At 69.6% G+C, this 55,467-nt stretch carries 53 protein-coding genes and 6 pseudogenes (1 of these 59 only partly in view); 36 read left to right on the top strand and 23 right to left on the bottom strand.

Annotated elements, in window-relative coordinates; translation table 11 throughout:
- Positions 1–274: the 3' end of an RICIN domain-containing protein gene (locus tag ADK52_RS09410; RefSeq protein WP_053689311.1), read on the top strand. The gene continues 929 nt to the left of window position 1, outside the view; only the last 274 of its 1,203 coding nucleotides appear in the window; its start codon lies off the left edge, out of view; it ends in the stop codon at positions 272–274.
- A 407-nt stretch (positions 275–681) separates the two neighbouring features.
- On the opposite strand, the gene ADK52_RS09405 is transcribed toward ADK52_RS09410, so the two are convergent.
- Positions 682–1,572 carry a hypothetical protein gene (locus ADK52_RS09405; protein WP_053689310.1) on the bottom strand — a complete coding sequence of 297 codons (891 nt, stop codon included), beginning with the start codon at positions 1,570–1,572 and terminating at the stop codon, positions 682–684.
- A 753-nt stretch (positions 1,573–2,325) separates the two neighbouring features.
- Between ADK52_RS09405 and ADK52_RS42225 the strand changes: the two genes are divergently transcribed.
- Complete coding sequence (locus tag ADK52_RS42225) at positions 2,326–2,475, top strand: hypothetical protein (RefSeq protein WP_159045892.1); 150 nt, start codon at positions 2,326–2,328, stop codon at positions 2,473–2,475.
- A 106-nt stretch (positions 2,476–2,581) separates the two neighbouring features.
- Complete coding sequence (locus ADK52_RS09400) at positions 2,582–3,436, top strand: class I SAM-dependent methyltransferase (protein ID WP_053689309.1); 855 nt, start codon at positions 2,582–2,584, stop codon at positions 3,434–3,436.
- A 299-nt stretch (positions 3,437–3,735) separates the two neighbouring features.
- Here the strand turns inward: ADK52_RS09400 and ADK52_RS44415 are convergent, their stop codons facing one another.
- The 5 genes from ADK52_RS44415 to ADK52_RS43485 form a co-directional block, all read right to left on the bottom strand.
- Entirely contained in the window at positions 3,736–3,861 is a 126-nt protein-coding gene (locus ADK52_RS44415) for a hypothetical protein (protein ID WP_267887245.1), read from the bottom strand.
- A 322-nt stretch (positions 3,862–4,183) separates the two neighbouring features.
- Positions 4,184–4,480, bottom strand: a complete 297-nt coding sequence (locus ADK52_RS09395; protein ID WP_053689308.1) for a hypothetical protein — start codon at positions 4,478–4,480, stop codon at positions 4,184–4,186.
- A 440-nt stretch (positions 4,481–4,920) separates the two neighbouring features.
- Positions 4,921–5,583 carry a hypothetical protein gene (locus ADK52_RS09390; RefSeq protein ID WP_053689307.1) on the bottom strand — a complete coding sequence of 221 codons (663 nt, stop codon included), beginning with the start codon at positions 5,581–5,583 and terminating at the stop codon, positions 4,921–4,923.
- A gap of 152 nt (positions 5,584–5,735) precedes the next feature.
- Positions 5,736–6,161 carry a contact-dependent growth inhibition system immunity protein gene (locus ADK52_RS09385; protein WP_053689306.1) on the bottom strand — a complete coding sequence of 142 codons (426 nt, stop codon included), beginning with the start codon at positions 6,159–6,161 and terminating at the stop codon, positions 5,736–5,738.
- 40 nt (positions 6,162–6,201) lie between these two features.
- Positions 6,202–6,882 (bottom strand): GNAT family N-acetyltransferase, encoded by a 681-nt coding sequence (locus ADK52_RS43485; RefSeq protein ID WP_234343588.1) that lies wholly within the window; start codon positions 6,880–6,882, stop codon positions 6,202–6,204.
- 309 nt (positions 6,883–7,191) lie between these two features.
- Here ADK52_RS43485 and ADK52_RS09380 point away from each other — a divergent pair, with 309 nt between their 5' ends.
- Complete coding sequence (locus ADK52_RS09380) at positions 7,192–8,811, top strand: phospholipase D-like domain-containing protein (RefSeq protein WP_159045891.1); 1,620 nt, start codon at positions 7,192–7,194, stop codon at positions 8,809–8,811.
- 90 nt (positions 8,812–8,901) lie between these two features.
- Here the strand turns inward: ADK52_RS09380 and ADK52_RS39735 are convergent, their stop codons facing one another.
- Positions 8,902–9,717 carry a hypothetical protein gene (locus tag ADK52_RS39735; protein WP_234343586.1) on the bottom strand — a complete coding sequence of 272 codons (816 nt, stop codon included), beginning with the start codon at positions 9,715–9,717 and terminating at the stop codon, positions 8,902–8,904.
- A gap of 157 nt (positions 9,718–9,874) precedes the next feature.
- Between ADK52_RS39735 and ADK52_RS42220 the strand changes: the two genes are divergently transcribed.
- Together ADK52_RS42220 and ADK52_RS09370 are read left to right on the top strand one after the other, a co-directional pair.
- Complete coding sequence (locus ADK52_RS42220; RefSeq protein ID WP_159045890.1) at positions 9,875–10,066, top strand: hypothetical protein; 192 nt, start codon at positions 9,875–9,877, stop codon at positions 10,064–10,066.
- A 140-nt stretch (positions 10,067–10,206) separates the two neighbouring features.
- Complete coding sequence (locus ADK52_RS09370; protein WP_053689303.1) at positions 10,207–10,794, top strand: histidine phosphatase family protein; 588 nt, start codon at positions 10,207–10,209, stop codon at positions 10,792–10,794.
- Positions 10,795–10,810: 16 nt separating this feature from the next.
- Here ADK52_RS09370 and ADK52_RS39730 read toward each other — a convergent pair.
- A pseudogene (locus ADK52_RS39730) lies at positions 10,811–11,480 on the bottom strand (transposase).
- Between the two features lie 29 nt (positions 11,481–11,509).
- On the opposite strand from ADK52_RS39730, the gene ADK52_RS09360 reads away from it, so the two are divergent.
- From ADK52_RS09360 to ADK52_RS42895, 3 genes and pseudogenes are all read left to right on the top strand, one after another.
- Positions 11,510–12,094, top strand: coding sequence for a hypothetical protein (locus ADK52_RS09360; protein ID WP_159045889.1), 585 nt, complete (start codon positions 11,510–11,512; stop codon positions 12,092–12,094).
- 23 nt (positions 12,095–12,117) lie between these two features.
- Positions 12,118–12,948, top strand: a complete 831-nt coding sequence (locus tag ADK52_RS09355) for a DUF5995 family protein (RefSeq protein WP_053689301.1) — start codon at positions 12,118–12,120, stop codon at positions 12,946–12,948.
- 167 nt (positions 12,949–13,115) lie between these two features.
- Positions 13,116–13,323, top strand: a pseudogene (locus tag ADK52_RS42895) (transposase family protein); the annotation flags it as partial.
- Positions 13,324–13,716: 393 nt separating this feature from the next.
- Here ADK52_RS42895 and ADK52_RS09350 read toward each other — a convergent pair.
- On the bottom strand, positions 13,717–14,613 hold the full coding sequence (locus ADK52_RS09350) for an SCO6745 family protein (RefSeq protein WP_053689300.1): 897 nt from the start codon (positions 14,611–14,613) through the stop codon (positions 13,717–13,719).
- 126 nt (positions 14,614–14,739) lie between these two features.
- Here ADK52_RS09350 and ADK52_RS09345 point away from each other — a divergent pair, with 126 nt between their 5' ends.
- Positions 14,740–15,300, top strand: a complete 561-nt coding sequence (locus tag ADK52_RS09345) for a TetR/AcrR family transcriptional regulator (protein ID WP_053689299.1) — start codon at positions 14,740–14,742, stop codon at positions 15,298–15,300.
- Between the two features lie 560 nt (positions 15,301–15,860).
- Here the strand turns inward: ADK52_RS09345 and ADK52_RS44965 are convergent.
- Positions 15,861–16,034: pseudogene (locus ADK52_RS44965) on the bottom strand (IS5/IS1182 family transposase); the annotation flags it as partial.
- Between the two features lie 302 nt (positions 16,035–16,336).
- Here ADK52_RS44965 and ADK52_RS09340 point away from each other — a divergent pair.
- Positions 16,337–17,314, top strand: coding sequence for an aldo/keto reductase (locus ADK52_RS09340; RefSeq protein WP_053689298.1), 978 nt, complete (start codon positions 16,337–16,339; stop codon positions 17,312–17,314).
- Positions 17,315–17,821: 507 nt separating this feature from the next.
- Positions 17,822–18,593: pseudogene (locus ADK52_RS09335) on the top strand (IS5 family transposase).
- A 992-nt stretch (positions 18,594–19,585) separates the two neighbouring features.
- Here the strand turns inward: ADK52_RS09335 and ADK52_RS09325 are convergent.
- Positions 19,586–20,164, bottom strand: coding sequence for a TetR/AcrR family transcriptional regulator (locus ADK52_RS09325; RefSeq protein WP_053689296.1), 579 nt, complete (start codon positions 20,162–20,164; stop codon positions 19,586–19,588).
- A 90-nt stretch (positions 20,165–20,254) separates the two neighbouring features.
- On the opposite strand from ADK52_RS09325, the gene ADK52_RS09320 reads away from it, so the two are divergent.
- From ADK52_RS09320 to ADK52_RS42215, 3 genes are all read left to right on the top strand, one after another.
- Positions 20,255–20,701, top strand: coding sequence for a DUF1772 domain-containing protein (locus ADK52_RS09320; RefSeq protein ID WP_053689295.1), 447 nt, complete (start codon positions 20,255–20,257; stop codon positions 20,699–20,701).
- A 320-nt stretch (positions 20,702–21,021) separates the two neighbouring features.
- On the top strand, positions 21,022–21,447 hold the full coding sequence (locus ADK52_RS09315) for a DUF4267 domain-containing protein (protein ID WP_053689356.1): 426 nt from the start codon (positions 21,022–21,024) through the stop codon (positions 21,445–21,447).
- Between the two features lie 212 nt (positions 21,448–21,659).
- Positions 21,660–21,833, top strand: a complete 174-nt coding sequence (locus tag ADK52_RS42215) for a hypothetical protein (protein WP_159045888.1) — start codon at positions 21,660–21,662, stop codon at positions 21,831–21,833.
- On the opposite strand, the gene ADK52_RS09310 is transcribed toward ADK52_RS42215, so the two are convergent.
- From ADK52_RS09310 to ADK52_RS09300, 3 genes are all read right to left on the bottom strand, one after another.
- Positions 21,823–22,161 carry a hypothetical protein gene (locus ADK52_RS09310; RefSeq protein ID WP_199828474.1) on the bottom strand — a complete coding sequence of 113 codons (339 nt, stop codon included), beginning with the start codon at positions 22,159–22,161 and terminating at the stop codon, positions 21,823–21,825. The genes ADK52_RS42215 and ADK52_RS09310 overlap by 11 nt on opposite strands.
- Positions 22,162–22,461: 300 nt before the next feature.
- Positions 22,462–22,668: a hypothetical protein gene (locus ADK52_RS09305; RefSeq protein ID WP_159045887.1), complete on the bottom strand. Its 207-nt coding sequence runs from the start codon at positions 22,666–22,668 to the stop codon at positions 22,462–22,464.
- A gap of 205 nt (positions 22,669–22,873) precedes the next feature.
- A complete protein-coding gene (locus tag ADK52_RS09300) occupies positions 22,874–23,494 on the bottom strand; it encodes a TetR family transcriptional regulator (RefSeq protein ID WP_053689292.1) in 621 nt (206 codons plus the stop codon).
- 103 nt (positions 23,495–23,597) lie between these two features.
- Between ADK52_RS09300 and ADK52_RS09295 the strand changes: the two genes are divergently transcribed.
- The 5 genes from ADK52_RS09295 to ADK52_RS09280 all read left to right on the top strand — a co-directional run bounded on the left by ADK52_RS09295 (position 23,598) and on the right by ADK52_RS09280 (position 29,545).
- Positions 23,598–25,205, top strand: a complete 1,608-nt coding sequence (locus ADK52_RS09295; RefSeq protein ID WP_053689291.1) for a CocE/NonD family hydrolase — start codon at positions 23,598–23,600, stop codon at positions 25,203–25,205.
- A gap of 337 nt (positions 25,206–25,542) precedes the next feature.
- Positions 25,543–27,042: a long-chain-fatty-acid--CoA ligase gene (locus ADK52_RS09290; protein WP_053689290.1), complete on the top strand. Its 1,500-nt coding sequence runs from the start codon at positions 25,543–25,545 to the stop codon at positions 27,040–27,042.
- Positions 27,043–27,361: 319 nt separating this feature from the next.
- On the top strand, positions 27,362–27,538 hold the full coding sequence (locus ADK52_RS44960) for a DUF6233 domain-containing protein (RefSeq protein WP_420714830.1): 177 nt from the start codon (positions 27,362–27,364) through the stop codon (positions 27,536–27,538).
- 636 nt (positions 27,539–28,174) lie between these two features.
- Positions 28,175–28,753 carry a hypothetical protein gene (locus ADK52_RS09285; protein ID WP_053689289.1) on the top strand — a complete coding sequence of 193 codons (579 nt, stop codon included), beginning with the start codon at positions 28,175–28,177 and terminating at the stop codon, positions 28,751–28,753.
- A 561-nt stretch (positions 28,754–29,314) separates the two neighbouring features.
- Positions 29,315–29,545 (top strand): chaplin, encoded by a 231-nt coding sequence (locus ADK52_RS09280; protein WP_053689288.1) that lies wholly within the window; start codon positions 29,315–29,317, stop codon positions 29,543–29,545.
- 499 nt (positions 29,546–30,044) lie between these two features.
- On the opposite strand, the gene ADK52_RS09275 is transcribed toward ADK52_RS09280, so the two are convergent.
- Positions 30,045–30,413 (bottom strand): nuclear transport factor 2 family protein, encoded by a 369-nt coding sequence (locus ADK52_RS09275; protein WP_053689287.1) that lies wholly within the window; start codon positions 30,411–30,413, stop codon positions 30,045–30,047.
- Between the two features lie 70 nt (positions 30,414–30,483).
- Between ADK52_RS09275 and ADK52_RS09270 the strand changes: the two genes are divergently transcribed.
- Positions 30,484–31,359 (top strand): LysR family transcriptional regulator, encoded by an 876-nt coding sequence (locus ADK52_RS09270; RefSeq protein ID WP_053689286.1) that lies wholly within the window; start codon positions 30,484–30,486, stop codon positions 31,357–31,359.
- 181 nt (positions 31,360–31,540) lie between these two features.
- Here the strand turns inward: ADK52_RS09270 and ADK52_RS42210 are convergent, their stop codons facing one another.
- Complete coding sequence (locus tag ADK52_RS42210; protein ID WP_159045886.1) at positions 31,541–31,684, bottom strand: hypothetical protein; 144 nt, start codon at positions 31,682–31,684, stop codon at positions 31,541–31,543.
- 504 nt (positions 31,685–32,188) lie between these two features.
- On the opposite strand from ADK52_RS42210, the gene ADK52_RS43475 reads away from it, so the two are divergent.
- Complete coding sequence (locus ADK52_RS43475; RefSeq protein ID WP_053689284.1) at positions 32,189–33,613, top strand: cellulase family glycosylhydrolase; 1,425 nt, start codon at positions 32,189–32,191, stop codon at positions 33,611–33,613.
- A 24-nt stretch (positions 33,614–33,637) separates the two neighbouring features.
- Here ADK52_RS43475 and ADK52_RS43470 read toward each other — a convergent pair.
- The 3 genes and pseudogenes from ADK52_RS43470 to ADK52_RS09245 form a co-directional block, all read right to left on the bottom strand.
- A pseudogene (locus ADK52_RS43470) lies at positions 33,638–33,772 on the bottom strand (response regulator); the annotation flags it as partial.
- 678 nt (positions 33,773–34,450) lie between these two features.
- A complete protein-coding gene (locus ADK52_RS09250) occupies positions 34,451–34,765 on the bottom strand; it encodes an Imm7 family immunity protein (RefSeq protein ID WP_267887247.1) in 315 nt (104 codons plus the stop codon).
- Positions 34,766–35,131: 366 nt separating this feature from the next.
- A complete protein-coding gene (locus ADK52_RS09245; RefSeq protein ID WP_053689283.1) occupies positions 35,132–36,103 on the bottom strand; it encodes a GNAT family N-acetyltransferase in 972 nt (323 codons plus the stop codon).
- Between the two features lie 56 nt (positions 36,104–36,159).
- Here ADK52_RS09245 and ADK52_RS09240 point away from each other — a divergent pair, with 56 nt between their 5' ends.
- From ADK52_RS09240 to ADK52_RS09225, 3 genes are all read left to right on the top strand, one after another.
- Positions 36,160–36,789 (top strand): TetR/AcrR family transcriptional regulator, encoded by a 630-nt coding sequence (locus tag ADK52_RS09240; protein ID WP_053689282.1) that lies wholly within the window; start codon positions 36,160–36,162, stop codon positions 36,787–36,789.
- A 467-nt stretch (positions 36,790–37,256) separates the two neighbouring features.
- Positions 37,257–37,748, top strand: coding sequence for a hypothetical protein (locus ADK52_RS09235; protein ID WP_053689281.1), 492 nt, complete (start codon positions 37,257–37,259; stop codon positions 37,746–37,748).
- A gap of 898 nt (positions 37,749–38,646) precedes the next feature.
- On the top strand, positions 38,647–39,756 hold the full coding sequence (locus ADK52_RS09225) for a hypothetical protein (protein WP_063783800.1): 1,110 nt from the start codon (positions 38,647–38,649) through the stop codon (positions 39,754–39,756).
- Positions 39,757–39,886: 130 nt separating this feature from the next.
- Here the strand turns inward: ADK52_RS09225 and ADK52_RS09220 are convergent, their stop codons facing one another.
- Positions 39,887–40,861 (bottom strand): DUF2625 domain-containing protein, encoded by a 975-nt coding sequence (locus ADK52_RS09220; RefSeq protein WP_234343584.1) that lies wholly within the window; start codon positions 40,859–40,861, stop codon positions 39,887–39,889.
- A gap of 362 nt (positions 40,862–41,223) precedes the next feature.
- Between ADK52_RS09220 and ADK52_RS42200 the strand changes: the two genes are divergently transcribed.
- Genes ADK52_RS42200 through ADK52_RS09205 form a run of 3 tightly spaced genes read left to right on the top strand, consistent with a single transcriptional unit; the run spans position 41,224 to position 42,732 of the window.
- Entirely contained in the window at positions 41,224–41,511 is a 288-nt protein-coding gene (locus tag ADK52_RS42200; protein ID WP_147419958.1) for a hypothetical protein, read from the top strand.
- A gap of 2 nt (positions 41,512–41,513) precedes the next feature.
- Positions 41,514–42,077, top strand: coding sequence for an RNA polymerase sigma factor (locus ADK52_RS09210; RefSeq protein WP_053689278.1), 564 nt, complete (start codon positions 41,514–41,516; stop codon positions 42,075–42,077).
- Positions 42,070–42,732, top strand: coding sequence for a hypothetical protein (locus ADK52_RS09205; RefSeq protein ID WP_053689277.1), 663 nt, complete (start codon positions 42,070–42,072; stop codon positions 42,730–42,732). The genes ADK52_RS09210 and ADK52_RS09205 overlap by 8 nt, the downstream gene beginning before the upstream one ends.
- 55 nt (positions 42,733–42,787) lie before the next feature.
- Here ADK52_RS09205 and ADK52_RS09200 read toward each other — a convergent pair whose 3' ends face one another.
- On the bottom strand, positions 42,788–43,015 hold the full coding sequence (locus tag ADK52_RS09200) for a hypothetical protein (protein ID WP_053689276.1): 228 nt from the start codon (positions 43,013–43,015) through the stop codon (positions 42,788–42,790).
- Between the two features lie 106 nt (positions 43,016–43,121).
- Here ADK52_RS09200 and ADK52_RS09195 point away from each other — a divergent pair, with 106 nt between their 5' ends.
- The 6 genes and pseudogenes from ADK52_RS09195 (at position 43,122) to ADK52_RS09180 (ending at position 48,731) form a co-directional block, all read left to right on the top strand.
- Positions 43,122–43,865, top strand: a complete 744-nt coding sequence (locus tag ADK52_RS09195; RefSeq protein ID WP_234343583.1) for a sulfotransferase — start codon at positions 43,122–43,124, stop codon at positions 43,863–43,865.
- Between the two features lie 330 nt (positions 43,866–44,195).
- Positions 44,196–44,675 (top strand): hypothetical protein, encoded by a 480-nt coding sequence (locus ADK52_RS09190; RefSeq protein WP_053689275.1) that lies wholly within the window; start codon positions 44,196–44,198, stop codon positions 44,673–44,675.
- Between the two features lie 35 nt (positions 44,676–44,710).
- Entirely contained in the window at positions 44,711–46,789 is a 2,079-nt protein-coding gene (locus tag ADK52_RS09185) for a M48 family metallopeptidase (protein ID WP_053689274.1), read from the top strand.
- 300 nt (positions 46,790–47,089) lie between these two features.
- Positions 47,090–47,224 carry a hypothetical protein gene (locus tag ADK52_RS44410; RefSeq protein ID WP_267887244.1) on the top strand — a complete coding sequence of 45 codons (135 nt, stop codon included), beginning with the start codon at positions 47,090–47,092 and terminating at the stop codon, positions 47,222–47,224.
- Positions 47,221–47,733, top strand: a pseudogene (locus ADK52_RS44405) (MFS transporter); the annotation flags it as partial. The gene ADK52_RS44410 and the pseudogene ADK52_RS44405, both read left to right, overlap by 4 nt.
- A 113-nt stretch (positions 47,734–47,846) precedes the next feature.
- Positions 47,847–48,731: an MFS transporter gene (locus tag ADK52_RS09180; RefSeq protein WP_420714829.1), complete on the top strand. Its 885-nt coding sequence runs from the start codon at positions 47,847–47,849 to the stop codon at positions 48,729–48,731.
- Positions 48,732–48,877: 146 nt separating this feature from the next.
- On the opposite strand, the gene ADK52_RS09175 is transcribed toward ADK52_RS09180, so the two are convergent.
- Positions 48,878–50,545, bottom strand: a complete 1,668-nt coding sequence (locus ADK52_RS09175) for a M4 family metallopeptidase (RefSeq protein WP_053689273.1) — start codon at positions 50,543–50,545, stop codon at positions 48,878–48,880.
- Positions 50,546–51,499: 954 nt separating this feature from the next.
- Between ADK52_RS09175 and ADK52_RS41225 the strand changes: the two genes are divergently transcribed.
- The gene (locus tag ADK52_RS41225) at positions 51,500–52,861 is read left to right on the top strand and encodes a bifunctional o-acetylhomoserine/o-acetylserine sulfhydrylase (RefSeq protein ID WP_107090015.1); all 1,362 of its coding nucleotides are present in this window, start codon (positions 51,500–51,502) and stop codon (positions 52,859–52,861) included.
- Positions 52,858–54,045, top strand: a complete 1,188-nt coding sequence (gene metX, locus ADK52_RS09165) for a homoserine O-acetyltransferase MetX (protein ID WP_107090017.1) — start codon at positions 52,858–52,860, stop codon at positions 54,043–54,045. Before ADK52_RS41225 ends, metX begins: the two co-directional genes overlap by 4 nt.
- Positions 54,046–54,058: 13 nt before the next feature.
- Here the strand turns inward: metX and ADK52_RS09160 are convergent, their stop codons facing one another.
- On the bottom strand, positions 54,059–55,309 hold the full coding sequence (locus ADK52_RS09160) for a YhgE/Pip domain-containing protein (RefSeq protein WP_053689272.1): 1,251 nt from the start codon (positions 55,307–55,309) through the stop codon (positions 54,059–54,061).
- Positions 55,310–55,467: the final 158 nt, after the last annotated feature.

Here is a 55,467-nt window from a genome sequence, read left to right as displayed (position 1 = left end):
GACCAACACGACCAGCAAGACCGAGGGCGGCTTCATCACCATGCGCATCAAGCCCGGAGAGGTCGGCTGGATCATGGGTGCCGGGGTCACGAAACGAGTGGTCGGCACATGGACCGTCGTGAACGACCTCGGGACGAAATGGAGTGGAGAGGGAACCGCCAACATAGCGGTCCCCGACGGAACCGACGGACTCAAGAGCCTGCAGATCCCCTGCACTTCCGACAGCACCGTCAAGATCTGCCAGGACAATCTCCCGTTCCCCGTTCGCAACTAGGGACTGAGTGATGCCGTGATCAGTTGCCGGGTTTCGCCTTCTTCGTGGGGTGGAACCCGGTAGGGCTTCGGTCGTGACGCGCGGGAAGGCGTGCGGGGCCGCTCGGGGGGCTGAGGCGGGGGACGGCGTCGGCCTCGGACCCGATCTGACTGGCCAACCAGCGCCAGCGGCTCGACCGGACGAAGCTCGAAGCCCTCGCCGGACTCGGGATGGACTGGGCCGGCTCGTCATTGCCTGCTCCGTCTCCCGGCCGCCGAAGTGGTCGTCCGCCGTGGACGGCGCGGAGTCCGGATGCTGTGCACGGTCCCGGCTACGGGCAAGCCCCGGGCCCGGCGCCCGCCTCTCGGACGGCGTGACGCGATACCGCTTCCGAGGGCGCGACCAGGTCATGTTCGGTCGGCTCCCGCTCACTTCTCGTCGAAGGTGATTTCCTCGGCCTGGCAGGTCATCTTCACGGTCTGGCCGTTGGTGATCTCGACAATGTTGTGCAGGCCGGTGAACTGCTTCGGATTTCCCTGGATGTAGAACTTGTCCGAGTTTCCGGCGAGGAAAGCGGGGAAGCAGGCCAGGGAGGGATCCGCCGGGTTGAGGTCCAGGTAGTCCTTCAGCCGACGGAACAGCTTCGGGAGGATCACGGCCCCGGTTTCGGCCGTGAGCGAGTCCATCCCGGTGACCTTCGCCCCCTCGGTGGTCGCATCCTTGGCCCATACGCCCTTCCTCGCGTTCCTAGCCGCCCGGGCGGCGACGGTCAGGGAGGCGCGCAGGTGGTCGGGGAAGGCGGCGTAATAGGTCGGGTAGGCCAGGCCGAGGTCGATCATGTGGTAGTTCGCGGTCTTCTTCAACAGGTCCTCGTCGACTTCGGTTTCGTAGCCGTTGAAGACCGGGGGGAACGTCTTGCTGACCAGGGCCACGCACCGGCCGAAGATGTCCGCGCCGCGGGTGAGGATGAAGCCGGGCACGGCGTCCGGGGCGGTGCTCTTGACGAATTCGCCGTCGCGGACAACGTTGGTGAAGCCGAGCGAGGCCAGTAGCTCGTCACGTGCCTCGTGCGCCAGGTTCAGCGGCTGGTGCTGCACGCCCGAGGGGGAATCCTTGTCCCCATAGTGGGTCTCCAGCGCGTCGATGGCTTCCAGCCGGATCGGGGCGCGGCCGTCGCCCTTCGGCAAGACCCGGTTAACCCCGGGCACGAGCTTCCAGTCAGCCACGTTGTCCGGGAGGAAGAGGATGGTGTCACCATCCGGTGCGGAGAACGCCGCCCGGAAGGTTCCTTTGATCAGCAGCATGGACGTGGCGGACATGGCACTCCCACAGTCATCGGGACAGGGTCGGCGCGCGCCTCGCCACTGTACGTCACATTTGCTCACGCATAGTGCATATACAGCGAATATGCGGATGCGCCCGGGCGGGATGCGACCGCCTTCGAGGGACAAGGTCAGCAGCGCCACGTCTCTGCGGGGCCGCCCCCGATGAAGCCTTCGAGGCCCCCATGCCACCTGCCGCTGTTGAAGAGCGCGGTGTGCCCACGTACCCGTCGTTCGTGAGCAGGCGGGCGTCCGCCAGCTCACCGCCATGGCCTGGGCGCCCGCGGAGGGAGTGGAGGGGTCGTACCGGATCCCGATCACCAGGACGGGACGGGCGGTGTGTCTGTTCCACGGGCGGTCGTACCCGCGGCGGACCGGGCAGGCCAGGTAGCACAGGGCTCCCCGCCCACGTCCAGAAGCGTCCCGAGTCGCCGGCCCGCCGGACTCTGGCCCCCTCCAGGCCCTGGTATACGGCGGGGTCGCGCGGGTCGGGGCTGTCGGCGCACCCAGCCAGGTCGACGATAGAGAGGCCGTTCACCGTGTCCGCGACCGTCCTGGCGTACGTCCATGGGCCGATCGGACGCTCCCGTAGCCGCTGCATCAGCCGGTCGAACTTGTCGCGGGTACCCTCGGGGCTGCCCGCCGAGAAGGCGCAGCGGCAGCGGGAGCCGATCCGCACAGGGGCCAGGAACCGGTCCAGGGTGGCCCCGGCGGTGCGGTCCGAGGCACCCGTACTGGCGGGAGCACCTCTTGACCTGGCCCGCCCGCGAGGCGCTGCACCGGGCGGCCGGCGCCGCACCCGGCGGGGAGCCGCTGATCGAGAAGAACGTCGTCGACGGCCGGTTCGTCGCCATCCTGCTCCAGGCCAGTACGGCACAAGGGCAGGATGGTCATGGCTGAGACAATCGCGGGCGTAGCGACAGGGGTGGGTGCGTAGAGGTGACGGTGTCGCCGCTGCAGCCCGCGGCCTCGACATGCACAGCACCCGAAGACGACGAAGGATCCTGTGAACAAGACCGATCTGATGGCGAAGGCACCCTCGATCGCGGCCGCCATGGCCGCCGCCAGTGTGGGTCCCGGCATCCAGCTGGCTCAGACCCGCTACCGGGCCGCACTCGTCTCCGGCTGGGGCATCCCGGCCGGAGCGTCGGTCCTGGAGGTTGGCTGTGGACAGGGCGATATGACGGCCGTACTCGCCGAAGCCGTCGGCCCGCAGGGCCGGGTGGTCGCCGTCGACATAGCGGATCCGTCGTACGGCGCCCCGCTCACCCTCGGGCAGTCGGCGAAGCACCTCAAGGCGACGCCGCTGGGCTCCCGCATCGACTTCCGATTCGGTCTGGACGTCCTCGACGAGGCGGTCACCTTCCCTGACAGCGGGTTCGACTATGCCGTCCTCGCACACTGCTCCTGGTACTTCGCCTCCTTGGACCAGCTAGGAGAGACCCTCGCCCGGGTTCGCCGCTGGGCACGGAACCTGTGCTTCACCGAGTGGGACCTCGCACCCCGCTCTGCCGACCAACTGCCGCACCTGTTGGCTGTCCTGATCCAAGGCCAGATTGAGGCGAGCGGGTCTCGGGGCGAAGGCAATGTGCGCACTCCCTTCTCGCACGAAGGTCTGCTCCGGGTTCTCGCAGCGGCGGGCTGGGACCCCGCACCAGGGCAAGCCGTGGACACCACCGCCCTTCAGGACGGCGACTGGGAGGTGGACGCCTGCGCGGCACTGCTCGACGACGTGGACCGTATGGCTGAACTACCGAAAACAGTACGGGACCTGGTACTCAGCCAGGCGGACGTGCTTCGGTCCCTGGCGAAGGACCGGGGCAACACGCCGCTGCCGGCCTACTCGCTGACCGCTCACTGAGCGGACCGGGACACCGGTCCACGCGGCGATCATGCTGAGCTCCCCGGGATCGGTCCCCAGCTCGGTGCCCGCATCCTGGGCAAGATCGGCGACGACAAAAGCCGGTTCACCACGGCTGTAGGAACTACGGCACCGCCACCTGCCTGTTCCTGAACTTCCTCCGGGCCGCGGACATGTGCGGACGCAGGCCGTCGCCGATGACGTGGACGATTACGAGGGCTGGCGGCGCTTTGCCGCGGAGAACCCGAGCCCGTGGGCGGATCCAAGTGGGACCGCGAGTTGACGGCGCTCGGCGGGCTCTACTGCTGGGCGGAGGCCCAGGAGCTGGTACCGCGGAACCCGGTGGCCATCAAGGAGATGATCGGCCGCAGTGGCGCGGTGATCCGGGTCCCGGCGGCGAGGGAGAAGGACGCCGAAGCGAGCAACGTGAAGCGACTGGCTCCGCGGGCCTGGCGCCGTTGGGTGAAGGGGGGACTGCGCGGGTACGCCAGGGCGGGTAGTCGGCCGGGAGGGCTCTCCCCTTGCAGCCGGTATCGACGACGTAGCGGATGGCGTCGTCTCGTCAGAAGTCCTGGTACAGCTTCATGAAGTGGCGCCTGTCCCCCGCGTCGGCGAGGGGAGGCATCGTTTCTCCATAGACCCGTCCGGGTCGGCAGAGCACCAGATCGGCCTGCTCAAGACGGGAGTCAGTCCCCCGGGATCTGTCGTCCGTCCGGCGGGCACACGGTTCTGAAGGATACCGGGGAGTCAGCCCTTTATGAGGGTGTAGAGGAGACCTGCGACGAGGAAGTACCCCAGGTAGGAGAGGAGTACCACGCCCAGCATCGACAGGACCTTGAGCGGCGTACCGAACTGCTTGCGGGCCAGGGAGAGGTTGGCGAAGAGGCCTGCCGCCCCGATGGCCCCGCCTATCGCTCCACCGATCGGCAGCAGGAGGATCGGCGCGACCGAGAGCACCAGCTGCCACCAGGCGAGCCCTCGGAACTTGGCCCACGGGTCCGGCTTGCCGAGCGTGTTCTTACCGACGTCGGGGATCTGCTGCATGTGTGGGAAACCTTCGTTCTTGTCGACGCGATCGTGGTGGGCCGTCGGGAGACGGGTGTCGGCGTACTCGCCTATGTGCAGAGCCGCGCACGCATGAACGTGCGGAGCGAGGAGACCTGCGAAGCGTAAGCGATGTTGTTCGGGTCTCCGGTGCCCTTCTCGAAGACGAGCACGTGGGGCCTCCTTCTCCGTGAGTCCTGGGAGCGGCCACCGTCACGTCTCCGCGGCGCCCTGAGAGAAAGGGGCGGACACAGTCCTCCCGTAACGGAACTTCGCGTCCGCTCCCTTGTCCGCCCACTGGTCGGTAGACACATGGCCATGCCGCTCCCACCCGGCTTCTGAGACACGGACGGCATACCGGCAGGGCACGTTCAGGGCCTGGCCCTCCCGAGTGCCGGGAAGGCCAGGCCCTGATGGCTCCTAGCGGAACGCCGCGCCTGTCACCAGGGGCTGCGGACCTTGATGCCCAGCGCCCGGACCCGGTCCTGGTCCTGCGGCGCAAGCCTCAGCAACAGGTTCTCGCCGACGACCCCGTCGTACCGCCAGATGGTGCAGAGGCCCTCCAGTGCCGCTTCGGCGACCTCCGGCTCCTCGTCCGCCGCGACGAGCACCAGGGCTTCCACGACCGGACTGGTCCGCAGTTGCGCGACCGCCCGTGCCGTCCGGGCCCGCTGCTCCGCGGGGACAGCCGGGTCGGCGAGCGAGCGCAGGACGTTCGCCGTGTCGCGTGCGTCCTCGCAGGGCAGTACCCAGACCACGTAGGCCAGCTGCGCGCCCAGCATGATCAGGTACTGCAGTGGCATGAGCATTCCCACCGGCAGCAACAGCAACAACGGCAGGACGACCATCCAGCCGCCCCGGATCCGCACGGGACCCCCGGTCGGCGGTTCGAACCGACGGCCGGACAGCAGGACGATCACGAACATGGTCGCGATCGTCAGGAGGGGAACCCCCACGAGTCCGACCCGCATCTCAAGCGCGAACTCCTCGGCGAAGGGCTCGTCACCGAGAGCGGGCAGCACCGAGGCCGCTGTCACCCAGGCCAGCACGGCGGTCAGGACGTAGCGCCGTAGGGAGATCCGCAGCCACTTTCCCGTACTCATGACGGCTTCCTCACTTCAGCAGCCCTTCGTGCAGGTGCCATTCACCCGAGTGCGGTCTTAACGCCCCTCGTAGAAGGGGCCGCCCCATCCGTCCGGCGCGTCGTAGCCACTGGTGTGGGCCATGGTGTCACGGGCGACCCACCGCGCCTTCATCAGCGAAGTGATGCGGCGCCCGTGACGAATCGGGCGAGTTCCTCGGCGGCGCCGCGGGGCAGTCCTGCGACTACTGCCTCCGGCAATGCCCTGATCACGGCACACAGCCGTGCGGCGAGGTCCGGCAACAGGGACCAGGCCGAAACGGGGACACTGACGGTCGCGAGCAGGAGGTCGCCCTCGTAGAAGTAGGCGTCGAGCAGCGGCTCCTCAACCAGCAAGCGCACCGCGAGCGGAAGTACGTACGGGAGCGCCACCTGCTGCGAGATGAGGGTCCGCAGATCCGCCGGCTCGAGTTCGCCCAGCGGAATGCGCCGCAGCTCATGGACCTTGCGGACCAGACGGGTCGCGTCACTGGCAGGAGGGGCCCAGCGGGGTGGATCCAGCTCGTCGAGCGGGCGGTCGAGGTGCAGCAGACGGTCCATGATTCATTCTCACCCGGGCCGGCGGAGAGTCCGGCTCAGGTCAGCGGACCAGTTCGGCATGGTGCCACGGCACGGGCGAGAATGCCCGATCCTCTCGACGACTTCTACGGCTGGAGATCAGCGTATTTGAACGCAAGCAGCTCCAGGACCGCACCCAGGTCGCCTTCGTCCTGCCCGAGGACACCCCCGAAGGGCCGGGCAGCGTGGTCGGGGACTTCAACCACTGGAACCCCGCCGCCCTCCCTCTTGAGAGGTCATCTCGTTTGGGACCGAAGCGGTTGGAGTTGAGTACTGGCCGCGCAGTCAGTGGCAGGGAATGTCGCTGGCCAACGGGCGGCGTGGGGCGGTTCAGTCGCCAGATCACATCGATGCCGGAGTCTGAGGGGGCAGCGGGGGGCGTTACCTGCTCACGACGAACTTCGCTGAAGCCCAGGCGGCGCGGAATGGCACTGCTGGAGACGTTGGACGCGTCGTGTGCAATTTCCAGGTATGTCACGTTCGACAGAGTGAATGCTTCGGTCATCATGGCCGCCGTCGCTCTCGTGGCGATGCCACCGCCGATGGCGGCAGGGTGCAGCCAGTACCCCAGGTACCAGCTCTGAGGGCGCCCCCGCGTCAGGGTGCGCCCGACGCGGCGCGGGGTGAAGCTGGTATTGACGTGTTGGTGTCGCTCGTCCTCAAAGGAGCTCCCCTGCGTACACGACTCGGGACTCGGGTTCACAGCTGCCGGTCGTGATCATGGCCGCTCTTGGCGCCATGGGTCCCGTTGTGCAGGCTGCCGTGTCTGCCTGTCGGCGGGCCGGTTTGTGGGGCCGGTCACGGAACGTGGAGTGCGACTCCCGTACCGGTTTGCGGACCTGCACGGGCGGCACGTACGACGGCTAATCCATCAACGAGACCTGAAACAGGACGGCCGCAAACGCTTCCTCGAACACGGCCTGGAAACCTGACGGCGGAGCAGCCGATGGCTGGGCCCGGCCGGAAGCGAGCGTTGGTCCAGAAGACGGCCGAGGGAGCAGGAGGCGTGCGCATGAGGGTGCAGGGCAGTTCTGGGCCATTGCGAGTGCAGGCCATCGCGGGGACTCACGTCGTGATGTTGGGGTTCGACCACGATCGAGCTGACATGAATGGCGTGCTCGGTTTCGGGGTCGAGCGGTTCGATCACGCTGAAGGCCAGCACCGGTGGCTCGACAACCGCCTCCGTTTTCCGCAGGCGAGGCGTCATTGGGGATCGAATTGGAACCCGTTCCAGACCTTCGCCTGGGGTGACTACCGCGCCAAGCCAGGGCGAACCTACACCTACCGCGTGCACACCATGACCGGAACTCCGGGGGAGGAACTCACCCCGGTCTCGACCGTCGAGCTGCAAGTGCAGACCGAGGAGCCGGGCGTGCACGGTGTCTGGTTCAACCGTGGCGTGTATGCCTCGCAGGCCTACGCCGAGCGCTTCAAGAACCTCCACCCCCGTGACATCGCCAACCGTGAGGCCTGGCGATGGTTGTCGCGCGGTCTCGAGGAGGCGCTGCTCGCCTTCATCGGCACCGCCGCCGGCGACCACGGGCAGCTCCATGCGGCGCTGTACGAGTTCGAGTACCTGCCCGTGCTGAAGGCCTTCCGTGTGGCCGCAGACACGGGCGTGGACGTCCAGCTCGTCGTGTTCGACCACCCGCACAACCGCGCAGCGGTGACCGCCGCCGGCATCGACGACCTGGTCGTCGCCTGGCGGGCCCGGGCTCAGATCCCGCACAACAAGTTCGTGATCGCAAGCCACGAGGGTGCGCCCCAGTCGGTCTGGACGGGCTCTACCAACATCACCGAGAACGGGATCTTCGGCCAGTCGAACGTCGGGCACACGGTTACTGAGCCAGCCGTCGCCCAGCAGTACCGCGACTACTGGGCACAGCTCGTCACGGACCCGACCCCTGGCACCCTCAACAATTGGGTGGACGCCAACAACCCGATACCCGACTCCTGGCCCGCGGGTATCTCGGTCGTGTTCAGCCCGCACACGCGGACCACGGCGCAAGACCGATACGCCGATCTCTTCGGATCGGCCCAGGACCTGCTGTGCATCACGTTCCCGTTCAAACTCGATCCCCGGTTCGCCGACCAGCTCCCCGGTGACCACCCTGCGCTCCGCTGGCTGCTCTTCGAGGACGCCGCCGTCGCCGACGCGAACCGGAACCTGGTCACCGATCCCGACACCGAGCTCGTGGCCGGTGGCATCGTCGAAGAGGGCGGCCTCGCCGGCTGGGCGGCCGAGCACGACAACCCGTTCTCCAACAACATCGAGTACCTGCACACGAAGTACTTGCTGATCGACCCGATCGGCGACGATCCGATCGTGGTCACCGGTTCGGCCAACTTCAGCAACCCCTCCGCGAACAAGAACGACGAGAACATGCTGGTGATCCGGGGCGACCACGGCCTCGCCGAGATCTATCTCACCGAGTTCTTGCGCCTGTTCAACCACCACCGCTTCCGCGACTCGCTCCGCCTGGCCGCGCACCAGCCCACGCCCGGCCCCGAGACCGGAGTCGAAGCCCCGGTGCCGCTCGCCTCCAGGCGCTGGTGGGACAAGTACTACGACGAGCCGGCCCGGGACCACCAACGCCGACTGCTGGCCAACTCCCCTCTAGAGCTTGTCTGACAATTGATCCTGTGGCAGGCCGAGGTGTGCTGACGGACGCGGCACAGAACCTGACGAGAGTCACGGGAGCTTCCCATTTCAACCCTGGGGTCAGGTCGCGGTAGGGATGTGGCGCGCTGCTGCGAGTTTGGCCATCGTCCGGAGTTTCGTGAAGTACGAGGCGCAGTACTCCGAATTGATCAGGGACTCGATCTTGTCGAGGTCGGCGATACACGCCCAGAGGATGGCAATGCCGTTGTCGTCGAGTCCGCCGTTCAGCTCGCTGTGGACGAGGCCCGCGACATCGGCGTCCAGGAGGATCAGTTCCACGCCCTCGATGTCCACGCCGCGAAAGCTGTCGGGATACAGTGCGCGCCGGTGTTCCTCCCAAAGCCGGGCGAGTCGCTCCTCGGTCTGTTCTCCGCTCATGTAGGCGGGTGTCGCTTCTGCCGCAGGCGGTGGGCGAAGGAGCAGGGAAACGGCGTCGAAGACGGTACGCACCATCTCGATGGCCCCGGCCGGGCCGAGGGCGGCACTGGTTACGGCGCCCTGTGCGAGCTTGTCGCGCAGTTGTCGGCTGCGGTCGAGTCGGGTGGCCAGTTCAGCTGAGATGAGCCCTGTCTCGGCGGCCTGCTCGATCAGGTCCTGGAGCGGCTTGCTGACGGCAAGGCGCTCGGTGAGGACGTGCTCCAGGGCGAACAGGGAGTGCGTGACGGCGACGGTGGCGAACTCGTACCGGTAGTAGGAGTGCCGGATGAGCTCACGGGAGGTTTCCATCGCGCTCATGACGTACATCGACGCATCGCCGGGCAGAACCAGGTCGGCAACCAGGGCGTGCATGCCCTCATAGTCGAGATCGACGTTGCGGGCGCGCGGGTCCGGTACTGGCACAGGGAGCGGGCGGGGCACCGGCGGCAGGGGGTTCACCCACCCAGTCTTGTCGCCCGAAGGCTGTCGGTGCCATCGGATTTGCTCGGGGCGGGGTGGTTGGTGACCCGCCGCGTACGTCGCCACTGGCTCGGTCCGACCTCAAAGCACAAGCTGAACGGTCCCAACCGCACTGCGGAGCCGGGAAACTGGGGTGATGACCGAACGTCGCACCCTGGGCACCGGCCCGCGCCCTACAACTCCCCTTGCGGCCCCTACGGCTGCCCGCCGGGGCCGCCTCGCCGCCGAGCCGGCCGAGGACAGCGGCACCGCTGGCGAGGAGGCCGCAGTACCCCGCTCCCCCGGCCGGCGCCCCCTGGGGCCCGGAGCGGACTCGGTCAAGGGCTGACCGTCCATCACTGGTCGGTCTCTCCTGCCTGCTTTGGAGGTCATCTCATGTGGTGCGTCGGCGGCGACAGATGAGGGACCCGGCGGCCAGGTCGAGGAAAGTGTCACGTCGTGTCGCATGAACAGTTAGTGTGCGCAGCCATGGGCGAGTTGATAGTGATCAGGCATGGCCAGACCGAGTGGAGCGTGTCGGGCCAGCATGCCGGCCGCACTGACGTTCCGCTGACGGACGTGGGCGAGGCCGCAGCCAAGGCGCTTGCTCCGAGGCTTGCCCAGCGCCGTCTGGTTGCCGTGTTCAGCAGTCCGCTGAGCCGGGCCCTGCGGACGGCGGAGCTGGCAGGTCTGACCGGTGTCAGGCCCGATCCCGACCTGATGGAGTGGGACTACGGCGGATATGAGGGCCTGACCGCCGGCCAGATCCGGGAGGCGAGGCCGGGCTGGGATCTGTGGCGGGACGGCGTCGTTCCCGGCGACGCCGACCATCCTGGCGAGCAGCTGCAACAGGTGGCCGCCCGCACGGATGCGATGCTGGACCGGATCCGGCCGCTGCTCGGCGACGGTGATGTCGCCGTCGTCGCTCATGGTCATCTGGCGCGGGTGCTGACCGTGCGCTGGCTTGGCCTTGACGCGTCCGCCAGCCGTCTGCTCGGCCATCCGCATCCGGGCACTCTCAGTTTCCTGGCCGCCGAGGACGGGCAGCCGTTCATCTCCGCGTGGAACGTCCCGTAGTGGGAGAGCCGCTGCGTCACGTCTGCCGCGCCAGGCGCCGGTAGCAGATGAGAGTGCGGGCGATGCCGGTGAAGGCCGGGAAGTGCTCGGCCTTGCGTTCGTAGCGGCGATGGAGGCGGCCGCGGCCGGCGAGCCAGGCCATGGCGCGTTCGATGGTCCAGCGGTGCCGGCCCAGGCGCTGGGAGGACTCGGTGCCCTTGCGGGCGATACGGTGCTGGATACCGCGTCCGGCTCACCATCTCCGCAGGTGGGCGTAGTCGTAGCCCTTGTCGGCGTGGAGCTTGCCGGGCTTGCGCCTCCGGCGTCCGCGGCGTGAGCGGATGGGCGGTATGCCGCGGACGAGGGGTTCAAGGTCCTGGTTCCCCCTTTTCAGGTCCCGCACGTTCACCGAGTCGATTGCACAGCGGGACCGGTCCAGGCCACCGTCACCGCGGGCGCCGAGCTCGTCGAGGACCGGGCGGTGGAGCTTGGCCCACCCGGGCCTTGCTCCACTCGGAGAAGCCCCGGCGAGCTGTCGCCCCCGACGGCCCGAACGAAGCCGATGGCAATTGTTGCCACGTACAGCCCGACGCAGCCACGGACACGATCGCGGCGAGCACTTCCCGGTCACCGTGCCGACGCCTGCCACCGCCCTGCGGCCGCGACGGCGCCTCCGGCACCACCCGCTGGAACAGCACCCACAATATTTACAGGGCGTGATGATATGCTACGCACCGTGACAATGGAGCCCGAGGGCATCCCTCGACACCGCACGACCGCGCCCAACCACGTCTATTACTTCGACATCGGGACCGGCACCTGGCATGGAAAAGCCACCTTCCGCGTCACTTCCTGGCGTCGTCTCATGCGCAGCCGCATCGGATTGACGAACAAGCTGCTCGCGACCGCCATGCACACCATCGAGCGCCTCACCGGTGCGCCACGGCAGAGTTCGACGATCGTGGCGAAGCCGGACGAGGGCGAGTTCGGCCAGGCCGACAATGTGGTCAGGATGTCCAAGTTCGGCGTGACCCTGTACCTGTTGGAAGAGCAGTACGTACTGGACAGCAACGGAACCGGAGTCACTGTCCGCGCGAAGGAGAGGCTCGGTCCTGTGCCGGGCCTGCTCACGCGGACCTTCACCTACTCTGCGGAAATTCGCGACGAAGGCATGGCCGCGACCTACCACATGCCGTTGCTCGAAACCCCTTGGACAGCGGACTATCAGGTGGCACCCGACCGCCAAAGCCTCTTCGCGGAATTGGTGTGCGACTGGGGCAGGGCGACCGAGGAAACCCGCCGAATCAGCGCGCCGGCTTAGCGGGCGGCAGGAACATACTCCCGATGACCGCCGAGTCCATGCTCCCCGCCGAAAAGGTCACCCTGGTCGCGGGATTGCTTGCCGACCGGGTCAGGCAGTACGACATCACACACGATCGCCGGGCCGCGTTCGCCTACACCTACTACCGCCTCACGAAGACGCTCGCCACAGCCCTGGATACAGGCACCCCCGCGTTCAACGACCCGCCGTGGGTCGCCGAGCTGTGCGAGACGCTCGCCTCGGCCTACTTCGCCGCGATGGACAGCATCGACGCATGGCTCGCAGGACGACCCGGCGGCTCCGCGGACGAAGTCCGGCCCAGTGATCTGCCGGACTCCATCCCTCAACCATGGCGAGATGCCTTCGCCGCTTCGAGTGTCCGGCGCTCGTACACGCTGGAAGACGTGCTCTTTTCCATGATGGCGCACATTTCGTACGACTTGCCGGGGGCCTTGCGGCGCATGGCGACGTCCACGGGCGACCGCAGCCACATCGCGGACTTCCACCGCATGAACGACGTGCTGGGGTCCTGTATCGACAGGGTCCAGGACGACCTTTCGTCCAGGTACATTCATGGGCTCAGCTCTTTGGACAGGCTGTTCACCCGTAGTGACGAATTGTTGACCAATTACGGGATCCGGGTCGCACGGGGCTTGGCCTGGTTCAACTGCGACAGGCTCTTGGACCCGGATGCGACCGAGGAAGCGTCGCGGTCGATCGGCAGGAGCACCGGCGCGCTCATCTCCGAAATCCGCTCCCCGGGAGACTGGAAGCTGCGCGCCGGCTTGTGGATCCTGCGCAGGTTGATTCCCGAACGCCGGCAGTGGCCCGCGGCGAGTACGCCCATCGCGTAGAAGACCTCCCGGTGATCACGTCCCGAAGCCACCACCCCGCTTCGGCGTCCGGTCCGGCAGGGACGGCTCGATGCGTGCCCACTGAGCATCAGGCAACGACACACCAGACCAACGATCCGATGATCTGAAGGAAATAGCCCAAGGGCCGTCCCATAGTTCGGCGCCGACCCTGGGTGGCCACCCCACTCAGACGCCCACCCGTTGGGGAACCCACCCACACCCAGCGGACGGCCAACCGAGCCCTCCGGCAGCGCGGGCGCCTGTCGAACGAAGTATGCGCGACTGAAGTCATGGCGGATCTTCCACCGGTCCCGGTGCAGCCCGAGCCGCCTCACGCCCATCGCCGCCGCCATCCTCACCCTGGAGAGGCAGCGCCGAAACGGTCAAGAGGGGCACACGATGGCCACCCCCGAAACCCCCGCCAGACCCCAGCCCGTCACCTGGGCACCAAGCCAGACCGGCCCTGCTCGAAATGCCACGCTCCGAGCTGCCGATACGGGGTCGGCACGGGCTACAACATGGCGGGCCACCCCAGCCGACTACCCACCGGCTGCTGCGCGGCCGGTGATGGTGTGTGAGGCCCCGCGCTTCGCGGGGGGCGGGGCGGCGCCCGCGCCGCGCTCAAGGTCTGAAGAGGCAAGCCCATGACAGCCGGCCATCTTCGTGATTGGCGCCTGACGACAGCAGCTTGGTCACCTCGTGACAGCCGTGATCACTGCTGCTGTGCATGCGAGCAGGGACAGCGAGAAGGGTGAGCCCACGAGATCTTCAGGCTCTTCCGATCCCCAACGTGGTCGTCATGGGCAGCAGCCCCGAGCCGATCACCGCGACCCAGAACTCGCCGAGCAGGGCCGCGAGCCGCGCCAGACCGTCAGAGCCCAGCGCCTCGCACGGCCCCGCGGCGAGCTCGTCCGTGCGGCGCTCGACCTTCGCGCGCAGTGCACGGCCCGACTCGGTCGCCGTCGCGGCGCCGTGGGGCTCCAACAGGCCGCGCCCGACGAGGCGCTCACGCGCGGCGGCCCAGTCCGGCGCGCTCCACTGGCGGCTCTGGAAGGTCTCCTCCGGCGCCGCCCCGATTGCGGCGAACGACACGAGTGCCTCTACCGGGTCGAGCCCCGCGGCCAGGAGAGCCGCGATGTGGCCGTCCCCACGGTGTTCCCGCAAGATCGTCGCCGCCTGCCAGAGCATGAGGTACGGGGCGTCCGGCCAGGCCAGGGCCGCATTAGCGGAGGCGAGCGGGCGGCCCCCGACGTCGGCGGCCTCGGCAGCACGGCGGGCCAGGTCTGCGGCCTCCGCGAGCTCGATGCTGTGGATGCGGTCTCCCAAGAGCGCACGGTAGGCGCGGTCGACTGCCCGCTCGCGGGCGGCGAGTACGGCCTCGGGGGACGCACCGTCCCATACGGCGGGGACGTACCGCCCGACCATCTCCGGGCTGAAGCTGTAGAACGCGGACTCCACCTGACCCCGTCCCGCTGCCCCCAGCGGCGCGGCCCGCCAGGCAAAGTAGCTCGGCCACCGCTCACCGGTCTCGAAGCCCAGCGCGGCCGCCTCTTCGAAGGACTCCGGCGCGTAATAGAGCACGGCGTGCAGCGGCTCGAGGAGCTGCCACAGGTGCCGTACGCGACCCAACTCGATTCCATCCGATACGGCGTTCCGGTCCGTCATGACATCTCCTCAACAGGCTCACCGGTTCCGTGCAATCCGGGCTCGGCCGCTTTGAACTTGACAGTGACTAGATTGCTCACGCCTGTCGAACTTGTCAATGTCTAGACTGTGCGTAGTCTGCTGACCATGACGAGCCAGCGCACCTACCACCACGGCGATCTCCGCCACGCCGTCCTGACCGCGGCCCTCGATGTCATCGCCGCCGAGGGCCCCGGCGCCCTGAGCCTGCGCGACCTCGCGCGCCGGGCCGGCGTCTCGCACGCCGCCCCGGCACATCACTTCAAGGACCGCACCGGCCTGCTCACCGCGATCGCCGCGGAAGGCTACGACTTCCTCGCGGAGGCACTCGCGGACGCGCCGGACCTGCGTGAACGGGGCGTCCGCTACGTGCGGTTCGCAACGACGCACCCGGCGCACTTCCAGGTGATGTTCCAGCCGGAACTGCTGCGCGGAGACGACCCGGACCTGACAGCCGCCAGGCAGCGCGCCGGCGAGCAACTGCGCATGGGAGTAGCCCAGCTGCCCGATGCGGGACGGGGCGACGACACCCGGCTGACGGGGATCGCTGCCTGGACCCTGGCCCACGGTTTCGCGACGCTGCTGCTGAGCCGGAACCTGAACGGCCCACTGGGTGACCAGGACCCCGAGGAGGTCTTCCGAACCCTCACCGGACTGCTGTTCAAGTGACCGAGGCGACCCGCAAACGGCTGCGTCTGCGTCTGCGTCTGCGTCTGCGTCTGCGTCTGCCCACACTGGAGGATGGCAAGGCAGGCGGTGGCTCCGACCACCACCGCGCGTTCCGTGCCCGGAAGAACCAGCTGCCACCGCCTCACCACCGGGGCCCTGGGCTCTCCAGTGCGGTCCGACCGGCACCGGTGCCGGAGGGCCGGGCTGCAAGTTCGGCGAGGAGAACCTTCCGGAAGTCTCTTCCGGCTACCCGGCGGGCGGCATGGGGTGGGTTCAGGAACCTGCGGGCGAAGACGGGCACGCCGGCCCGTGCACCGGAACCCGCCCGGCCCGGACCCGCCCGGCCACTTGGATCGAAGAACCAGCGGGCCGCCACCCGCTACGACGTCGGACGAGTCCTCGCCACCGGCGAGGCATACGGGTGCCCCGCACACCACAAGAAGGGGACGAAGCCGCGACGACACCGCAGCCGCCCTTCGAGATCGCGAGCTTCGATTCCTCGGAGACCAACTCGACAACTCGTACTGAGCGACTTCAGGCAGGACGTTAAACGGCCAGCTGAGGCGATTGATGCAGCGTTCGACAGTGTCTCGCTGCTTGTAGGCCTTGGCATCGGAGCCGGGCGGGCGGGCGCCTCGGTGGCCTCGCCGTAGGAGGTGGCCGATGTGGTCGGACGGCTGTGGCATGACCGCGCCGATGCCCCGACCTCGCAGGTGGTTACGGATGGCTCGGGAGGGTTAGGCCCGGACGGGCTGCCGTGTGCAGGCCGCAGCTCAGCAGCTCATGGCCCAGGGCCGGCTGTCGTACGCCCGCACCCCAAAGAGTCCCCGCGGTCCCCCACGGCCGCCCCGCACTCACCCTGGACAACGTCGTACGGCGGCCCACGCGGTGGCTGCGGGTGGTTGCCTGGATGGCGGGCTCAGTGCGTCGCGCTGATCATGGAACTCGACGGTCGGCCCTGGCGGGCGTCCTCCGCGTGCGGCTGCTCCGCCCCCGGGCGTGAGATCGCCCGGAAACCGAGGAACGGAACTTTCTGATGGAGCACATCTCACTGGGTGGTCTCGACGTCTCCCGGATCGGTCTGGGCGCCATGTCGATGTCCGGCTACTACAACGTCGGAGAGGGCAGCGACGCCGAGTCGATCCGCACCATCCACCGGGCGCTGGACTTGGGCGTCACCCACCTCGACACAGCCGAGATCTACGGCCCCTACACCAACGAGGAGCTGGTCGGCCAGGCTCTCAAGGGGCGCCGCGACCGGGTCGTGCTGGCGACCAAGTTCGGCATCGTGCAGCACTCCGGCGGCGGCCCCGGCGTCATCGACAGCAGCCCGGCGAACGTCCGCACCGCCATCGAGGGCTCCCTCATGCGTCTCGGCACCGACTACATCGACCTGTACTACCAGCACCGGGTCGACCCGAGCACTCCCATCGAGGACACCGTCGGGGCACTGGCCGAGCTGGTCGCCGAGGGCAAGGTCCGCCACATCGGCCTCTCCGAAGCCGGCCCCGACACCATCCGCCGCGCCCACGCCGTGCATCCGGTCGCCGCGCTGCAGACCGAGTACTCCCTGTGGACCAGGGACGTCGAGGCGCAGATCCTGCCGCTGCTGCGCGAGCTGCACATCGGCCTCGTACCCTATTCGCCGCTCGGCCACGGCTTCCTCACCGGCCAGATCCGCTCCACCGACGACATCGCCGACGGCGACTGGCGCAAGACCAACCCGCGCTTCACGGGCGAGAACTTCCAGCGCAACCTGCGCATCGTCGACGAGGTCAAGGCCGTCGCCACCGAAGCGGACGCGAGCCCGGCACAGATCGCCCTGGCCTGGCTACTCGTCCAGGGCGGCGACATCGCCCCCATTCCGGGTACCAAGCGCGTCGCCCGGGTCGAGGAGAACACCGCGGCCGACGCCATCGAGCTGACCGACGCGCAGGTTGAGAGGCTGAACAACCTCACCCCGGCTGCCGGCGAGCGCCACGACGAAGGGAACATGGCCGCCATCGACCGGTGACGGTCGTACAGGACAGCCGGCCCCTGCGCCCGGTGCCACGCTCCGGCCCGCCCGCGCGGCTGATCGAGCGGAGCACCGGGGCCGGCCGGATACCGGTCAGCGTCGACGCCGGGGCTCCTGGGATACCCGCAAGCGGGGTGGGGTCAGGTCAGGCGTGGAGGCGGTTGTCGGTGCCGTCGCGGTCCTCGGTGCCCTCGTCGTGGGGCTACAACGGAAACCCCATCCTGAGCCGCCCGGTACCCACCGCGGCCTGTGCAGCCGTAAGTGTGAGCGTGTCACCCGCCCGGCGCTCCCCAGCGCGCAGCGCGGGCTCGTGCACGTCAGGCTGGCAGGGCGACGAGAGGGTCCACGCGCGCGGGACCCGGCCGGTCGAAGCCACCCCGGCCGGGTCCCGCCACATTCCCGGGTAGCGCCACGCGCACCCCGCAGGTCTTGGCCCTCCCTCTAGGGTCTGTTGCGAGAGTGGATTTTGTTCGTTGATGATCACGTCCTGGGGGACGTGGGGATCTGACGAACGGCCAGCGGGCCCGGCTTGAGCCGCTGCTGCCGCGGGGTATCAAGCCGGGCCGGCAGCACATGTGGACGCGGCGGCAGCTGGTAGACGGCATGCGGTGGCGGACGCGGACTGGTGCGCCGTGGCGTGACGTGCCGGAACGCTATGGTCCGTGGCAGGTCTGATCACCTGGGACGTGAAGGTCGACTCCATGGTCTGCCGAGCCCACCAGCACGCCGCCGGGGCGGTGAAATGGGGGATCTCCAGAAAGAGCCGTCCGGCGGGATCTTCGTCGAGCCGGACGACCACGGGCTCGGCCGGTCTCGCGGCGGGCTGACCAGCAAGATCCACCTCGCGGTCGAGCAGGGGCAGAAGCCTCTGTCCGTGGTGATCACGGCCGGGCAGCGGGGTAACTCCCCGCAGTTCGAGCCCGTCCTGGAGGCGATCAGGGTGCCGCGGCTCGGCGTGGGCAGGCCGCGCAAGCACCCGGTCCGGGTGCGCGCCGACAAGGCGTACGACTCGCGGAGCAACCGCTCCTACCCTCGCAGACGCGGGATCAAGGCCACCATCCCGGTACCTGCCGACCGGGTCCGCAACCGGCTCTGGCGCGGATCACGTGGCGGGCGGCCGCCGAGGTTCAACAAGGACGACTACAAGCAGCGATATGCGGTCGAGTGCGGGATCAACCGGCTCAAGAGACACCGGGCCGTCGCCACCCGGTAGGACGAGCTCGTCGTCCGCTACGAAGCAACCGTGCTGGTCGCAGTCCTTAACGAGTGGCTGTGATGGGCACATTGTTGAGACCATGCGCCGGTGAACTCAGGACTCCCCGCCGGATGGACGATCGAACGCGTACGCGCTCTTTCAGGCGACCCGAGCGCCGCCCCGCTCTCCTCCGATCGGCTCGTAGTCGTCGAAGCCGCCGGTCAGGACGACTACGAGCCGCTCCAGCCCGATCTGATTCTTGCGTTCCACGAACTGTGCCTCGTGAGGGACGACGGTGAATGGTTCATGGGTCAGCTCGACACTGACGGCTCAGTGATCTGCTGGTCCTCCTACGGATCCGACCTGGCCGAGGCCATCCGCAGTCTCTGAACGACATCCCGCATCTCCAGCCACTTTCACAACAGGCCCTATAGGCCCAGACGCCGGAACCGGCGCGGCGCTGTTCCTGGCTGCCTGCCAGCCGGAGTCGGTGGCATCGGTCATGGTCGGCAGCGGCGGGTCGGCGTATCCGCTCGACGTGTCCGCCTACGGGGGCGGACGCTTCGCCGAGTCTGCGCGTTGTGTCCGCGCATACCCCGCGGAACTCCCCGTCCTCGGGGACCTGTTGCCGTCGATCATGACGCCGGTGCTGGTGATGAACACCTAGCAGGACGAACTGGTACCGCCGTCCAACGGCGGCGTCCACCTGCACGACCGGCTCCCGCAGAGCCGCCTCGCCTCCTTCGACTCCGGCCGCTTCCCCTGGGAGCAGGCCGCCGCCGCATACGGCGCGACCGTCGCCCGGTGGCTCAGCGAAGAGCACGCCAGGATGGCGGAAGCAGCGGGGTTTGGGCGGGCCAGGCGAAGTCGGCGGTGTAGGTGAGCCGGTGCGGTGCCGGGACCCGGCGGCCCTTCTGGGGCAGAGCCGAGTGCGCTGGTGACCAGTTGGCCCCCGGGTCCGCGGCACCAGGCCCGTAGCCTCGTGGAACGGGCCTACTGCGGGGGCAAGGCGCTGCCGCAGGCAGGCAACGGCCAGGCCCGAGGGCACGGCTGCGTCCCGCCGGGGCGGTGTGTCAGACCATGGCGAGCCGGTCCACCAACAGTTCCACCCTCGGCTCGGCGTCCTCGGGCAGCAGGCGGCCCGCTCGGGTCAGGGTAGCCAGGCCGTGCAGAGCCGCCCAGAACACCTCGGTGAACAGCCCCGGTTGGACGCCGTCGCCGGCGACCTCGGCGAGGCACTCGAGCAGGGCGGCGAAGGCGTCCTTCAGCGGCTCGGGGGTGTCCTCCTGCGCGTATGCCAAGCCGCCGTCGAGCTGGAACAAGGCGTCGTATACCGCCGGGTTGCGTGCGGCGAAGTCGAGGTAGGCGCGGGCGAGGGCGGCGACCCGCTCGCGCGGGCCGTCCGTAGCGGAGGTCGCGGCCCGCAGCGCCGCGGCCATCTCGGTGGCGCCCTCCAGGGCGACGGCGCCGATGATCTCGCGCTTGCCGCGGAAGTGGCTGTAGAGGACGGGCTGGCTGTATTCGATGCGCTCGGCGAGCCGACGGGTGGTGACCGCGTCCCAGCCCTGCTGCTCTGCGAGTTCACGGGCCGTCGCCACGATGAGGCGCTCGCGCTCCGCCCGTTCGCGTTCCTTGCGTTCCTGTACCGACATGATTCGATTCTAGCATCGCTAGACAACCGAGCGTTAGCAGTACTAGCGTTGCCTCAGTACCTAGCAACGCTAGATTCTGGAGGGGTCGTCATGCTCAACGCACTCGAGGTCGTCACCACCGTCGTCGTCGGCCTGATGGTGGGGGTGGAGTTCTCCGTCGCCTTCATCATGAACCGGATCCTGGACGCGCTTCCCGAGGACAGCAGCCAACTCGGCCACGCCCACGGCGGCCGGATGCTCGGCGCCCTGATGCCGTTCTGGTACATAGGCTCGCTCGTCCTCAGCGCGATCTGGGCCGTCGCCGGATGGCACCACCACGGCGCCGGACTCGTCGTCACCGCCGCCGGACTACTGATCCTCAGCGTGGTCATGTCGATCCTGCTGCTCGTCCCGATCAACAACCGAAACAAGACCTGGACCCCCGAGAACCGGCCCGCCGACTGGAAGGAGCAGCTGCGCCGCTGGGACCGCTACCACTACATCCGCGTCGCCGTCATCGTCGCCGCGTTCACCCTGCTGGTCGCCGCCCTCGCCTGATACCACCGATCCCTCGACATGCACCGGTTTGCCCCTGTATGTCGACGACTTTCGCCCCGTCCAGGTGAGCCGGAGAGGGCATCCGATCTCTGACCCCGCGGGACGAGGCCGCGCCGGTGCCAATCCCCCACTCCTCGGGGGCGGCCGGCCACCGAAATCCCGACATTCGGGAATGCAGCTGCCGCTCTGATCCCGCAACTGCGATCCCGGCAAGCTGCGCCCCTCGATCGGCCGCGTCCAGACGGCCTGATCAGACCCCACCGGACTCGGCAAGCTCCCCGCAGCTCACCAAGCTGCCGAAGACTCGCATGGAGAAGAACATGTCGCTGAAGAAGATCAACACCGTCCTGGCCGCCGCCTTCATCCTCTTCATCCTCTGGTTCGGGACGGAGTACATCCTGAGCCCGGAGACGCCGGCGCCTGGCTACGGCCTGCCGAGCTGGCCGTCCGGCGACGGCGGCGGCTTCCTGATCACCAAGGGAATCCGCGACGTCGTCTTGGCCCTGGTTCTGGGCATCCTGCTGCTGACGGGTCACCGCCGGGCGCTGGGCTGGGTGCTGCTGGTGGAAGCACTCGCCGCGTACGGCGACATGACCAACGTGCTGGCCCACCACGGCTCCGTGGCCACCGCGCTCGGCGTCCACTGCCTGACCGCGACACTGATGGTGGTCAACGGCCTGCTGATCATGCGCGAGACCCGCAATGTCGCGGCCGCTCCGGAAACGCCCGTCCCGCAGCCCGCCTGAAGGGGGTCCGTTCCCGCCCCGCTCCCGCACCACCTTCACCAGCCTCGCAAACCGGTCCATCCGCAAGCCCGTGAACGTCTTACAGGCAAGACGCCCAAGACGACCGAGCCTTCTGCAACACCCTTCAAGGGCCGTCCCGCAGTGCGGCCGCGCCGTGACCAGAGACCGGCTCGACAGGGTCAGGGAGACAGCCGACGGAACAGGATCGCTCGATGGCGACGTACGACCAGCTGACCGAGCGGCCATCGTTCGGCGTCGAGCCGGAGACCGGGGCGGTCGACTTCGTCATGCCGGACGGGGAGGCATGGTTCGCCAACTCGGGTGTCGGCGTGTGTCTCAACACTGAAAGACCGGGTGTTGCTGATTGCCGCGTACTCAGCGGGTGAGGCGGGCGCGGCGGGCGGCGGCGAGGTCGAGTACATCGTCGATGGCGGTCCGGGGCGGGCCCTCAAGGATGATGGCGTGTCTACGCAGCAACGCAACCAAGTGCCGGCCGACCGACGGGACTTCGACGGGTATACCTCGGTCCAGAGCAGCGGCAAGCATGTCGGCGAGCTCGCGGGTGTGCTGGGCGAGGGCGTCGGCGGCATGCCCGGCGGCCTCGGCGGGGCGGTTGCGGCGCGTGAGCTGCCGGGTCAAGGCGGCGAACGCCACTCCGGACAAGGCGGCGGGGGGCTTGTCGGCGTCGAGGTCCTCGGCGAGACGGCGCAGCATGGCCGCAGCCGTAGCACGCGGAAGATTCGAGCGGACGTCCGCGGGACCCTGATTCGGGAGGGTCACGATCAGGCGGTGAGTGTCAAGGGAAGCGACGGTGACGACGTCGGGTGTGCGGGGCACGGGGGGCAGAGCTCCTTGGTCTGGGGGCGAGATGCTGCTCACGTGCGCGGAACAGGCCGCAGCCCGTCGCGCCGAGGTCGGCTGCGGCCAGGGCCGGAACGACGCTTGTGGGTTGCTCTGTGGGGCCCAGGGGGGCGTGCCCGGGCTTTGGTGGCCGTATCCGGCGCTCTGGGGCTGTCAGCGGATGCGGGCGATGTGCCCGATGGCGGCGAGCAGGGCGGTGAGGGCGGGCAGGGCGGTGAGCACCGGTCCTCTGAACGGTCCTCGATCGAGGCGGACCCACTCGATCGAGGCGCAGGTCTTGTTGTCCGAGGGCGGTACGCCGATCGAGAGCTGACGGGACTGCCGCGACCCCACTCGGGCGACGGCGAGCGCAGCGGCCACGGCGAGGAAGACGAGCGCGGCGCCCGAGAGCAGGCAGGCCCCCTGGTCTCCGGTGAGCGTGATGCGGTCGAGGTCGCAAAGGGGGAGGCCGCGAGGGCGGCTCCTCTGAGCAGCTTCGGCAGATGGTGGCTCGGTATGTCGCTCACCCCGGCGGCCAGTTCGGGGGTTCGAGCCGTACCCATTCCTCCCGGAACGTTTCGGCCGCTCAGTCCGGGCTCTGGCCGTTGTTGCCGAGGGTCGAGGGCAGGGGGTCGGTGAGGTAGTGCTGGATGGTGGGGGCGAGGAGGTCGGCGACGGAGGAGGCGGGGAGGGTGGCGATGGTGCCGACCTGCCAGATGTAGCGGTTCATGACCATGCCGACGATCTGGGTGGCGATGAGGCTGGCCCGCAGGTTGCGTTCGGTGTCGGGCAGGCTGTGGGAGACGACGGCCAGCACGAGTTCGGAGAACAGCTGCCGCAGGCGTTGCAGGGCGGCGGGTTCCTGGGCGGCGGTGAGGATGATGGAGCGCAGGGTCTCGGCGGAGACGGGGTCCTCCCACAGGTTCAGGGTGGCTTGAACGAACGCGTGCCCCCGGCGGTCCATGGGCTGTTCGGCGGCGGCGGCCACGGCTGCGCCGAACGCCTTGGGGGGTTGCATCACCTCTTCCAGCAGCCCGGTCTTGGTGCGGAAGTAGTAGTTGACCAGGCCGGGGTCGACGCCGGCCTCTTGGGCGACCGATCGGAGTGAGGTCGCGGCGTAGCCACGCGTGGCGAAGGATCGGCGGGCGGCGGCGACGATCTTGTCCGCCTGCTCTCCGCGTTCACCTCGAGGGCCTCGGCCAGTCATACCGCAATCACCTTCCGAACGGCTGGGAGAGGGACTTCCCTCAGCGAGAGTTTCAGCATACGTTGAAATTAGTTTCCACGCATAGGGAAATTAGGAGTTGGTCATGCGAACGATCAAGAACGAGTGGATCACTGCGTCCGACGGCGTCCGGATCTGCGCTGATGTGTACCTGCCGGAAGGGGAAGGGCCGTTCCCAGCGCTGTACGCGGTGGCGCCCTACCAGAAGGACCTGCTGTACCTTCCGGCGGTGTCGATGTTCCGGTTCATCGAGACCGGCCCCATCGACTACTGGACCGGCCACGGCTATGCCGTCGTGGTCGGCGACCAGCGCGGCACCGGCAGGTCCGAGGGGCGGTTCGAGCTGTTCGGCCCCGCCGAGCAGCGCGATTTCTACGACACCATCGAGTGGATCGCCTCCCGCCCCTGGTCGACGGGCAAAGTGTCGATGCTCGGGGAGAGCGCCTACAGCGTGAACCAGTGGATGGCCGCCGCGCAGCGCCCGCCGCACCTGACCTGCGCGCTGATCTACAGCGGGTTCACGGACCTCTACCGCGACGCGGTCTACCACGGCGGGGTCTACTCCATGGGGTTCCTCAACTTCTGGTCGACCGACCAGCTCCGCGCCGGCGCCGCGATCGGCGGCGGCACTCCGCCCCGGCCCGGCGGCGTCTCCGCCGACCTCATCGGCATGACCCTGGACCGGCCCGTCTTCGACGACTGGTGGGAGCAGCGGGCGGTGAAGGTGGAGGACATCGACGTCCCGGTGCTGAACATCGCCTGGTGGTACAGCGTCGGCCTGCACCTGCGCGGTCAGCTCGACGGCTACGAAAGGCTCAAGGGCACCGACAAGCGTCTCGTCGTGCTCGCCGGCACCGACAGCCACGAGCGTTACTACCAGCCCGATTTCCTCGACACCCACATCCGCCCCTGGTACGACCACTGGCTCAAGGGCGTGGACAACGGCGTCATGGACGGCCCTGCGGTCCGTATCCAGGTCGCCAACTCCGGGCGCCCGCCGCGGGAGGAAACCGAATGGCCACCCCGGCGCGCCGTGCCGACCACCCTCTACCTGGACCCCGAACCCGCACGCGCCGTCCTCTCACTCAACGACGGCAGCCTCGCCACCACCCCGCCCACCCGGCCGGCCGGAACGGCGACCGGAACGGCGACCGGCTACGACTACCCCAACCCCGAGTGGACGGTGGGCACCACCGTCATCACCGACGGCATCCCGCAACCCACCCGGGGCATCCTCACCTTCACCACCCCACCCCTGGAACACGACACCGAGGTCACCGGGAAGATCACCCTGGTGCTGTACGCGGAGTCCGACCAGACCGACACCGACTTCCACGTCAAGATCTCCGAGCAGAAGGCCGTGCCCAAGCTCAAGGAGGCCCTCATGAGCAGGGTCGCGAAGAACGTACCGCCGCCCTCCGCCATGGTCACCCGCGGCTGGCTGAAGGCATCCCACCGCACCCACCCGCCCCAGCCGATCGAGCCGGGAACCGTCGTCCGCTACGAGATCGAGGTCTGGCCGACCTCGTATCTCTTCCCCAAGGGCAGCCGGATCCGCCTGGAGATCGCAGGCGGTGACTCGGCCGTCGCCGACGGCCTGTTCCACCACTACTACGGCCACAAGGCGGGCCGCGACCTCATCCACCACGACGCCGACCACCCCTCCCACCTCGTCCTGCCCGTCATCCGCTAGCTCTCCGACGTGGCCGGCCGTGCAGATCCTGACGCCCGGCTCAGGCAGTCCGACGATCGAGTGGTTCACATCGCCGAGGTCACGGAGGAGGTGTGCGCCGTCCCGCCGGCCGACCGGACTTTGCCCCGTACGTCCCCGCCGACGTCTCGGCCTCCTCCCCGCCCCGACGGGTTCGAGTTCACCAAGGACCGGCTCGCCGAAGCCGCAGCCCTGCGCGGCAACCTCGTCATCGGACCACCCCGCTGGCCCACACGCCCACCCGACCGCGTCGTAGTAGCCGTCCCGCCCAATCCGTCCCACCCAATCCCCCCGCGCACCCGAACTCAGAGGAACCGTCATGACCAATATCGCGACCCTGCTGACGGGGTCCGCGGCGGCTCACGCTGACCGGATCGCCATACGGCACGAGACCACTGCGCTCACCTATGCCCAACTCGACGACCTGAGCGCACGGACCGCCGCGCTGCTGCAAGCCCGCGGCGTACGCCCGGGCGACCGGGTGGCCGTCATCACACCCAACGTCCCGTACTTTCCCATCGCTTACTACGCCATTCTCCGCGCGGGCGCCGTCGTCGTGCCGATGAACCCACTGCTCAAGGCCCCGGAGATCGCTTTCATCCTGCGCGACGCCGGCGCCCGGACGGTGCTGACCTCCCCGATGTCGGCGGCCGAGACGGCCGAGGCGGCCGCAGCCACCGAAACCGAATGCCTGGTCCTCGAACCGGACGGCTTCGACGCTCTGCTCGACCGTATCGAACCGGTCCCCGCCGTCTTCGAGGCGCAGGACACCGATCTCGCGGTGATCCTCTACACCTCGGGCACCACCGGTACGCCGAAGGGAGCCGAACTGACGCACCGCAACCTCCTCACCAATACCGCCACCGCCGTACAGACCCTCTTCCACGTCGGCCCCGGCGACGTGCTCTTCGGCGGCCTGCCCCTGTTCCACGCCTTCGGCCAGACCTGCGGCCTCAACACGGCCATGGCCGCGGGAGCCACACTGAGCCTCCTCACCCGGTTCCATCCGACAGCGGCGCTGGAGACCATCCACAGGGACGCCGTCACCGTCCTCCTCGGCGTCCCGACCATGTACGCCGCGCTCTTGCACGCCGACCTTCCCGACGGCTTCGACGCCCCGCGCCTGCGCCTCGCGGTCTCCGGAGGCGCGTCGCTTCCGGTCGAGGTGCTGCACGGCTTCGAGCAGCGCTTCGGCGTTGACGTGCTCGAGGGGTACGGCTTGTCCGAGACCTCTCCCGTGGCCGCCTTCAACATGCCGGACCGGCCGCGCAAGCCCGGCTCCGTAGGCCTGCCCGTTCGCGGCGTCGAGCTGCGGCTGGTCAACGAGGACGGAACGACGACCGGGCCCGCCGAGGTCGGTGAGATCGCGATCCGCGGCGAGAACGTCATGGCCGGCTACCACAGACAGCCGCACGCCACCGCTGAGGCGATCCGCGACGGCTGGTTCCACACCGGCGACCTCGCTCGCGTCGACGAGGACGGCTACTACTTCATCGTCGACCGCGCGAAAGACATGATCATCCGCGGCGGCTACAACGTCTACCCGCGTGAGGTCGAGGAAGTCCTCTACAAGCACCCGGCGGTCGCCGAAGCCGCCGTCGTCGGCGTACCGGACCCGCAGCTGGGCGAGGAGATCGCAGCGGTAGTGGTCCTCAAGCCCGGAGGGCAGGCCACCGCCGAGGAGATCCGCGACCACGTGAAGGCGCAGGTGGCCGCCTACAAGTACCCGCGGGTCATCAGGCTGGCTGACGCACTTCCCAAGGGGCCGACCGGGAAGATCCTCAAACGGGACATCGTCATCACCCCCACCGATTCCTGACCCCTGTCGCATCCCACCGAGCGCGTTGTGCACACGGGGCAGGTCGGGCGGCAGCACGGACACGGCGGTCAGCCCCCCTCCCCCCAGGGACGTCCTCGCTCTGGGGGACCGCGTCACTTGGGCCGCTGGACGGAGCAGGGGCGGGGAGTTCATGGCGCTGCTCGGACCCACCACCACGGGGATCTCGCCGCGTGCCGGCGACCGCCGCTCTGAGCCGCCCCGTGGATCACCGAGCGGGGCCATCTGAGCCGGCCACCTGCCGGTCCGTGTCCCACACCGGGGACTGCTGGGACGCCCGGAAACGCTGCACCGCCATGGCGTGGAGGAGGCGCGGCAGGCACTGGCCGAAGAGGTGGCCGCCTGCCCGCACTGCCGGCCCGAAGCCGCCCTCGAAGTACTGGAGTGGGGAGGCACCCGCAGGGCTGTTGCCCTGTGCTTACTCGTCAGTGAAATCCCGGACCCGATGACAACGGCGGGTGCCGGCACCCATCAGTGACAGCCCGCAGCAGGCCAGGGCGATCCGGCCAACGTGGGAAAGGGCCCCGACCGGCCGGGGGGGAGGGCCGGTCGGGGCGGCGCCCCGGCCGGCGGGGGGAGCCGGGCGGGGCGGTCAGGGTGTGGGCGCGGGAAGGGTGGTCGCCTCGCGGCGGAGGGCTCTGGGGGGCTTCAGCCGAACGATCTTCCCCACAGGCATGGGTCGGGCCCGGGGACACAGTCCCTTCCCACGCCCCACGCAAGGATGAACGGTCAACCAATCCGAAATGTTCCCCTCCGCTGGATGCTCACTCCGACCCGCCTCGCGGGTTGCACAGACGGCAGGCTCACACCGACCCGATCGGTGCTGTCAACGCGTACGGAACCCGACCAAGGCCCCGCCCAACCACCGGCCCGCAGGACAAGCACGCACAGCATTCGACGTCCCGCGTGCAAGGACCTGACAGCGGAGTCGATCGAGGAGGTCATCAGGCTGGGCTCCGCACGGAGCCTCGCCGCCAACTCGCACGTGCCTGCGATGGTCAGAGCCCGCTTGGCGGAGCATCCGGAACCGTCAGTCCGGGCGGCAGTCGCGGCGAGCGTCGCAGACCAACCGCCCGGGCTTTGGGCGCGCCTGGCGGATGATCAGGATCCCTCCGTGCGTGCGTTCCTCGCGATGAACGAGCGTCTGCCCCCTGAGCTCCTGGCTGTCCTGGCCGAAGACGCCGAGCCGAGTGTGCGGTCGAACGTCGTCCAGTACTGGAAGCATGCACCGGAGCCAGTGCGCCGGGCTCTGCTTACGGACTCCGATCCGAGTATCCGGAGGTCTGCCGCTTCGGCGTACTCACCGCCCTCGGACCTGCTGCCCGTTCTCCTTGCCGATCCGGAGACCCGCGCCATCGCCGTCCGCTACGTCGACCCGCCCCCGGAGCTGGCCGGCGACCCGGATTCCGGCGTTCGCAGGGCCGTGGCAGCCCATCCGAACCCGTCCGCTGAGCTGCGGGACGTGCTGGCCGCAGACGTGGACGTCTTCGTTCGCAGTACAGTCGCCGCCCGCCCGGACACCCCATCGGCTCTGCGTGAGAGCCTCGTGGCCACCCTTACGACTGACGACCCCTTGACCGAGTGGGTCCTGTCCTTCCCGAGAAACACCCACACGTGCCCTCCACGCGCGTCAGCGCCACCAAAGCTCACGCGAGAGCAAGCGGCGGAGCTGCTCGCCCGCGCCGGCCTGTAGACGTACGGTTCTCCCGGTCAGTCGGCCTGGACCAGATCGAGCGTTGCTGGTCCGCACCCGGTCCGGGTTCCCGGAGCACGAGTGATGCGGCGGGTCGTGAGGGCGATGGCTACCCCGGCGACGAGGGCCTCGGAGTGCTGGACGCGTCGTTCGTCGTCGGTCCCGCCCTCGTCGGCCGCTCTCGGTCCGCCTTGGCCCGCACCGAAAGCCGCCGAATCAGCGCGGTGTCCGGCACGCCGGTGGAACGGGCTGCGCAAGGTACAGGGCGCCCGCCCCTCCCAGAGCGACCGGCTCCACGTACAGCTCGCCAACCTCGGTGTGGACCGGGCGCGGCAGAGGCCGTCACAGCTGTCCATGGTCGGGATCCGGCTCTGCTGTGTGAGGCGTTCCTCGGCGGACCAGTGCACCCGTGCGGCACCCGAACGGGTCGAGATCCGTGTCCCCCCGGTCCACCGGCCGGTTAGGGAGGAAAAGTCTGCCTCGTCGTGGGCCCGCCTGCCGGGCCCATGGCCGACGGCCGCTTTCGCTCACCGCTCAGACCCATATCCTGCAGGAGACCCAGTGAAGAAGACCACGGCCGTCATCACCGCCACCGGCGCCATCCTCCTCGCCGGCGCCGGCATCGCCTCCGCCGACGCCGGCGCCCACGGCGCGGCCATCGGCTCGCCCGGCGTCGCCTCCGGGAACGCCGTCCAGGTCCCGGTCCACGTCCCCGTCAACGTGTGCGGTAACACCATCAACGTCGTCGGACTGCTCAACCCGTCCTTCGGCAACACCTGCGTCAACGCCTGACCCCGCCCCGGAAACACCACACGGGAGCCCTTCCGGCTCCCGTGTGGCACGTGGGCGCGGCCCTGGCTTCCTCCCCGGCGCCGCGCCCACGCGCATACCCCCCGGGGACGACCAGAGCCCCCAACGCGGCCATTGTCATCCGAGCAGCCCACACCACCCACACCGAGCGGCAGCTCCTCGAGTCAGCTCTTGGGCACATGGCTGCGGGCCCCTGCTGGCATGCCCACCATGACCTATCGGCCGATCCCGGCGCGCGGGCGGTGACGATCCGCGATCGCCCTTGGGTACGAAGGGGCCTCGCCCGGCGTCGCGGACGTCCTCGCGGACCAGGTCCTAGCGGGGAAACCGGCCTCCTCGTCGCGGCTGAGGGCATGCCGCGGCGGTCAGTGTTCGAGGTACCGGTCCCGTGGATGGCCATGCTGGGTAGCCGCCGACCGGTTCACGCGCGCTCCTCCCCTACTGCCGATCGCAGGCGGGGAGGAGGCGTGCCCGCTCCCGTTCAGCTCGACTTCGCGAATCCCTCCAGCAGCCCGCGCGGGTCGAAGGTCACCCGGATCCGGACGATCTTCCCGTCCGCCACGTGCATCCAGTTCGCGGTCGGCGCGGGCGGTGCGACAGCGGTGCACAGGTCGAACCAGGTGATCACCTCGTCGCCCTCCGCGACCCGCACCTTCACGTCGATCTTCTCCAGCACCTGTCCGAGGCCCTTCAGCCCGGCCAGGGCCTCCTCCGTCCCTCGCGCCGTTCCCAGCGCCCCGACGAAGTCGACGTCCTCGGCCAGCAGCCCGCGCATCATCTCGAAATCGCCCGCCTCCCAGGCCCGGAAGTAGGTCTCGGCAAGCTCTCGTGCGGTCTTCGTCGTCGTCATGCCTCCATCCTGCCCACCCTCCACCCATCCGTCTAACAGATGAATCCGATCGGATCTATCATCAACAGATATGGAGATGCATCAGCTGCGCTACTTCGCCGCCGTCGTGGACGAGGGCACTTTCACCGGCGCCGCCCAGCGCCTGCACGTCAGCCAGTCCGGCATCAGCACCCAGGTGGCGAAGTTGGAACGCGAGTTGGGCCAGCGGCTCTTCGACCGCTCCGGCCGTCACGTGCGCCTCACCCCGGCGGGCGAGGCCGTCCTCCCCCTCGCGAAGAGCGCGCTCGCCACCCTCGACACCATCCGGCACACCGCCTCCGAGTTCGCCGACGCCGTCCGCGGCCGGATCCGGATCGGCATGATCATGGGCTGCTCGATCCCGTCCTTCCTGGACACCCTCGCGGACCTCGGCCGTACCCACCCCGGCATCGAACTCAGCCTGCACGAGGGCGACTCCGACGACATTCAGTCCCAAGTCCTCTCCGGTTCCCTCGACCTGGCCCTGGTCGGATACACGGGCCAGGCCGCCGACGGCCTGCACGCGAGCATCGTCATCGACGAGCCCATCGCCGCCGTCGTTCCGCCCGGCCACACCCTCGACCGGGCGGAACTGTCCCTCGCCGCCCTCCAGGGCGAGAAGATCCTCTGCCTGCCCCGGGGCACCGGCATCCGAGCCGCCTACGAGGACTCCTGCCACCGGCTCGGCCTCGACCCGCGCGTGGACCTGGACGCCAGCTCCCCGGCCGCGCTGCTCCGCCTCGCCGAGCGCGGCGCGGGCGTCGCCGTGCTCAGCGCCTCCTCCGCGCAGGGCGCCGGCCTGCGGGCGATCCCCCTCACCGACGCCGCCACACACGCACGGCTCGGCCTCGTCACCCGCCCAAACGAGCACTCCCCCGCCGTCCGCCTCCTGCACAGCAGGCTCCTGACCGCATGGCGAGCAGCGTAAGGGCCGTCCCGTCATCCCTGGTGGATCAGCGCGCGGCGCCAGATGCGGTGCATCGCAAGGCGGAAGCGTGCTCTCGTACCGGGCCCGTTCGGGCGCTCCGACGCCGCAGCGCGCTCCGGCCACATGACCAGGCCCCGGCAGAATCCGCGCCCGGAGAAACCCAGCGGCACCGGGCGTGCCGTCAGGTCCGGTGGTCACCGTCGGCAGCGTCGTCGTCTTGGTCGCCCGTGCGGGCGAGCATCACGGCCGCAAGACGCACCACGCTCTCGGCGTCCGCGAGCTGCCCGACACTCGGCGGCTCGGCGCCGATGAGGAGCTCGTGCACAACCGGCGGACGGTGCCGCTGACTAGGTGGCTCCCTCCCCAGAGAATCAGTTCGTGGAGTTCCATTCGTCTGAGGTCATCGCCCTGGCGTCTGGGTAGTGCCGTTGGATCCCACTCAGCACCCACTCCTAGGGTGATTTTGGGGTCCGGCTGTTCTGCGGCGCTGTGGTCGATCGCAGGATGGGGCTTCATGTCACCCAACTGCGGTGCTGCACCGGCGGGTCGACACGAACACGAACTCCACGCCGACATCGACCATCCGCTCGCGCGGCGATCCCTCAACTTCCATGGACACCGTCTACCAGAGGCCGGGCGCCGCCGAACCGGGGACCACGGCCGCACCGCGGACCGCGTTCCACCGGGCGCCCACCCGGAACGGCCTGCTCCGCCCGCAGGAAGGCTAGTCAACTACCGCCCAGCGCTGGGAAGTTGACCCACTCGCCAGTAACATCCGACCGGCCAGCAGCACGCCGCCCGAGCAGCCACCCTCGAAGGGGTCTCCTGCATGCGCATGACCTCCCGCGTCGCCCCCGTCACCCTCGCCGTGGCCATGGCCGCCCTCCTGCTCGGTCTTCTCCCCGCGCAGGCTCAGGCCCGGCCCGGCCGCGCCCCCGACCGGGTCACGGTGGGCGACCGTACGTTCATCGCCGACGGCCAAGGCCGCGCGCTCCAGTGGCGCGGCTTCAACCTCGCCGACAAGAGCAGCCGAGGCGCCAACGCGTTCGCCGACATTCACGAGAGCGACCTCGCCGGCATGGCCGCCCGGGGCTTCAACCTTGCGCGCCTCGCGTTCTTCTGGGACGACCTCGAACCCAGCCCCGGGCACTACGACCGCGGCTACCTCACCAAGATGCGACGCATCCTCGACTGGGCCGACCGTTACCACATCAAGGTCATCCTCGACGCCCACCAGGACGTGTACGGGCCCCACTTCGGCTCTCGCGGCGTACCCGACTGGGCCACCCGCGACGAGGGGCTGCCGTTCACGCCGATACCCGACGACTGGTTCTCCGAGTACTTCGAGCCCTCCGTACAGACCGCCTTCGACCACCTGTACAAGGACGGCGACCTCCGCGCCGCGCACGCCCGCATGTGGATGACGGTCGCCTCCGCCCTGGGCAGGCACCCGGCGCTGCTCGGCTACGACCTGATGAACGAGCCGTTCGCGAAGTTCCTCGAAGGCGAAGACCTCCCCGCCGCCGCGGCCCGCTTCGAGGCCACCGAGCTCACCCAACTGTGGAACCGCCTCGCCCGGGCGATCCGCCTGGTCGACCACACGTCGTGGGTCTTCGTCGAACCCACCGTCATCGTCGGTCTCGGCGTCCCCACCCGCATGGGCCACATCGACGACCCGCACGCCGGCTACGCGCCGCACTTCTACGAGACGGCGATGGAAACCGGCGCCGACTACGACCCCAACGGCACGTTCATCCCGGCGTACGAGGCCGCGATCAGCGACTACCCGACCCGCAACCGCATGCCGGTGATCGTCGGGGAGTGGGGCGGCAACCCGTACGTTCCGCACGCGAGCCAGTTCGTCACCGACATGACGGCCTCCCTGGACCGCTTCTCCAGCGGCTGGACGTGGTGGCAGTGGTGCCGGGGCGGCGGCTACTGCTTCCTCGACCCGGCGGGCGCCGCGAAGCCCAACGCCCGGCTGCTCGTCCAGCCGTACGCGCGGGCCGTGGCGGGCGACCCGCTGGCGTTCGCGTACGACCCGGCCACACGCACCTACACGCTCACCTTCCGCACCCGCGACAACGCCGAGGGCCCCACCCAGATCACCGTGCCCAGGGACACGTACCCAGACGGCTACCGCGTCGATATTCAAGGCGGAAAGGCCGGTTGGGACGGCCACGCCCAGACCGTCACCGTGAGTACCCACGGCAGGGCCGGAGCCACCTACAAGGTCACGATCAGCCCGAGGTAGCCCACCCGAAGCGAGGGCGGTGAGCATCGCGACGATCAGCGGGGCAGGGAGCCGGCGGAGCCGAGCCAGGACGGTGATCCCGTCGGTAACCGGCATCTGGAGGTCCAGGAGCACGACGTCGGGGTCGTGGTGGGTGACGGCAGCGAGCGCACCCGCCACGCCCCCTACCGCTTCGCCGCCTCTCGACGTCACCAGGGCACGGCCTCGCCCCGGAAGTCCAGGAACTCCAGACCGCCCTAGCCGCGCCGGCCCTCCATCGTCGCCACGCCTCCGGGGACGCTTTCCTCCACGCTGAGGTCGGCTTCGGGGCCGCCGAGTTCGGTACGGACCCAGCCCGGGTCCATCAGCAGCAGCGTCCGTACGTCGCCGGCCCCGGCCCGGCGGACGGCGGACGGCGTAGCAGCGCATCAGCTGATTGAGCGCGGCCTCGGAAGCCCGGTACAGGTCCCGGCCGCCCTAGGTGTTCAGGGAGGCGCTGCCCTGGTCGGAGGACATGATGCCGATGCTCCCGGCCGGGGTGACCAGCGGGCCGAGGGTGTCTCGACGCAACGCATCGGGCTGAGCGCATTGGTGACCATGACCTCGGTGAACATGCCGGTCGGCACCTCGCCCGCCGGAAGGTCGCCGGGCGGTACCGGCGGGCTCTCGGGCGGGCGCCGTACCGGATTTCCTGGCCATCGCGCCCCTCGCCCTCCGCGGAGCGGCCCCCGCCACCACCGCACCGGGTCCTGGCCGGCCCGGCCCGCCGTTCTCGCAGCCGGCGCCGCGAGGTTGCCCAGTCGGCCCCGCTGCCCTCGCCTCGATCAGCCTGCGGCCACGCGAGGGGCAGTAGCCGGCCTAACGGGAAGGGTCTTCCAGTGTCGGGATGCACGGGGACAGCAGCGCCTCGGTGTGCTGCGTGAGCGTGCCCCGGGCGAGCCCGAGGACGCGCATCTCGTTCTCGTGTGCCGGGTCCTCGTCATCGCGAACATGCAGAAGGCCGTAGGAGCCGGGGGCGACCTTCGCGACATGCTCGAACAGAGCGACGACATCAGGCGATGACCGGTGATTGGAATGGCCTCCCAGGTGGATGAACGGCTCGCCGTTCATCCACCTGAGGTCAAGGAGGTAGGGACTGGCCATCTGGGCGATGCGAAGCCGAAGCCGATCCACGACCTGCAAGGCTTCTCCCCGTACTGCCAGCGACCTGGCCGGCCAGCCCCCACCCCGGTTCCGGGCAGCATGCGGATCGCTTCCGCCTTCCAGGCCCGTTACCTCTTGGCTGGCGAATCGTTCCTCCAGGTGTCGCGACGGAATGCACACCGCTCCCCCGCGGTACCGCGACACCGGCCCGGGCGTCACCCTTCCCCCCCTGACTCCCGGGCCCCACCCCTCTTCGCCCGCCCCGGTCAGCGACCTTGGCGAGGGTGATGGCCGGCCGGGCCTGGGCAGACCTGTGCGCCCGCCCTGGCGGGACCCGCCCGAGCGGTTCGGGCCGTGTCAGACCCTCCACGGACGCTTCGCCCTGTCGGAGGGGCTTTACGGCCTCGCGGGGGCGTCGTCCCAGGCCAGGGAGGACATCCTCCAGCCCGCGGGGGTGCGCAGGAACTGGGTGGTCTTGTGGCCGCCACCCTCGAACCACTCGCCGTTGTGGTACCCGGACTTGCGGTACTCGCTGAACCGGTGGGCGATCGACCCGAAGATCTCGGTGCGCTCGGACACCTCCCACTCGGAGAAATCCGTCAGGGTCCCGTCAGTGAGCATCTTCTGGCGTGGTGCGATGAACCCGTCGAGGTCGTAGATCACGGGCTCGTCGCCGACGTTCGCGATGATCCGCCCCTGCGGTACGAAGACGTCACGGATGACGCCGAGGTCCGGCCGCCTACCGCCGGTGTTGGTGAAGGCGCCCACGAACAGGTCCATCAGCCGGTCGAGTTCGGCGTGGACGGCGGCCTCGGACGCGCCACCGGCCGCCGGCAACTCCTCGGCGAGGACCGACCACACCTCGATGTCGCGCCGTTCGCCCCGGTGGACGGTGTGCCGACGCAGCACACCGTCGCGGCTCATGCCGAGCCGGCGGGCGACCGCGATGCTGCGGGCGTTGCCCGAGGCGGCCCACCATTCGACCCGGCTCATCCCGCGCTGCGCGAAGGCCCAGTCGATCAGCGCCCGGCAGGCCCGCGTGACCAGTCCCTGCCCCTCCCCCGCCCGCTCCAGCCAGCAGCCGACCTCACACACCCCGGAGGCGCCGTCGAAGCGGGTGAACATGACGCCGCCGACCAGGGTGCCGTCCAGCCAGATGCCGTGGATCCGGGCGCCGTCCGTGGCCTGCCGGTCGGCGTAACGCTGGAGGGTGGCCGCGGCGGAGGCGAGGTCGGTGCTGAGGGAGGCCCAGGGTATCCACGGGTCGACGGTGTCCCGGGCCCGGTCGATGTGGGCCAGGAACTCCGGTGCCTGCCAGGGCTCCAGGGGGCGGAGCTGAGCACGGTCGCCGAGCGGCAGTGTGAACATGGGGCCTCGCTCTCCAGGTACGTACGTAACAAGCGTTCGGTACGTAAGCTAGCAGCATGCCGCCCGCACCTGGAGACCGTGAAGCCCGCCGCAAGGACGTGTCCGAGGCGGTGTGGCGTGTCCTCGCCGCCAAGGGGTTCGGCGGCCTGACCCTGCGCGCCGTCGCCACCGAGATGGGCGTCTCGACCGGGATGCTCATGCACTACTTCCCGACCAAACGGGCCCTCGTCACGCACGCCCTGGACCTGCTGGAGAGGGACACCGCGCAGCGGCCCCGCAGGGCGCGCCCGGCGCCGGGGCTCGCCTCGGTGCGCGCGATGCTCCTCGACATCCTGCCGCTGACCCCGGACGACACCTCACGCAACCGCATCTGGGTCAGCTCCTGGGACCTCTCCCTTGCCGACGACACCCTCGCCGCGGCGCAGGCCGGCCGCTACACCCGGCTGCGCTCGACGATCCGCCCCCACCTGGAAGCCGCGCGCGACGCAGGCGAGCTCCCCGCGACCGCCGACCCGGAGCAACTCGCCGCCACCGCCGTCGCCTTTGCCCACGGCCTCGTCGTCCAAGCCCTCTTCGACCCCGACCACTTCCCCTTGGACGTGCAGACCGCGATGGTCGACTCCTTCCTCGCCTCGCTGGCCCGCCGCGAGGACCGTGATCGTCCGTGGCGGTTCACCGACAGGTGATCAACGGGGTGTCGTGACGGTTGGACCGGCGCCCCGTGGCGTGACCTGCCGAGCCGGAACGGTTGGGTCGGCGCGGTGAGTGCAGGACCGCAGGCCTGCCCGTACGGGGCACCGAGCCGGGCCTCGCCCGCGCACACCCTGTCGACGCGGACCGAGCCCGACCCTCACCACCACAAGCGGGCGCCCGGGATGCCGAAGGCACACCGTTCGACATCCCGCGTGACATGCGCGCTCCCGGGTCGATGCCCGACGCCGACACCAGCCACTCCAGTGCAGTCCTCTTGGGAATCGGGGAAGCCACCCGCCGGGCGCGTCCGCCTCGGCAGGTACCCGCCAGTAGGTACCCGCCAGTAGCTTTCCAACATGCCCTGGTTACAGTTGTCTTGACTAACCGCCAGCGATGCTCGAAGCCGGCGGGAGAACGTGCGTGCGGCGGCGTGCCGTCGCGCGCGGGAACGAAGGAACACATGGGTTCGATACACAAGCGCGTCGGCGCGGTCCTCAGTACGGCCGCCGTGTTCGTCGGCGTGGCGCTCACGGCCGGGGCTACAACCGCCAGCGCCGACGAGACGGGCGACCTCGCGACCGACATCGATGTCTCCGTGTCCACGACCGGGGTCTCGGGCCTCGCCGCGATGTCGGCGGACGGGTCGTACACGATCAACATCATGAGCCCCAGGGACGGCCACGAGATGGGCTTCGCCCGGTGGAACGCCGACCCGCAGCCCGCGCCCAACATCCCGGGCGACTCCCTCGTCGCCAAGGACATCAGCCCCGACGGCTGGGCGGTCGAGGCGGAGCTGAGCACCGGCCGCGTCGCCTCCACGCGCGGCCACAAGGCGATCTACATCGCGGTCGCATCCGGCAACCTGCCCGAGGGGCACGCGTACAAGCTGCGCGGGTGCATCGTGAAGGGCAGCGAGCGCAAGTGCACCCCCTGGCACCCCGTCCGCGCCTGACCCGCTGAAAGGCCGGGCCGCAGAGCGGCTCGGCCGACGCGCGGGGCTCGGACAGGGGTGCCGCTGCTTGACCCCTGTCTGCGGGGGCCGACGTGCCAGCACGCGAGGCCTGACTTGCCCGTGCCGATACGGGAAGGGCCGGGCCCGCCTGGTTCCGTCCGGGGGACTCATCGTCCGCACAATCCCCCGCCGGACCGGCCAGCACGCCTCTCTTGAGCCCCAGCAGGACTGTCCGCAGTCGCCGCTGCGAACGCTTGCCACGCCTTCCAACTCACGCACCCTGCACGGAACTGCACTGCCCGTCAGCACCGCAGCAGGGGCAGGTGGCCTCAGCCGCCCACTGACTCCACCGGCGCTCGGCACTGTAAACGCGCACTGACCACGCGCGCAGCGCACTGAACGGCTCCCTCACGGTCCAAGACTGGCAGGAGTGGACCAGGGTCCGGCGACAGCCTCGTGGTCTTCGGTCGCGTCCCCGGTCCTGCGCAGCGACGTCACCGTCGACTCCCCGAGCCAGATCTCCGCGAAGGCGTCCGTTGGGATCGGCGGCGTCGACGTCCGCGGCACCAACATGATCGGTACTTCGCCCGCCGTTCCAGGTGGGCGCTTCTCCTCACACATGACCGGTGCTCGGCGCGGCACGGGAGCAGACCGTGAACGGGCCGTCGGGGGCGAAGGCTCGGTCGGTGAAGGGTTCGCCGACCGGGTGTCGGGGCGCCAGGCGCTCGGTGGCTCCTGACGTGCCCGGCGCGCCGCCCGGGTATTCCGTATACCCGGCCGCTACGGCAGTCGGCTGGTCCGCGGCCGACTCGGCGGCTCCGGCCGGGCGCGTCTCGACCGTTAGCTGATAAGCCGTCGCTTGTCACTCTCCCGTCGCTCACCGCTAAGGGGCTGGTCCATGCCGGGCGCGCCGACGATCCGACGACGACTCAACCGCCTGCTTTCCGTCTCCCTGGGCGCGCTGCTCGCGGTCGCGGTGCAGGCCGCTCCCACCCGGGCCGACGTGGGGGACCTGAGGGAGTACCCGATCACGACCCCTGAAAGCGTCCCCACCGGGATCACGGCGGGACCGGACCGGGCGCTGTGGTTCACCGAGTCCAACGCCGACAAGATCGGGCGCATCACCACCGGCGGCACCGTCACCGAGTTCGCCGTGCCCACCGAGTCGAGCTTCCTCTTCGACATCACGCAGGGCCCGGACCGTGCCCTGTGGTTCACCGAGTCCAATGCCGACAAGATCGGGCGGATCACGACCGCGGGCGCGGTCACGGAGTTCCCCCTGCCCGTAGCGGGCAGCTTTCCCACGGGCATCACACTCGGTGCCGACCGCGCGCTGTGGTTCACGGAGAACGGTACGAACAAGATCGGGCGGATGCGGCCCGATGGAACCGTCACCGAGTACTCCATCCCCACACCGGACAGCTTCCCCTACCACATCGCGGCCGGCCCGGGCGGTGTGTGGTTCACGGAGTTGATCGCAGGCAAGATCGGCCGTGTCGACTTCTTCGGCAACGTGACCGAGTACCCGCTGCCCACCGGGTTCGAGTTCCCGTCCGACATCGCGGCCGGCCCCGGCGGTATGTGGTTCACCGCATCCGACCAGATCGGGCGGATCACCCGGTCGGGCACCATCACGCTCTTCCCCCGGCCGAACCAGGACGGAGGTGCCGACGGCATCACCCGCGGGCCTGACGGCAACATGTGGTACGCCGACCAGTTCGGCCGCATCGGGCGGATCACCCCGAGGGGGAAGATCACCGAGTTCCCGGTGCCGGGCGGTGCGGACAAGGTGCCCTTCAACATCGCGACCGGGCCTGACCGGAACGTCTGGTTCACCGAACTCGTCGGCAACGCCATCGGCCGCGTGGAAGCCCTCCCACGCCGGGGGGCCGGACCACATGCGGCAGCGCCGCAGCCCGTCCTGACGGGTCCGCGCCACGAGCGCCCCCGCCGCCTGCTGCCCTGCGGCACGCGGACAACCCCGGGGGCGGCCTCGTTCTGCCACTGACGCCACATCCGGGCCCGGCCCCCGGACCACCCGCATGCCCCGGGCGCACTCGGCGCACTCGGCGTTTGAGAGTGAACTCCGGCCCGTCCGGCGGCACCGGCAATTCCTTACGACAGGAGATCGGACCGGTTCACACGGCGCCGAGAAAGCCCGGATCGACCCCGTCGAACTGACGGCACGAGTCCCGGGCGACGCCGAGCAGCTCCGTCATGGGCACGGCGCGACGACTGGTCGCGGAGAGATCTTGGCGTGCCTCGGCAGACCACAAGGGCGGGAACAGCGACAGGCCCTGGTCGCTGTTCAGTGCCCGTACTTCGTCCTGCCAGCCGGCCCAGCGCAGATCCGCGTAGAACTCATCAAGCGCCCCGGACACCAGCCAGGCCATCCACGCCGAGTGGCCGACGCCCAGAGCCTCCCAGCGAAGTGAATCCGGGGCGAAGTAGACCATCTCTCCCGGGTTTCCGGGGCGGCGGGCGCGGGCGGGAGCTCCGCCGTTGAGAGCGAAGACCCCGCCCAGCACGTCCTGTCCCACCACCAGGCCCGTATCCGCTCGCCCATCGGAGTCGAACGCTCCGGGGAACCGATTGACGCGAGCCAGGCTCGGCACGCCGTGCGCAGCGCCGTCCACGGGGCTGCCGAAGACCCGCAGCCAGCCGTCGTCCACCAGCAGACCTCCGCAGTGCAGTACCACCGCGCCCAGGTACGACCTGGCCGTGACCTGCAACTGGAGAAGCGACGCCCTGCCCAGGTCTCTGTCGCCCGGAAGTACCTCGACGGACACCGGCCCGGCACCGAGTGTCTGTCTGAGTTCCGGCCAGGCCGGCTCCTCAACGTTGATCAACTGGCTCAACTCGCGCATGCCCGAATCGTCGCACCCGCACCCCGCATCCCAACCGGCAGGGCAGTTCGTCGAACCACCCGCGCTTCGACGCTGCCGGAGCTCGTCGGCGGCCTGGAGCAGGTGGTGACCGGAGCCGATGGCGACCTCGGCATACGGCTGTTCCTCCGCGCGCTCAAAGCGCCTTCCGTGCCCATCGCACATGAGCAATACCGCCGGCTCCTCGCCCGGGGCCGGCGGCTCGGGCTTCCCCCAGCGGTGGTTCACGACGGCCTCCCCATCATCTGGCCGCCGGTCAGCACCTCCCGGTAGGGGGTCGAGGAGAGTTCGGACTCTCAAGACTCGCCAGGTTGTTCACTGCGGGATGGCACCACCGCACGGCCCGTTCGGCCGTCGGGAATGCCGTGACGGGCGACGGGTACGAACGCCCTCCGGCATCCGAGGCGGCCATCCTGCTGGAGGACGCCCAGCGGGTGCTTCGTTCCGGCCTGTCCGACGAAACGATCACCCTGCTGTGGCCGGCGGCGACGGATCGGGGCTACAGCCTCTCGTCGCACCCACATGCCCTTCGGCACTCTCCGAGAGGATTTCTGTGCAGGGATGTCACGCTCGGGCCCTCTCATTGCTTTATGAGCCAGACGCGGAGCGCAGCGCACCGCGAAGTCGAGAGGCAGATCGTGGATCCGACGGTGATGGCGGTGCTGGCGGGGGTGACCTCGGTGATCGGTGCCCTTGCGCGGCTGGCGTACAGGATGGTGAAGGCGCGGGCGGATGTCCGCCGGGCCGAGGTGGCCCAGCAGGGTCTTTCCGAACGGGTCCGGTCCCTGCCGCCTGGTAGTCGCCTCTCGGAGCGTTCCGCAGATCGCGAGGTGGAGATCCGGATCGGTGTCTCCACCGGCCATTACGGGAAGAGGTGACAGTGTCCGAACTTCCTGCGCCCGTCTCCACCGAGGTAGTGCCTGCGACCCTTCGGCCGGATTTGCCGACTCAACCGAACTACGCGTTCGAGGCCTTCTACACCCGCGAGATGACCCGAGTGACGGTGTTCCTCATGAACTTGGGCGCCAGTTCCTACGAGGCTGCCGACGCCACGCACGAGGCCTTCCTGAAGCTCCTTCCCGACAAGTGGCGGACGCTGGAGCACCCTGGGGCGTATCTGCGCAAGATCGCCTACCGGAACTATCTCGGCCAAGCCAGCAGCCGGACGCTGCCGACGGACCCGGTCCCCGATCGGCCGGGAGGTACGTGCCCAGTGGAGTGGGTCATCCTCACCGACGAGCAGCAGCACATGCTGGATCTCCTCGCGGAACTGCCGCCGGCGGAAAGGGAGGCCATCGCATGGAGTCTCGACGGCTTCAGCCACGAGGAGACCGCCCAGCTCCTGGGGAAGAAACCCGAGGCCGTACGGCAGGCCTACAAGCGCGCACGCATGAGACTGATCAACGCTCTCGGATTGAAGAAGGAGGCGGCGACCGATGAGTGACCACTACGTGGAGTTCGACGCCGATACCGAGGCCACGCTCGACACTCTTCTCGCCGCACACCAGACCGGCCTCCACGCTGCCGTCGAGACCGCCCTCGACACCCGAGCCGGTCTCGAACAAGTGGAACGGTTCACCGACAGGCCCACGCCCGCGCTGAAGCCGGCGGCTCTTCGCCCCTCGAAAGCCTGGGTCTACACTGCCCCGGTCCAAGGCAGCTCTGCTTTGGAGGGTGTGGTGGCCGCTGTCCAGGCTGAAGTGGAGCAGGTACACCGCTTCATCGAGGAGATGAAACGACACCCGAACAGGAGGATGACGCCTCCTCAGGCTTCCGTGAATCCTGTTACGGCCCTCCGGCTCGTGCTCCGAGAACTCATGCGCATCACAGAACTTCTGGTTGAGGAGAGGATCACAAAGGAGTCCGCCGGGACCGAGTTCGCCCCTGTGGAGAAGGTCTTGCTGGAGCAGGTTGCGGGCTGGACGTTGAAGGCCAATCAAGCCCCCCGAGCCAAGCGGCTGACCTACATCGCGAAACGGCATTCCGACCTGAGGGACCAGTTCGACGTCAGGTACAGCGCAACGCTGGAGCTTCGGACCTTGGTGGTCAGACTCTTCAAGGATGCGGACGACCCCGCCTTCGAGCTCAGCAGCCCCTAGCACCGATCGCGATGCGACCCACGGCAGCAGCTCCCCGCTCTCCAGCGCATCGGCGTCAAGACCGGTCACGGGAGCACCTCCAACGGCACAGCCGCAACTCCCAGCCGAACCAGGCCCACGCCGAGGGCATCCGGACGCTGATCGCCGTGCTGCTCTGGTCGAGCAGCACGGCGTGGCCGTCCGAGCCGACGGCCCGACGCCTGCGTAGGTGCACGAACTGCTCGACCAGGACCCGCAGCGCCTGCTCGCTCGCGTCCTGCCTCCATGGCTCAAACACTCGCATATGAGGGGATTACTGGTGCGCACACTGACTTTCATCGTCGGTACGGGACGCAGCGGATCGACAGCGCTGTCGCGGATCATCAACGCTCATCCAGATGTGCTCAGCCATGGTGCTGCCACACCTCTCCAACACCCCGGACGCACTGTTCGACCATCTCGCGGGCGAGATCCGGTGCTGGCCCCGGCGCCCCGCGGCCGACCACTACCAGGCACTGTTCGATCACCTGTGCACACGACTCGCCCGCACCGCTGTGGTGGAGCGATCCGGCTACTCCACCGAGTGGATCCCCCAACTCCGGGCAAGGTTTCCGCAGGCCCGCTTCGTGCATCTGGTCCGCTCCGGCCCCGACTGCGCCCTGTCCATGAGCCGGCATCCCGGCTACCGGACAATCCTCCTGCTACGAGACATCCTCACCCGATCCGGAGTGGACCGGCTCACCGACCTCACAGACGATGACGTTCGCGCCCTTCCCGCCGACCTCGCTCCACTCCTCGGCGAGCAGTTCGACCCCGGCCTGGTGTGGGATCGCCACATCCCCCTCGCCGCGTTCGGTGACCTGTGGTCACACCTGGTCTCCCAAGGCGAGGTCTGCCTCAAGGCTGCCCCCGCGCCACTGCGCACCACGCTCGTCTTCGAGGAGCTGCTGGACCAGCCGGTCCGAGAACTGTCCCGCCTCGCAACGTTCATCGGCGTGGAACCGCTCGCACAGTGGCTGGAAGCAGGCAGTGCCACGCTCGACCGCAGCCGACGAGGCGCGTCCTGCCGCCTGCCGTCCGAAGAGCTCGCCGCGCTGCGGGAAAGCTGCGCAGAAGGGGAAGCCGCCCTCAAAGCAGGCACCTCACGGCAATGAAGATGTGGGCCGGCCGCGTGCAGCGCTTCATCAACACCTGCATGTCCGTGGCGACCGTGCCGCACAACGGGCCCGTGGCGCCAAGGTCCAGGGCGCGCAGCCCCGGCGCGCCAGCCGGGCGGGATGGGCAGGTCGGACGGGTAGGTCGGCCAGACCCGTTCCTCCATGTCCGCTTCCCGGCCGGACGACCGGCCGGCCGCCGTTTGGAGCTGCCAAGGAGTCGAAGCGCGGTGCGGAGGATGAGCGAAAAAGACTTGAAGTCACCCTCTATATAGGGCTGTTCTGCGCTACGTTGCTGATCCTTTGACGTCCGATGAGGAGGGAGCCGGGGTGGAACAGTCCGAGGCCGCGGATCTGGCGCTGGGGCGGGCCATCGTGGCGCGGATCGCGCCCGAGGAGCTGCCCTACTTCGACGAGACCGCGGCGAGCCTGCCCCGCCGTGCGCGCAGCCACGGCGGGCGGCGGCCCAAGGAGGATCCGCTGGCCTTCGGCGGAGCCGCCGAACTGGTCGTCACCAGCATCGCCTGCGGGGTCGCCACCGAGGTGGTGAAGACGATGAGCACGACGGTGGGCAGCAGTCTGGTTGCCCGGCTCCGGCGGCTGCTGACCCGCGGTCGCAGTGCAGATCCGGTGACGTCTGACCCCGACGGGCAGGCCTCGCCGCCTGCTCTCACCGAGGAGCGGATAGCCGATCTGGGGGCAGCCGCGGGACGCAGCGCCGTCCTCCTGGGTCTGCCGCCGGACCGCTCCGAGTTGCTCGCTGAAGCGGTCCGGGACCATCTCAGAGCAGCCAACCGGCCCAGCGCGTGACGGTCACCGGGAGTGGTACACCGTCCCTGGAGACGGTGCCGCCTCGCCGACCGCTGCCCTCGGGCACGCTCGTCGCGTTCGTGCTGCTGATCTGCGCGGTGCTGTCGTTCCTGTCGGTCCTGCACCCCGGCTACGCCGACTTCATCGCCGGTGACCGGGGCCCCCACGACCTCAACGACTGCATCCGCACAGCGGTACGGGAAGCCGGCGGGACGGGCGGCTTCCTTCGGTCCGGCCCCCGGCAGCAGCCGTGCGACTCCAGTGACGACCGCACCTCGCAGGGCATCCTCGTGTCGTATGTGATCCTCGCCGCGGCGACGGCCGTGCACTACCGGTTCCGGTCTGCCCGCCGCGCGCGCCGGCGCGGCGTGCGGCCGCTGGACCCGGCACGCTTCCCCACCCTGCACGCGGAGACCGCCCGCCTGGCCGCCGGTGTCGAACAGGCCCGCGGCGCCGTTTTCCTGGTGGATTTCCTCGACTCCGGGGTGAACGGCGTCACCTGCGGCCGTGCCGGCCACCGGCGGATCATCCTCAGCCGCGGCCTGATCCGCCTCCTCGATGGGAATGCCTCAGACCGTGCCGCCTTCCGCGCCGTCGTTCTCCACGAGCTGGCCCATCTACGCAACCGCGACGTCGACATCACCCTCGTCACCCTCGGGCTGCTGCGCTGCTGCTTCGTGCTGATGCTGTTCCCCCGGATGTTCGGGGACCTGGTCGGACTGCTCTTCGTGCCGGGGGGCGCTCCGTACAACGGGCCGGCGCTGTTCGACTCCGCCGCGGTCGGCGCGGTGCTGCTCGCCGCCCGCTCCGCCATCCTGCGGACCAGGGAATTCCAGGCCGACGCCCGGGTCGTGGAGTGGATGGGTACGGCACAGCCGCTGCTCCACGCCTTCGACCTCGCCTCGGGCGCGTCCGACCGCCGCCCCCATCGGTCGGTGCGCGGCTGGTGGGCGAGGACCACCCGCACCCATCCGACATTCGCCCAGCGTCGGGCCTGCCTGGCCGACATGGGACTGTTGATGCACCCGGGGTTCGGATTCGCCTTCGTCATCGGGTTCTGCCTGCCGGCTGTGTGGGACCCGGTCTCCTCGGTCACCGCACAGGTCCGCCACGGCGGCGGGATCAGTGGCTGGTGGCCGCCGGGGTTGATCACCCTGGTGCTGGTGCTGGTACTGCTGCTGAGCACGGTCCGTGCCTCGTTGCACCGACTGGGGCATCGGGCGGAGGCGCCCTCGCCGGTTCCGTTCCGGCTGGGGGTGAGTCTCGGGGTCCTGGCGGGCTACGCGCTTGCGCCCAGTGCGGTCGTCGACCATCTCATGCTGCCGGGGGTACGCCTCTCTTCACAGGCCTCCGGTTGGCTGGTGGTGGCGCTGCTCGCGCTCCTGTTCACCATGTGGTGCCAGTACCTCGGTGACTCCTGGGCACGCGCTGTGAACCTGGCACGGCGGCCGGCCGCCATCGTCGCGGGGATGGGTCTCGTGGTGGCGGGCGCGGTGGCCGCGGAGGCGGAAACCGTCTTCGGGCTCCAGTGGCAGATCGAGTACGGCCAGTTCATGGACGAGCGACTGGCCGCCCTGCCGGGCCCGCTGCACGCCGCCGTATGGACGCAGTACATCTACATGACAGAGCTGATCTCCCCATGGTGGCTGCTCGCACTGCTCGCGGTACTGCTGGGGGTACCGCTGGCCGGTGTGATCCACGGATGGCGCCTGGCCGGGTACGTGGCTGTGCCGGACCCGTCGACTCGGCGTGCCCTCGCTCCGGTGCTGGTTGCCACTGCGCTCACGGCGGTCCTGCTGCCGCCCGCCTACACCTGGTGGGCACATCAGCGCGGCGTCGACGTGCTGGCATCCCCGCACCTCCTCACCCCGATCACGGTAGCCGCGGCGGCCGGGACGCTGGCCGGCGGACTGGCCAGGACCCGCGGCATGGTGTGGGCGGTGGCCACCTCACTGGCGGTGGGCCTGCTGGTGCTGCCGGTGCCGTCGCCCGTGTGGAGCACCCAACTGGGCGCCGGAGCCGAGGGTGCCGTCCTCGGCACCCTGCTCATCGCGGTGATCCCGCGCGATCGTCTGGTGCACCGCCGACACAAGGCCGTTGCTGACGGCTTCTGAAACCGCCCGATGAACATGACCGGTCCAGCCGTCGCCGCGCTGGGCCGACGGAGGCCACGCGGCGATCGGAGGACCCAGGGGCGGGGCGGGCCTGCCGGTTCGGCATCCGGGGATCACCCCCGAGCGCCCGGCCCCACCGCATGCAGCCCTTCCCGGCGTCATGCGGAAGGCCCGCCCGCGCGACGGGCTGCCGCCCGGGCGGCGCCCGCTGAGGGGCCGCGGGACTGCGGTCCCGCGGCGTCAAGTCGCTCCTGCCCTTCCCCGCATCGCCGGCTGCCCGAGCCCCGGACAGGGCACAACATGACCAATGTCAAGATCACCGGCCTCAACGGTGATGCGTTGGGCGTACGTTCAACTGGTTTCACGCGCAAGGGGGCCGGCCTCAAGAACGACCACATGCACCGTGTCGTCGACACGACACCACGTCTGAAATGAGCGGTCCTGCCCGTCCCCGGTGGAGATCTCGGCTGAACACAGGCTGGTTCCCTCCACGACCCGATACCGCATACCGCCGGGCCGGCGGAAGCACACCCGTACGCTCACACAACTGGGGCTCCCCGATGAACACCTCACCGCACACAAAGATAAGACCGCAGCACCGCACGACGCTGCGCTGGATCGTCGCCATCACCACCATCACGCTGGTCTTCGACGGCTATGACCTGGTCGTCTACGGGACCGTGGTGCCCGCATTCCTGCGCGACCCGAGCCAGATCGGCCACCTGTCCGTCGCCCAGGCCGGCGCGCTCGGCTCCTATGCGCTCATGGGCGTCATGGCCGGCGCACTGATCGCCGGGGCGATCGGCGACCACATCGGACGGCGTCGCATCATGATTGCGGGGATCATCTGGTTCTCCGTCGCCATGGGGCTGAGCGCATTCGCCACGAGCATCACCGTGTTCGGCGTCCTGCGCTTCTTCACCGGCATCGGGGTGGGCGCCCTGGTGGCCACCGCCGCCGCGATGATCGCGGAGTTCGCACCGCCCCCCACCGCCGCAACGTCTACAACGCGATCGTCTACAGCGGCGTCCCCGTCGGCGGTGTCCTCGCCGCGGTCATGGCCCTCCTCACGTCCGGCGGGGACAGCTGGCGCACGCTGTTCCTCTTCGGCGCGGCCCCCCTCGTGGTCCTCCTGCCGGTCACGCTGCTGCGCCTGCCCGAGTCCCCGAAGTGGCTGCTGGCGCGCGGGCACACCGAGCGGGCCCACCTGCTCGCCGAGCGCACCGGAGTCCCCCTGAGCGAGTCGGCACGGGCCGCCGAAGACAAGAAGGTCGGTTACGCCGCCTTGGCGAGCCGCCGTTACGCCCTGCCCACGGTGCTGCTCGGTCTGATGAGCTGCTCCGGTCTCCTGCTCACCTACGCCCTGAACACGTGGCTGCCCGAAATCATGGGACAGAGCGGCTTCGGCAAGTCCTACGCACTGGTCTTCCTGCTCGCCCTCAACGGCGGGGCGGTCATCGGTGGGGTACTCGCTTCCCGGGCCGCCGACCGGACGGGCCCGCAGCGCGTCATCACGTCGACGTTCGTGCTGGCCGCCGTCTCCCTGACGCTTCTTCCCCTGGGGCTGCCTCTCAGTGCTCTGCTGGCTCTGGTCGCGGTGGCCGGAATCGGCACGATCGGCACCCAGGTCCTGGTGTACGGCTTCGTCGCGAACTACTACGACACGCAGGCCCGCGCTGCCGGAGTCGCCTGGTGTGCCGGGTTCGGCCGGCTCGGCGGCATCGGCGGGCCCCTCGTCGGCGGAGCCCTCATGAGCGCCGGGATCTCGCCGCACCGCGCGTTCTATGCCTTCGCCGGCGTCGCCGTCTTCGGCGCGCTGGTGGCCCTCTTCGTTCCGCGCCAGAACACTGAGGAGGACGTCGTGTCCGACTCGGTACCCGGCCGGTCCTCTGCCGATGCCGCTCGCGTACTTGCGACCGCGTTGAGCCGCGGCGAAGTCTGATCGGGCGGGCCGGCGAGGTCGCCGGGCTGACCTGGTTGACCGACAGCGCCAGTTCTACAACGGCGTGCGGGCGGCGGCGCAGCCCTGGGCCATCGCGGCGGCGCCGCACCGGTGTGCAACCGGTGCGGCGCCGCGTGGTTCAGAGGTCAGGGCTTGACGTTCACGCCGGCCCAGGCGGCGCTCACCGCCTTGGCCTCGACACTGTTCGCGCCGTAGAGGTCGGTGGCCGCCTTCAAGGTGCCCTCGCGGGCGCCGTGGTAGTCGGTGGTGGACGTGAAGTACGCGGTCAGCGCCTTGTACCAGATCTGAACCGCCTTGTCGCGGCCGATGCCGGTGACCGTGGAGCCGTCCACGGTCGGGCTGTCGTAGTGCACGCCGTTGATGTCCTTCGCGCCACTGCCCTCGGACAGCAGGTAGAAGAAGTGGTTGGCCACGCCGGAGGAGTAGTGCACGTCGAGGTCGCCGACGCCGGCGCTCCAGTAGTCGGCCGAACCGCGGCCGTCCTTGCTCGGCTTGTCCTGGTAGCGCAGCGGCTTGCCGTTGCCGAAGATGTCGATCTTCTCGCCGAGGAGGTAGTCGCCCCGGTCCTGGGCGTTGTTCGCGTTCCACTCCACTGCGGTGCCGAAGATGTCCGAGGTGGCCTCGTTCAGGCCGCCGGACTCGCCGGAGTACTGCAGGTTCGCGGTGGCGGAGGTGACGCCGTGGCTGAACTCGTGGCCGGCCACGTCGAGCTGGGTCAGGGGGTGCTGGTTGCTCGCGCCGTCGCCATAGGTGATGGTGAAGGACTGGTCGTCCCAGAAGGCGTTCTGATAGGCGTTGCCGTAGTGCACCCGGGAGACCGGAGCCCGTCCGTCGTTCTTGATGCCGTTGCGGTGCAGGACGTTCTTGTAGAAGTCCCAGGTCTGGGCGGCACCGTAGGCGGCGTCCACGGCGGCGGTCTGGTTGTTGGCGGGGCTGCCGTTGCCCCACGCGTTGTCGGCGTCGGAGAAGACGGTGCCCGTGCCGCCCGTACGGTGCTTGAGGTCGACAGTGCTGGATCCGCCGCGCACGCTGTCGACGAGGTTGTAACCCTTCGACGACTTGGTGGTGTTGAGGCTCACGGTGCCGCTGTACTGGCTGGCGCCGGTACCGACCGCGGCGGCCGCGGCGCCGCTCGGCTTGGCGGCCGCGGAACCGCTGCCGGCGGTGATGCCGTCGGCTATGTCGGTGATCAGCTGGGCCTCGTAAAGCTTCCGGCCGGTGTTGGCGTCGGTGACGACGCGCAGTCGACTCGGGGTGACTCCGTCGCGCTGGGTGCCGGTGACGAAGGTTTCGTAGGCGAGGACGGGCTTGCCGTCGGCGGCCCAGATGACCTTGCGCGGGGCGTCGCCGGTGGTGGCACCCGTGGTGTCCGCGGCCTCGGCAGCCTGGACTGCGGCGGAATTGGCGGCGGTCGAGGTCAGCTTCGGAGTGAGTGACGCGACCTTGATGTCGGCCTCGGTGGCCTTGGTGACGGCCTTGACGGCGCCGTCAGCGGCACGGTGGACGACGAGGTCGCCACCGAGCACCGGAAGACCGGCGTAGGTGCGCTCGTAGCGGGTGTGGACAGTGCCGTCGGCGTCCTTGATGACGTCCTTGACGACCAGCTGCTCCTCTGCGCCGAGGCTGAGCGAAACCGCTGTGGCCGCAGGCGAGTTGGCGTCGCCGTGCTCCTGAACGGCACCCGCTGAGGCGGCGGAGGCGCCGGCGGCGAGCAGGGAGCCGGTGAGGACTGCGGCGCCGGACACGAGGGCGAGACGGCGCGCCGTGCCGGCGGCGGGGGAACGCGAGAACATGCGATTTCTCCAGAGAGTCGTGGGGAGTTGGACGGGATCGCCGTCCACCTCTGCAAGGAGGAATGCCTTGATGAGCAGGGAGACTCTCAGAGCTCCGTGGACATGTCACGGGGCGCAAATGGCGGTTCGGCCACTCATGTCGGATTCGCCACCCGCCTCTTCACGGGAAGGACAAGATCCCGATACGTGCCGACACGGATGACACAGGAATCCGCAACATGGATGAAAAGAAGTGGCGCAGTATTACGAGGAGTTGACTGCGGATCACTCCCTTCGGCAGTCCGGCTGATGACATGCAGCCGCGGACCGACCCGCATGGTGCGGCCGGGCCCGACTGGCGGGGCTTGCCGGACGCCCCCGGCAAGCCGGCGGTGAACCGTCATCGCATCCGGCCGCAGCGTCTTCGCCACCAACACCTACGGCGACCTCTACCCGGCCCTGCCCGCGGGCGCACCAGCCAGCCCGGTGAAGTCCGACGCGCTGCCCGCCTCTCGCCGACGAACTCCCCCTCGGTGCGGGTGCGGTGGTGCGTCCCACCGGTTCGGCCGAGAGGCCTGGTGCGCCCCGCCCCGTCTGTGGTTATCTGGGCGCATGACCGTACTCGTGACCCGTCGCCACGTCGACTACGTGCGTGTCACGACCACGGGTTGTCCCGTCACCGGCTGACGCGGCGTCGCGCGGCACCGCCCCGCGCTCCTCACCTCGCACCCCGTACACCCGCAGTACGTGGTCCCGTAGTACCTCGTCCCGTCGTACCCGCCGGCCGAGCCCGCTGAGGCCTCGGCTGTCGGACGGGCGGGTCACGTGGCGGGCCACGGCCTTGAGGTGAACTCCCCCGCGCACCACCCGCGCCGGCTCCGCCGCCCCCGCAACCCGCGCAGGCCCCGCCGCGCCTCCCGTGCGGCATCCCGTGGCCACCCGCCCCGCCGTCCGCACCCACCGCCGAGGAGACCCATGAGCCAGCCCATCGACGCCGTCACCGCGGGCCACACCCCCGAGAGCGAGCCCGCCGGACCCCAGACGCCCGCCTGGTCCTTCGAGACCAAGCAACTCCACGCCGGCACCACCCCGGACCCGGCCACCGGCGCTCGCGCGGTCCCGATCTACCAGACCACCTCGTTCGTCTTCCGCGACACCCAGCACGCCTCCGACCTCTTCTCCCTCGCCGAACCGGGGAACATCTACACCCACATCCACAACCCCACCCAGGACGCCTTCGAGCAGCGCGTCGCCGCCCTCGAGGGCGGCGTCGCGGCCGTCGCCCTCGCCTCCGGGCAGGCCGCGGAGACCCTCGCGATCCTGAACCTGGCCTCGGCCGGCGACCACATCGTCTCCAGCGCCTCCCTCTACGGCGGCACGTACAACCTGTTCCGGCACACCCTGCCGAAGTTCGGCATCGAGGTGTCCTTCGTCGAGGACCCCGACGACCTCGACGCCTGGCGGGCGGCCGTACGGCCGAACACCAAGGCGCTGTTCGCGGAGACCCTCGGCAATCCGCGCGGCAACGTACTCGACACCCGGGGCGTGGCCGACGTCGCGCACACGGCGGGACTACCTCTGATCGTCGACAACACCGTTCCCACGCCGTACCTGTTGCGCCCCATCGAGCACGGTGCGGACGTCGTCGTCCACTCCGCCACCAAGTTCCTCGGCGGCCACGGCACCACCATCGGCGGCGTGGTCGTCGACGCGGGCACCTTCGACTTCGGCGCGCACTCCGAGCGCTTCCCCGAATTCACCGAGCCCGACCCCAGCTACCACGGCCTGCGCTACTGGCCCGCCCTCGGCGCGGGCGCGTACGCGGTCAAGCTGCGCGTGCAACTGCTGCGCGACCTCGGCCCCGCCATCGCACCGCACTCGGCGTTCCTGCTCCTGCAAGGCGTGGAGACGCTGAGCCTGCGCCTGGAGCGGCACTCGTCGAACGCCCTGGCACTGGCGCAGTGGCTCGAACAGCGTGACGAGGTCTCGGCGGTGCACTACCCCGGCCTCCCGTCCAACCGATGGCACGAAGCGGCGCGCCGCTACCTCCCGCGCGGTGCCGGCGCCGTCCTCTCGTTCGAGCTGCGCGGAGGCGTCGAGGCGGGTCGGCGGTTCGTGGACGGACTGGAGCTGTTCAGCCACCTCGCGAACATCGGGGACGTACGCAGCCTCGTCATCCACCCGGCGTCCACCACCCACAGCCAGCTCGACGAGGCGCAGCTCGCCGCCACCGGCACCACTGCGGGGCTCGTGCGCCTGTCGGTCGGCATCGAGAACGCGGCCGATCTGAAGGCCGACCTGGAGGCCGGTTTCCGCGCCGCGAAGGAAGCGTCCTGAACCCGGCCGGGGCGGCCCCGGCCACCACGGTCCCCCTTCCCGCCACCGGTGCGTGGCGGGAAGGGGACCCGTCCGGGCGCCGTCAGTGGTACCGGCGCACGCAACCGCTGGTGCTGGAGGCGGGCGGCGAGCTCCCGGGGGTACGGCTGGCGTTCGAGACCTGGGGGCGGCTCGCGCCCGACCGTTCGAACGCGGTCCTCGTCCTGCACGCGCTGACCGGCGACAGCCACGTCGCCGGCGCCGCCGGCCCCGGCCACCCGACCGCGGGCTGGTGGGACGCCCTCGTCGGCCCGGGCCGCGCACTCGACACCGACCGGTGGTTCGTGGTGGCGCCGAACGTACTGGGCGGCTGCCAGGGAAGTACCGGGCCCGCCTCCACCGGCCCCGGCGGGAACGCCTGGGGCGGCGCCTTCCCCCGTCTGACCCAGCGCGACCAGGTACGTGCCGAGGCCGGACTCGCCGACGCGCTCGGCATCGGGCGCTGGGCCCTGGTGATCGGCGGCTCCATGGGCGGCATGCGGGCGCTGGAGTGGGCGGTCGGGGAACCCCGGCGCGTGGCCGCGCTGTTGCTGCTCGCCTGCCCGGCAGCGGCGAGCGCGGAGCAGATCGCCTGGGCCGGCGCGCAGTTGCACGCGATCCGCGCCGACCCCGACTGGCGGGGCGGCGACTACCACGGCGCCGGACCCGGGCGGGGGCCGCACACGGGTCTGGGCATCGCCCGCCGCATCGCACACATCACCTACCGGTCGGCCGGGGAACTGCAGACCCGGTTCGGCCACGAGGCCCAGGACGGGGAGCAGCCCTGGCTCGGCGGCCGGTACGGCGTCGAGTCGTACCTCGACCACCAGGCCGCCAAGCTCGTCCGGCGGTTCGACGCGGCCAGTTACGTGGCCCTGGTCGAGGCCATGAACACCCACGACATCGGACGGGGCCGCGGGGGTACGCGCGCCGCCCTCGGCCGGGTACGGGCCCGGACGGTGGTGGTCGGGGTGGACTCCGACCGCCTCTACCCCCTCGCGCAGCAGGAGGAACTGGCGGAGGGGATTCCGTCCGCGGACGACGTCCGGGTCGTCCGCTCCCCGTACGGGCACGACGGATTCCTGCTGGAGACGGAGCAGGTCGGTGGACTGGTACGGGAACTCCTGGAAGGCGCACCGCATCCACCCGCCCGCCGCACCGGCTGACCGGCCGTCCGGTTCACACGGGCTGGGGCGTGAGGCGCTTGAGGCCCTTGCGGTCGTAGTACGCCGTCATGGCGAAGCCGAACAGCAGTGCCAGGACGATGCCGATCCCGATCATGATCCACGAGCGCATCAGGCCGGCGTCGCCACGCGCGTCGAAGTAGAGGATCGCGCGTACACCGTCGCTGAGCTGGCGCATCGGTTCGAAGTAGGATAGGAACCGGTAGAACGCGGGGACCGCCTGGAGGGGGACGGTCGCGCCCGACGACGGCAGGCCGAGCACGATGAACACGAACATGGACACCAGCTGGCCGATCCCGCCGAAGGCGGCGTTGATGGCCTGGACGCCCAGGCCGACCGCGAGGGCCGCGCAGTAGGAGTAGATCCACAGCAGCGGCAGGTGGGAGGCGTCCATCCCCAGGATCGTGATGCAGACCAGCATCACCAGTGCGGAGCTGAGCAGTGTGATGCCCGCGGTCATCACCATCTTGAGCAGCAGCGTCTGCGTGCGGTTGATCGGTACGGTCCGTCGCCGGGTGTGCCACGGGCCGATCTCGTTGTCGGCGTAGCCGAGGGCGGTGTCGACGCCGTTGCTGATGACGTTGCCACCCATGAACCCGGCCAGGACCAGCAGCAGGGTGTAGTAGAAGGCCGACAGGCCGAGACCGGTGTGGGCGCCGAGGGGGTGCCCGACCTGGGTGACCACGTCGACCGGGTCGGCGAGCAACACCTTCGTCGTAGGGCTCGCCTGCGCGCCGGCGGCCTGCGTGAGCTGGCGGCCGACCGACTGCGAGGCACCGTGGGCCGCCTTGGTGCTGATCTGGCTCGCCAGGGAGGACCCGAGGCTGCCCTTGCCGGGATTGGTGAGCACGATCATGGTCGGCCGGTGGGTGGCCCCGGACGTGGTCAGCGCGGTGACGGCTTCCGAGAAGCCGGCCGGGACCACCAGTGCGCCGTAGACCTTCCCCGAGTCGAGTTGGTCCTCGGCCTGGGCGCGGGTCATCACGCGCCAGTCGACCTTGCCGCCCGCGGTGTCGGAGGCGATGGCGGCGGTGATCCGCCCGCCGAGGTCCTGCCCTCCGGTGTCGTCGTCGACGAGAGCGATCGGCAGATCGCGGAGGTGCCCGTTGGGATCGACGATGCCGCCCATGTAGAGCAGGGACAGCAGCAGGGCGAGGAGTCCGGTGAGGATGGTGGGGACCACCCAGATCTGGGGGCGGCGCAGCAGGGTCGCGGCGGTGGCTTCGGGGGCGGCGGGCGTGGCCATGGGTCTCCGTTGCTTCCCGGTGGGCGGGGATCGAACGACGGTCGGCGGTCAGTGGCAGGCAGCCGACGGTCGGCGGCAGCGGTCGAATGGCCGACCGGACGAACGCCCTTGGCCGACGACACCTCAGCATGCCCTCCCCCACCCCGATGCCCGTGCCC

This window comes from Streptomyces sp. WM6372 (assembly GCF_001279655.1).
GTDB lineage: Bacteria > Actinomycetota > Actinomycetes > Streptomycetales > Streptomycetaceae > Streptomyces.
This window is presented reverse-complemented; position numbering and strand designations above follow the sequence as displayed.

What these genes read in the sequence shown, in the direction of transcription:
- ADK52_RS09405 (WP_053689310.1), bottom strand. Translation starts at nt 1,572, where the DNA reads ATGTCCGCCACGTCCATGCTGCTGATCAAAGGAACCTTCCGGGCGGCG.
- ADK52_RS09395 (WP_053689308.1), bottom strand. Translation starts at nt 4,480, where the DNA reads ATGCAGCAGATCCCCGACGTCGGTAAGAACACGCTCGGCAAGCCGGAC.
- ADK52_RS09390 (WP_053689307.1), bottom strand. Translation starts at nt 5,583, where the DNA reads ATGAGTACGGGAAAGTGGCTGCGGATCTCCCTACGGCGCTACGTCCTG.
- ADK52_RS09385 (WP_053689306.1), bottom strand. Translation starts at nt 6,161, where the DNA reads ATGGACCGTCTGCTGCACCTCGACCGCCCGCTCGACGAGCTGGATCCA.
- ADK52_RS09380 (WP_159045891.1), top strand. Translation starts at nt 7,192, where the DNA reads ATGAGGGTGCAGGGCAGTTCTGGGCCATTGCGAGTGCAGGCCATCGCG.
- ADK52_RS42220 (WP_159045890.1), top strand. Translation starts at nt 9,875, where the DNA reads ATGACCGAACGTCGCACCCTGGGCACCGGCCCGCGCCCTACAACTCCC.
- ADK52_RS09370 (WP_053689303.1), top strand. Translation starts at nt 10,207, where the DNA reads ATGGGCGAGTTGATAGTGATCAGGCATGGCCAGACCGAGTGGAGCGTG.
- ADK52_RS09355 (WP_053689301.1), top strand. Translation starts at nt 12,118, where the DNA reads ATGACCGCCGAGTCCATGCTCCCCGCCGAAAAGGTCACCCTGGTCGCG.
- ADK52_RS09350 (WP_053689300.1), bottom strand. Translation starts at nt 14,613, where the DNA reads ATGACGGACCGGAACGCCGTATCGGATGGAATCGAGTTGGGTCGCGTA.
- ADK52_RS09345 (WP_053689299.1), top strand. Translation starts at nt 14,740, where the DNA reads ATGACGAGCCAGCGCACCTACCACCACGGCGATCTCCGCCACGCCGTC.
- ADK52_RS09340 (WP_053689298.1), top strand. Translation starts at nt 16,337, where the DNA reads ATGGAGCACATCTCACTGGGTGGTCTCGACGTCTCCCGGATCGGTCTG.
- ADK52_RS09325 (WP_053689296.1), bottom strand. Translation starts at nt 20,164, where the DNA reads ATGTCGGTACAGGAACGCAAGGAACGCGAACGGGCGGAGCGCGAGCGC.
- ADK52_RS09320 (WP_053689295.1), top strand. Translation starts at nt 20,255, where the DNA reads ATGCTCAACGCACTCGAGGTCGTCACCACCGTCGTCGTCGGCCTGATG.
- ADK52_RS09315 (WP_053689356.1), top strand. Translation starts at nt 21,022, where the DNA reads ATGTCGCTGAAGAAGATCAACACCGTCCTGGCCGCCGCCTTCATCCTC.
- ADK52_RS42215 (WP_159045888.1), top strand. Translation starts at nt 21,660, where the DNA reads ATGGCGACGTACGACCAGCTGACCGAGCGGCCATCGTTCGGCGTCGAG.
- ADK52_RS09310 (WP_199828474.1), bottom strand. Translation starts at nt 22,161, where the DNA reads ATGCTGCGCCGTCTCGCCGAGGACCTCGACGCCGACAAGCCCCCCGCC.
- ADK52_RS09300 (WP_053689292.1), bottom strand. Translation starts at nt 23,494, where the DNA reads ATGACTGGCCGAGGCCCTCGAGGTGAACGCGGAGAGCAGGCGGACAAG.
- ADK52_RS09295 (WP_053689291.1), top strand. Translation starts at nt 23,598, where the DNA reads ATGCGAACGATCAAGAACGAGTGGATCACTGCGTCCGACGGCGTCCGG.
- ADK52_RS09290 (WP_053689290.1), top strand. Translation starts at nt 25,543, where the DNA reads ATGACCAATATCGCGACCCTGCTGACGGGGTCCGCGGCGGCTCACGCT.
- ADK52_RS09275 (WP_053689287.1), bottom strand. Translation starts at nt 30,413, where the DNA reads ATGACGACGACGAAGACCGCACGAGAGCTTGCCGAGACCTACTTCCGG.
- ADK52_RS09270 (WP_053689286.1), top strand. Translation starts at nt 30,484, where the DNA reads ATGGAGATGCATCAGCTGCGCTACTTCGCCGCCGTCGTGGACGAGGGC.
- ADK52_RS43475 (WP_053689284.1), top strand. Translation starts at nt 32,189, where the DNA reads ATGCGCATGACCTCCCGCGTCGCCCCCGTCACCCTCGCCGTGGCCATG.
- ADK52_RS09245 (WP_053689283.1), bottom strand. Translation starts at nt 36,103, where the DNA reads ATGTTCACACTGCCGCTCGGCGACCGTGCTCAGCTCCGCCCCCTGGAG.
- ADK52_RS09240 (WP_053689282.1), top strand. Translation starts at nt 36,160, where the DNA reads ATGCCGCCCGCACCTGGAGACCGTGAAGCCCGCCGCAAGGACGTGTCC.
- ADK52_RS09235 (WP_053689281.1), top strand. Translation starts at nt 37,257, where the DNA reads ATGGGTTCGATACACAAGCGCGTCGGCGCGGTCCTCAGTACGGCCGCC.
- ADK52_RS09225 (WP_063783800.1), top strand. Translation starts at nt 38,647, where the DNA reads ATGCCGGGCGCGCCGACGATCCGACGACGACTCAACCGCCTGCTTTCC.
- ADK52_RS42200 (WP_147419958.1), top strand. Translation starts at nt 41,224, where the DNA reads ATGAGCCAGACGCGGAGCGCAGCGCACCGCGAAGTCGAGAGGCAGATC.
- ADK52_RS09205 (WP_053689277.1), top strand. Translation starts at nt 42,070, where the DNA reads ATGAGTGACCACTACGTGGAGTTCGACGCCGATACCGAGGCCACGCTC.
- ADK52_RS09200 (WP_053689276.1), bottom strand. Translation starts at nt 43,015, where the DNA reads ATGCGAGTGTTTGAGCCATGGAGGCAGGACGCGAGCGAGCAGGCGCTG.
- ADK52_RS09195 (WP_234343583.1), top strand. Translation starts at nt 43,122, where the DNA reads ATGGTGCTGCCACACCTCTCCAACACCCCGGACGCACTGTTCGACCAT.
- ADK52_RS44410 (WP_267887244.1), top strand. Translation starts at nt 47,090, where the DNA reads ATGACCAATGTCAAGATCACCGGCCTCAACGGTGATGCGTTGGGCGTA.
- ADK52_RS09180 (WP_420714829.1), top strand. Translation starts at nt 47,847, where the DNA reads ATGGCCCTCCTCACGTCCGGCGGGGACAGCTGGCGCACGCTGTTCCTC.
- ADK52_RS09175 (WP_053689273.1), bottom strand. Translation starts at nt 50,545, where the DNA reads ATGTTCTCGCGTTCCCCCGCCGCCGGCACGGCGCGCCGTCTCGCCCTC.
- ADK52_RS41225 (WP_107090015.1), top strand. Translation starts at nt 51,500, where the DNA reads ATGAGCCAGCCCATCGACGCCGTCACCGCGGGCCACACCCCCGAGAGC.
- ADK52_RS09160 (WP_053689272.1), bottom strand. Translation starts at nt 55,309, where the DNA reads ATGGCCACGCCCGCCGCCCCCGAAGCCACCGCCGCGACCCTGCTGCGC.